This is a genomic window from Actinokineospora enzanensis DSM 44649 (genome assembly GCF_000374445.1).
In the GTDB taxonomy this organism is placed as follows: domain Bacteria; phylum Actinomycetota; class Actinomycetes; order Mycobacteriales; family Pseudonocardiaceae; genus Actinokineospora; species Actinokineospora enzanensis.
Map to the genome: position 1 here is coordinate 1 of NZ_KB894449.1, position 42054 is coordinate 42054.

At 68.8% G+C, this 42054-nt stretch carries 40 protein-coding genes and 1 pseudogene; 26 read left to right on the forward strand and 15 right to left on the reverse strand.

Annotated elements, in window-relative coordinates; translation table 11 throughout:
• Positions 1-720: hypothetical protein (locus C503_RS47075; protein ID WP_033401352.1), on the forward strand; the 720-nt coding region annotated here is incomplete at its 5' end.
• Here the strand turns inward: C503_RS47075 and C503_RS45275 are convergent.
• Together C503_RS45275 and C503_RS0134000 are read right to left on the reverse strand one after the other, a co-directional pair.
• The gene (locus tag C503_RS45275; RefSeq protein ID WP_084477461.1) at positions 717-986 is read right to left on the reverse strand and encodes a DUF397 domain-containing protein; all 270 of its coding nucleotides are present in this window, start codon (positions 984-986) and stop codon (positions 717-719) included. The genes C503_RS47075 and C503_RS45275 overlap by 4 nt on opposite strands.
• Before the next feature lie 6 nt (positions 987-992).
• Complete coding sequence (locus C503_RS0134000) at positions 993-1856, reverse strand: helix-turn-helix domain-containing protein (RefSeq protein ID WP_156893706.1); 864 nt, start codon at positions 1854-1856, stop codon at positions 993-995.
• Positions 1857-2052: 196 nt separating this feature from the next.
• Here C503_RS0134000 and C503_RS0134005 point away from each other — a divergent pair, with 196 nt between their 5' ends.
• Complete coding sequence (locus tag C503_RS0134005) at positions 2053-2343, forward strand: hypothetical protein (RefSeq protein ID WP_018686687.1); 291 nt, start codon at positions 2053-2055, stop codon at positions 2341-2343.
• A 352-nt stretch (positions 2344-2695) separates the two neighbouring features.
• On the opposite strand, the gene C503_RS0134010 is transcribed toward C503_RS0134005, so the two are convergent.
• Entirely contained in the window at positions 2696-3547 is an 852-nt protein-coding gene (locus C503_RS0134010; RefSeq protein WP_018686688.1) for an LLM class flavin-dependent oxidoreductase, read from the reverse strand.
• A 9-nt stretch (positions 3548-3556) separates the two neighbouring features.
• The gene (locus tag C503_RS0134015) at positions 3557-4576 is read right to left on the reverse strand and encodes an aldo/keto reductase (protein ID WP_018686689.1); all 1020 of its coding nucleotides are present in this window, start codon (positions 4574-4576) and stop codon (positions 3557-3559) included.
• A 74-nt stretch (positions 4577-4650) separates the two neighbouring features.
• On the opposite strand from C503_RS0134015, the gene C503_RS0134020 reads away from it, so the two are divergent.
• On the forward strand, positions 4651-5214 hold the full coding sequence (locus C503_RS0134020) for a TetR/AcrR family transcriptional regulator (protein WP_018686690.1): 564 nt from the start codon (positions 4651-4653) through the stop codon (positions 5212-5214).
• 52 nt (positions 5215-5266) lie between these two features.
• Here the strand turns inward: C503_RS0134020 and purL are convergent, their stop codons facing one another.
• From purL to C503_RS0134040, 4 genes are all read right to left on the reverse strand, one after another.
• A complete protein-coding gene (gene purL, locus C503_RS0134025; RefSeq protein ID WP_018686691.1) occupies positions 5267-7540 on the reverse strand; it encodes a phosphoribosylformylglycinamidine synthase subunit PurL in 2274 nt (757 codons plus the stop codon).
• Positions 7537-8208, reverse strand: coding sequence for a phosphoribosylformylglycinamidine synthase subunit PurQ (gene purQ, locus C503_RS0134030; RefSeq protein ID WP_018686692.1), 672 nt, complete (start codon positions 8206-8208; stop codon positions 7537-7539). Before purQ ends, purL begins: the two co-directional genes overlap by 4 nt.
• A complete protein-coding gene (purS, locus tag C503_RS0134035) occupies positions 8205-8444 on the reverse strand; it encodes a phosphoribosylformylglycinamidine synthase subunit PurS (protein WP_026316983.1) in 240 nt (79 codons plus the stop codon). Before purS ends, purQ begins: the two co-directional genes overlap by 4 nt.
• A gap of 230 nt (positions 8445-8674) precedes the next feature.
• Complete coding sequence (locus C503_RS0134040) at positions 8675-9334, reverse strand: hypothetical protein (protein WP_245572652.1); 660 nt, start codon at positions 9332-9334, stop codon at positions 8675-8677.
• Between C503_RS0134040 and C503_RS0134045 the strand changes: the two genes are divergently transcribed.
• Complete coding sequence (locus C503_RS0134045; protein WP_018686695.1) at positions 9333-10325, forward strand: NAD-dependent epimerase/dehydratase family protein; 993 nt, start codon at positions 9333-9335, stop codon at positions 10323-10325. The two genes, C503_RS0134040 and C503_RS0134045, sit on opposite strands and share 2 nt — an antisense overlap.
• Before the next feature lie 6 nt (positions 10326-10331).
• On the opposite strand, the gene C503_RS0134050 is transcribed toward C503_RS0134045, so the two are convergent.
• The 3 genes from C503_RS0134050 to C503_RS0134065 form a co-directional block, all read right to left on the reverse strand.
• Positions 10332-10952, reverse strand: a complete 621-nt coding sequence (locus C503_RS0134050; protein WP_156893707.1) for a ComF family protein — start codon at positions 10950-10952, stop codon at positions 10332-10334.
• Between the two features lie 179 nt (positions 10953-11131).
• Positions 11132-12124, reverse strand: a complete 993-nt coding sequence (locus C503_RS0134055) for a DNA-processing protein DprA (RefSeq protein ID WP_018686697.1) — start codon at positions 12122-12124, stop codon at positions 11132-11134.
• Positions 12125-12429: 305 nt separating this feature from the next.
• Entirely contained in the window at positions 12430-13890 is a 1461-nt protein-coding gene (locus C503_RS0134065; protein WP_018686699.1) for an aldehyde dehydrogenase family protein, read from the reverse strand.
• Between the two features lie 49 nt (positions 13891-13939).
• On the opposite strand from C503_RS0134065, the gene C503_RS0134070 reads away from it, so the two are divergent.
• Together C503_RS0134070 and C503_RS0134075 are read left to right on the forward strand one after the other, a co-directional pair.
• Positions 13940-14584 (forward strand): MBL fold metallo-hydrolase, encoded by a 645-nt coding sequence (locus C503_RS0134070; protein WP_026316984.1) that lies wholly within the window; start codon positions 13940-13942, stop codon positions 14582-14584.
• 91 nt (positions 14585-14675) lie between these two features.
• Positions 14676-16391 (forward strand): S8 family peptidase, encoded by a 1716-nt coding sequence (locus C503_RS0134075; RefSeq protein ID WP_211222507.1) that lies wholly within the window; start codon positions 14676-14678, stop codon positions 16389-16391.
• On the opposite strand, the gene C503_RS0134080 is transcribed toward C503_RS0134075, so the two are convergent.
• Positions 16388-17179, reverse strand: coding sequence for an SAM hydrolase/SAM-dependent halogenase family protein (locus C503_RS0134080; RefSeq protein WP_018686702.1), 792 nt, complete (start codon positions 17177-17179; stop codon positions 16388-16390). The two genes, C503_RS0134075 and C503_RS0134080, sit on opposite strands and share 4 nt — an antisense overlap.
• 38 nt (positions 17180-17217) lie before the next feature.
• On the opposite strand from C503_RS0134080, the gene C503_RS0134085 reads away from it, so the two are divergent.
• Positions 17218-18099 carry a phosphoribosylaminoimidazolesuccinocarboxamide synthase gene (locus C503_RS0134085; protein WP_018686703.1) on the forward strand — a complete coding sequence of 294 codons (882 nt, stop codon included), beginning with the start codon at positions 17218-17220 and terminating at the stop codon, positions 18097-18099.
• Between the two features lie 51 nt (positions 18100-18150).
• Entirely contained in the window at positions 18151-18843 is a 693-nt protein-coding gene (locus C503_RS0134090; RefSeq protein WP_018686704.1) for a DUF2334 domain-containing protein, read from the forward strand.
• Between the two features lie 50 nt (positions 18844-18893).
• Here C503_RS0134090 and C503_RS0134095 read toward each other — a convergent pair whose 3' ends face one another.
• Positions 18894-19538, reverse strand: a complete 645-nt coding sequence (locus C503_RS0134095) for a lytic polysaccharide monooxygenase auxiliary activity family 9 protein (RefSeq protein WP_018686705.1) — start codon at positions 19536-19538, stop codon at positions 18894-18896.
• 351 nt (positions 19539-19889) lie between these two features.
• Between C503_RS0134095 and C503_RS0134100 the strand changes: the two genes are divergently transcribed.
• From C503_RS0134100 to C503_RS0134125, 6 genes are all read left to right on the forward strand, one after another.
• Positions 19890-20834: a daunorubicin resistance protein DrrA family ABC transporter ATP-binding protein gene (locus C503_RS0134100; RefSeq protein WP_018686706.1), complete on the forward strand. Its 945-nt coding sequence runs from the start codon at positions 19890-19892 to the stop codon at positions 20832-20834.
• Positions 20831-21631 carry an ABC transporter permease gene (locus C503_RS0134105; protein WP_018686707.1) on the forward strand — a complete coding sequence of 267 codons (801 nt, stop codon included), beginning with the start codon at positions 20831-20833 and terminating at the stop codon, positions 21629-21631. The genes C503_RS0134100 and C503_RS0134105 overlap by 4 nt, the downstream gene beginning before the upstream one ends.
• 88 nt (positions 21632-21719) lie before the next feature.
• Positions 21720-22148 (forward strand): hypothetical protein, encoded by a 429-nt coding sequence (locus C503_RS0134110; RefSeq protein WP_156893709.1) that lies wholly within the window; start codon positions 21720-21722, stop codon positions 22146-22148.
• Complete coding sequence (locus C503_RS0134115; protein WP_018686708.1) at positions 22145-22978, forward strand: NAD(P)H-binding protein; 834 nt, start codon at positions 22145-22147, stop codon at positions 22976-22978. The genes C503_RS0134110 and C503_RS0134115 overlap by 4 nt, the downstream gene beginning before the upstream one ends.
• Positions 22979-23022: 44 nt before the next feature.
• Positions 23023-23790, forward strand: a complete 768-nt coding sequence (locus C503_RS0134120) for a TetR/AcrR family transcriptional regulator (RefSeq protein WP_018686709.1) — start codon at positions 23023-23025, stop codon at positions 23788-23790.
• Positions 23791-23891: 101 nt separating this feature from the next.
• The gene (locus C503_RS0134125) at positions 23892-25160 is read left to right on the forward strand and encodes an exonuclease domain-containing protein (RefSeq protein ID WP_018686710.1); all 1269 of its coding nucleotides are present in this window, start codon (positions 23892-23894) and stop codon (positions 25158-25160) included.
• 151 nt (positions 25161-25311) lie between these two features.
• On the opposite strand, the gene C503_RS0134130 is transcribed toward C503_RS0134125, so the two are convergent.
• Entirely contained in the window at positions 25312-25536 is a 225-nt protein-coding gene (locus C503_RS0134130; protein ID WP_018686711.1) for a response regulator transcription factor, read from the reverse strand.
• A gap of 380 nt (positions 25537-25916) precedes the next feature.
• Here C503_RS0134130 and C503_RS0134135 point away from each other — a divergent pair, with 380 nt between their 5' ends.
• From C503_RS0134135 to C503_RS0134190, 12 genes are all read left to right on the forward strand, one after another.
• Positions 25917-26177 carry a hypothetical protein gene (locus C503_RS0134135; protein WP_018686712.1) on the forward strand — a complete coding sequence of 87 codons (261 nt, stop codon included), beginning with the start codon at positions 25917-25919 and terminating at the stop codon, positions 26175-26177.
• A 240-nt stretch (positions 26178-26417) separates the two neighbouring features.
• Complete coding sequence (locus C503_RS0134140) at positions 26418-26621, forward strand: FDLD family class I lanthipeptide (RefSeq protein WP_018686713.1); 204 nt, start codon at positions 26418-26420, stop codon at positions 26619-26621.
• Between the two features lie 96 nt (positions 26622-26717).
• Positions 26718-28547 (forward strand): ABC transporter ATP-binding protein, encoded by a 1830-nt coding sequence (locus C503_RS0134145; RefSeq protein WP_018686714.1) that lies wholly within the window; start codon positions 26718-26720, stop codon positions 28545-28547.
• A gap of 4 nt (positions 28548-28551) precedes the next feature.
• On the forward strand, positions 28552-29445 hold the full coding sequence (locus C503_RS0134150; protein ID WP_026316987.1) for an LLM class flavin-dependent oxidoreductase: 894 nt from the start codon (positions 28552-28554) through the stop codon (positions 29443-29445).
• Complete coding sequence (locus C503_RS41925) at positions 29442-32390, forward strand: lantibiotic dehydratase (protein WP_018686716.1); 2949 nt, start codon at positions 29442-29444, stop codon at positions 32388-32390. Before C503_RS0134150 ends, C503_RS41925 begins: the two co-directional genes overlap by 4 nt.
• Positions 32387-33598 (forward strand): lanthionine synthetase LanC family protein, encoded by a 1212-nt coding sequence (locus C503_RS41930; RefSeq protein ID WP_018686717.1) that lies wholly within the window; start codon positions 32387-32389, stop codon positions 33596-33598. Before C503_RS41925 ends, C503_RS41930 begins: the two co-directional genes overlap by 4 nt.
• A complete protein-coding gene (locus tag C503_RS0134165) occupies positions 33595-36072 on the forward strand; it encodes a lantibiotic dehydratase (RefSeq protein ID WP_018686718.1) in 2478 nt (825 codons plus the stop codon). The genes C503_RS41930 and C503_RS0134165 overlap by 4 nt, the downstream gene beginning before the upstream one ends.
• A complete protein-coding gene (locus C503_RS41935; RefSeq protein ID WP_018686719.1) occupies positions 36069-37598 on the forward strand; it encodes a YcaO-like family protein in 1530 nt (509 codons plus the stop codon). Before C503_RS0134165 ends, C503_RS41935 begins: the two co-directional genes overlap by 4 nt.
• Complete coding sequence (locus C503_RS43885; RefSeq protein ID WP_018686720.1) at positions 37595-38995, forward strand: TfuA-like protein; 1401 nt, start codon at positions 37595-37597, stop codon at positions 38993-38995. The genes C503_RS41935 and C503_RS43885 overlap by 4 nt, the downstream gene beginning before the upstream one ends.
• Before the next feature lie 328 nt (positions 38996-39323).
• Positions 39324-40277: a DNA-methyltransferase gene (locus C503_RS0134180; RefSeq protein ID WP_018686721.1), complete on the forward strand. Its 954-nt coding sequence runs from the start codon at positions 39324-39326 to the stop codon at positions 40275-40277.
• 85 nt (positions 40278-40362) lie between these two features.
• A complete protein-coding gene (locus tag C503_RS0134185) occupies positions 40363-40695 on the forward strand; it encodes a hypothetical protein (RefSeq protein ID WP_245572653.1) in 333 nt (110 codons plus the stop codon).
• A 68-nt stretch (positions 40696-40763) separates the two neighbouring features.
• The gene (locus tag C503_RS0134190) at positions 40764-41702 is read left to right on the forward strand and encodes a DUF3846 domain-containing protein (protein WP_211222508.1); all 939 of its coding nucleotides are present in this window, start codon (positions 40764-40766) and stop codon (positions 41700-41702) included.
• 109 nt (positions 41703-41811) lie between these two features.
• Here the strand turns inward: C503_RS0134190 and C503_RS0134195 are convergent.
• Positions 41812-42054, reverse strand: a pseudogene (locus C503_RS0134195) (IS630 family transposase); the annotation flags it as partial.

The window sequence follows — 42054 nt, forward strand, 5'->3', positions numbered from 1 at the left end:
GCGGCGGCCGCCTGCGCGAAGACCCAACCGGCTGCCGTGCCGCCTGCCCTGTCGGAGCAGGTCAACGCCCTGCTCACCGAGGCGGGCAGCGCGACAAAGCCGAACTTCCAAGCGGAAACCTGCGGAAGCGTCTTCGACGACCCGAACTCCAGTCAGGTTGTGGGCTGGACGGAGTTCCCGGCGGACGTGTCCGCCGACCGGTTGCGGTCTGCCGGGGCCAAGCTGGGCTGGCAACCCCAGAAGGCTGAGGGCTATGACCTGTTCCTGCTGGGCCCGAGGGACGTGCGAGCCGCCTTGCGTGATGGGAAGTTCCGCGCCGAGCGGGCACACTGCTCGATCGCGGGCAAGGGCCAGCAACTGGATATCCAGGCTTTGCGGCCGGACCTGACGCCGACCCAGCAGAAGCAGTTGGACAGCGCGGACTATCGCGCCACCGTCGCGGCAGGCCAAGCCCTGTTCGGTTCTCCCCCCACGCCGACCCTGGAGAACTGCGGCGACAACCCACGCGGCGCACGGTGGTCGACCACGACGCGGGCGCGGTCGGACCGGTCCAAGCAGGAAATGGTGGACTTCCTGAAAAACGACTGGCAGGTCGACGAGCGACCTGCCCAGCCGGACTACCTCAAGGCAAAGCACGCGGGCGGGACAGAACTGTCGATCACGTTCAAGCCCGACCAAACCACCTTCACAGCAACGGGTCCGTGCGTCCCAGTGGGTTAGCGCAGCTCAGACAGGAACTGCGCCCAGGCTGACGCCGGCAGCTCAACGAGCCCGGCCGCCGGGTTCTTCGAGTCGCGCACCGCGACCACACCGGACAGGGCACCGACCTCGACACAGTTGCCGCCGTTAGTGCTGCTATAGCTGGACTTCCGGAATACGACCCCGGGCAAACCAGCCACTTCAACACAGTCACCGCCGTTGGTGCCACTGCGGCTGGACTTGCGAAACGAGGCCGTAGTCCAATCACCGAACCTCGGTGCGGTCATCAGTTGTCAACTCCTTGATCTCACCACGGCATAGTCGTCGGCCACGACCTCTATCAAGTGTCGCGACTCCACCGGCCCAAGCGCCACCCCCTGCAAGCGTGTGAACAGTTCGGCGTAGCGGCGCAAGGTCTCCGGCGGCTTGTCCAGATACGCCGCGTCGGAGTACATCTCCAAGTAGACGATATCGTTCGCCATCTCGTGACCGAACCGGAAGAGCGTGAAGTTCGTGGTCCAGCGCACGTACGACTGACTGTCGAACGGGATCACCTGGAGCGTGACGTTCGGCAGGACCGCCACCTCCGCGAGGTGGCGCAACTGCTCGGCCATCACACAGGGACTGCCGATCTGCCGACGCAGCACGGACTCACTCATCACGAACTCGAACCGAGCTGCGCCCTCCCTGGTCAACAACCGGCGACGGTCGGCACGCACGCGCAACGCGTCCTCCACAACGCGATCGGTCGGGTCGATGCCCTCGGCATCAAACAGCGCTCGGATGTAGGCATCGGTCTGCAAGAGCCCAGTGACAATCTCCGAGTCGACCTTCTTGATCTCGGTAGCGTCGGTCTCCAGGTCACGGAACGCGCGGAACCAGCTCGGTCCTAGGTAGAGAGTCGTCTCCGCGCTGGGCCGCCCGCGCTTGGCCTTGCCCAGCCGCGACAGCTCCCGACACCACAGCGCGTCCTTCTCGGTGGCCTTGTAGAGCGCCAGCAGCACGTCGAGATCGGCCTTGTCGATCCCCACCTTGCCGGACTCGACACGGCTGATTTTATTCCCCGCCTTGCCCAGCCGATCGGCCGCTTCCTCCTGCGTGAACCCGGCCAGCTCCCGCAACCGAAGCAGCTCCGCCCCCAGCAACCGCCGCTGCATGCTGATCGACCTAGTCGGCTTAGTCATGCGCGGGATCCTCCCACAGACGATCACCCAGGGTCACGCCCACAGCTTCACACTTTTAGGTGACTTTACAAGTTGGAAGTACGCAATAAGCTCGGCAGCACCCTGGACCAGCCAGTCCTGGCGAATCTCACAGGTTCGGGATACGTAACACTACAAGGAGGCCCATCCCATGCTCAGCCCACCTCCGACACCCTCCGAGTTCACCACCCTCATCCACGGCGCCGTCGCCGACGAGGCCCCTCGCCTCTTCGCCGTCGTCGAAGAGCTCGACGACCGCACCGACGCCCGCATCGCCGCCTGGGGCATGGCCTTCGAAGATCGGGCGGAAATCATCCGCACCGACGGCCCGCTCCGGATGAGCCTCAGCTCCCCCGAGAGCGCCCTGAACCTCTACGCCAACAACCCCCGGGTCCACCCCCACCTCATCTGGGTAGACCCCACCCTCACCACCCCCGAATAGCCGCCCGGCCCCGGGAGCCCCCTCCTCCCGGGGCCCCAACTCCACCCGATCAGGCGACAGAAGTTATCCACAGCCAAGATCCACACCCCCCATCCCAAGATCCACTGCCACCCCCACCCGGTAGAATGGCCAACGGGGGATCCCCCAGTGGAGCGGCGGGCTTTCTTTGGGGCAGGCTCCCGGTTCGATCATGGTCCAGGCTGGCCGACCTGCGGGAATGATCCGCACGCCCGCGCCCCGGACGCCCAGCACCCAACGGTTTCCCCGCACGCACGGGGATGCTCCCAAGCAAACCGGCGCCGTCACTCAGGCCACGTTCGCACTCCCCGCACGCGGGGTTCCCCAGAACCGGCTACACGATCAACTCGTCCGCCACCCACCGCACCACCCCCTCCGGATACGGCGCGGGCAGCCCCAACACGATGTGCCCGAACCCGGCCCCGATCGCGTCCCCGATCGCCGCCCGCACCTCATCCGCCCGGTCGTAGGTCACCGGCAGGTGGATCGACCGCGTGATCGAGGCCGGATCCCGCCCGATCTCCGCGCAGTACCGGTCCAACAACGCACTACGCCGCACAACATCCTCGATGTCCCCACCAGGGATGTTCCACACGTCGGCATGCTCCGCCACCACCCGCAGCGTCGCTGCCGACCGGCCGCCGATCAGGATCGGCGGATGCGGCCGCTGCACCGGCTTCGGACTCCCGAACGCCCCCGCGAGCCGCACGTACCGCCCGTTGAAGTCAAACGGCTCGCCCTCGACCCACAGCCGCCGGATCACCGCGCACGCCTCCGCCAGGCTGCCCGTCGCGTCCTCGGTCGAGCGGAATGGCAGCCCGTGCGCCTCGTACTCCAGCCGGGCCAAGGGGTGACTCGGCCGGGAGCCGACGCCGATGCCGAAGTTCAGCCGTCCGCCGGACACGATGTCCACCGTCGTCGCGATCTTGGCCAGCATGGCGGGCGGCCGGAACCGGTTGCTGGTAACCAATACGCCAACCCGTACCCGTCGGGTCTGCGCGGCCAGCGCCGACAGCAGCGTCCATCCCTCGTAGGCGGGTCCGGACGGGTCACCACCAATCGGCATCAGATGGTCGAACAGCCAGGCGTGCTCGATCTGCGGCACCGCGTCCGCCTCGCGCCAGACGCGCAGGATGTCGTGGTAGTCGACCTGCATCGGCGCGGTCATGATCCCGAAACTGGGCATCGCCCCTCCTCACCGACGCCGCAACGACGCATCGAGCAACGCGGGCGGCGTGTCTTTGTTCTCGTCCGGGGCCAGGTCGAGCCCCGGGGCCACGATCTCGTCAATCGCGTCCAGCACGTCAGCGGACAAACGGGTGTCGGCTGCGGCCAACTGCGAGCGCAGATGGTCCAACGTCCGTGGCCCGATGATCGCGCTGGTGACGCCGGGATGCGCGGTCACGAACCCGAGCGCCAACTGGATCAGCGTCAACCCGGCTCCGGCGGCCACCGCCACCAGCCGCTCCACGGCCCGCAGCCGCACCTGGTTGACCGGCAACGTCAGGTCGAACCGTTCCGGCATGAACCCCGACCGACTCGTCGTGATCTCCCGACCCGCCCGAACCGCCCCCGACAACCACCCCGACGCGAGCGGGCTCCACACCAGCACACCCATCCCGTACTCCTGGGTCACCGGCAACACGTGCCCCTCGATCCCGCGCTGGAGGATCGAGTACGGCGGTTGCTCGGTGACATAGCGCCCGAGCTGCCGCTCCCGCGCCACCCACTGCCCCTGCACGATCCGGTAGGCCGGGTAGGTGGACGAGCCGAAGTACCGGATCTTCCCCGCCTGCTGGAGATCCGTCAGCGCCGAGAGCGTCTCCTCGTCACTGGTCGTCGGATCCCAGCGGTGCACCTGGTAGAGGTCGATGTGGTCGACACCGAGCCGCCGCAGGCTCGCCTCCAACTCGGCGACCAGCCAACGCCGCGAACCGCCGCGATGGTTGGGCTCGGGCCGCATGGCCAGCCCGGCCTTCGTCGCCAACACGATGTCGTCGCGCCGCTTCGCGATGACCTTCCCGACCAGCTCCTCGGACTCCCCGAGGCTGTACGCGTCGGCGGTGTCGATGATGTTGATCCCGCCGTCCAGCGCGGCATCGATGATCGCGGCCACCTCGTCCGGCGAGGTGTTCCCGACCTTCCCGAAGTTCATCGCCCCCAGCGCCAGGCTGCTGACCTGCACGCCGGTACGTCCCAAGGTGCGGTACTCCACGTGTCCTCCGTATAGTAATCGGAACCCTGTTCCACTTACTATACGGAACAACGTTCCGCTTAGCCAGGAGCGCCATGTCCCGCCCCAAACGCGCCGACGCCCGCCGCAACGAATCCACCCTGCTCGACGCCGCCGCAGCAGCCTTCGTGGACTCCGGCGTGGAGGCCCCCGTCCGCGACATCGCCGCCCGCGCAGGCGTCGGCGTCGGCACGATCTACCGCCACTTCCCCACCCGCGCCGACCTGATCATCGCCGTGTACCGCCACCAGGTGGACGCGTGCGCCGAGGCAGGCCCCGCGTTGTTGGCCAGGTCGCCCAGTCCGCATGCGGCTCTTGGTGAGTGGCTCAATCTGTTCGTGGACTTCTTGATCACGAAGCACGGCTTGGCGGGGGTGCTCCAGTCGGACAGTCCAGGCTTCGAGACCCTGCACACCTACTTCCTGGACCGGCTGCTGCCGGTGTGCGCGGAGCTGCTGGCGGCGGCTGCTTCGGCTGGGGAGATTTCGGGCGGGGTGAAGGCTTACGAGCTGATGCGGGGGATCGGGAACCTGTGCATAGGCTCGGAAACCGACCCCGACTACAACGCCCGCAACCTGGTCAACTACCTCATCACCGGCCTACGCCAGACCTCGGAATGAGCCATACAACTGAAACCGCCCCGGAGGAATCCCCCGGGGCGGTCCAAGAAACTCAGCCGAACAAGGCCGGAAGTGTTCCCTCCCAAGCCTCTCGCAGCTCGGGCAGCGGCAGCTCGCCCACGCCCTGGATCTCCAGCGTCCCCGACTCCGGGTCTACCACGCCGGTCCGCCGCCAAGGCAGCCCGCGAGCCGTGCACATCTCGGTGAACCGCAGTTCCTCCGAGCGCGGCACGGCCACTAGCACGCGACCGGCCGACTCGCTGAACAGTTGGACGAACGGGTCCTGGTCCGGGTCGAGGAACACGCGGGCCCCGACCTCTCCGATCAGGCACGTCTCCACCAGTGTCTGCGCCAGCCCGCCGTCCGACAGATCGTGCGCGGCCGAGATCATCCCGTCCCGCGACCCCGCCACCAGGATCTCGCCCAGCAGCTTCTCCCGGGCCAGGTCCACCCGAGGCGGCAGCCCGCCCAGGTGTCCGTGCACCTCGTGCGCCCACTCGGAGCCGCCGAACTCGTCCCGGGTCTCGCCAAGGAGCAGCAGCGTCTCGCCTGCTTCGGCGCCGATCCCGGTCGGGATCCGCCTGCGCACGTCGTCGATCACACCGAGGACTCCGACCACCGGCGTCGGAAGAATCGCCGTCGAACCGGTCTGGTTGTAGAAGCTGACGTTGCCGCCGGTGACCGGGATGCCCAGCTCCTTGCAGCCCTCCGCCAGCCCGCGCACGGCCTGCTCGAACTGCCACATCACCGCCGGGTCCTCGGGCGAGCCGAAGTTCAGGCAGTTCGTCACGGCGAGCGGCGTCGCGCCGGTGACCGCCACGTTCCGGTACGCCTCGGCCAGCGCCAGCTGCGTTCCCACGTACGGGTCGAGCCGGACGAAGCGGCCGTTGCAGTCGGTGGCCAGGGCCACGCCACGGCCGGTCTCCTCGTCGACCCGGATCATGCCGGAGTCGGACGGCTGGGCGAGCACCGTGCCACCGCGCACGTACCGGTCGTACTGCTCGGTCACCCACTGTCGCGAAGCCAGGTTCGGGCTGGCCGCCATCCGCAGGATCTCCGCGCGCAGATCGTCCGGAGTGGACGGTCGAGCCAGCGACTCCGGGCCCGCGGCCTGCAAAGAGTCCTGGTCGGCGGGCCGCTCGATCGGCCGCTCGTACATCGGGCCCTCGTGCGCCACGGTCCGCGGCGGCACGTCGACCACCGTCTCGCCGTGCCAGGTGATCACCAGTCGGTCACCCTCGGTGACCTCGCCGATCTCGGTGGCGATCACGTCCCACTTCGCGCAGACCCGCATGAAAGCGTCCACATCGGACGGACGGACCACCGCGCACATCCGCTCCTGCGACTCGCTGGAGAGGATCTCGGCAGGCGTCATCCCGGTCGCGCGCAGCGGCACCCGGTCCAGCTCGACGTGCATGCCGCCGTCGCCCGCGCTGGCCAGCTCACTGGTCGCGCAGGACAGGCCCGCGCCGCCGAGGTCCTGGATGCCGACCACGATGCCCTCGGCGAACAGCTCCAGGCAGCACTCGATCAGCACCTTCTCGGTGAACGGGTCACCCACCTGGACGGCGGGCAGCTTCTTCCGGCCGGTACCGCCCTCGTCGCCCGAGAACGTCTCACTGGCCAGCACCGACACGCCGCCGATACCGTCCAGACCGGTCCGCGCACCGAACAGGATGACCTTGTTCCCGGTGCCGGACGCGTGCGCCAAGTGCAGGTCCTCGGCGCGCATCGCGCCCACGCACAGCGCGTTGACCAGCGGGTTCCCCTGGTACGACGGGTCGAACACGACCTCCCCGCCGATGTTCGGCAGGCCGAGGCAGTTGCCGTAGCCGCCGACGCCGGACACGATGCCGGACAGCACGCGCCGGGTGTCCGGGTGGTCGGGGGCGCCGAAGCGCAGCGGGTCCATCACCGCGAGCGGACGGGCACCCATCGCCATGATGTCGCGGACGATGCCGCCGACGCCGGTCGCCGCGCCCTGGTAGGGCTCGACGTAGGAGGGGTGGTTGTGTGACTCCAGCTTGAACGTGACCGCCCAGCCGTCGCCGATGTCGACCACGCCAGCGTTCTCGCCGATCCCGGCCAACATCTTGGCCTTCATCTCCGGCGTCGTGTTGGCCGACCAGTGCTTCCAGTGCACCTTCGACGACTTGTACGAGCAGTGCTCGCTCCACATCACCGAGTACATCGCCAGCTCGGCGTCGGTGGGGCGGCGGCCGAGGATCTCCCGGATGCGGGCGTACTCGTCGTCCTTGAGGCCCAGCTCGCGGTAGGGCTGGTCCTGGTCTGGCGTGCCCTTCGCGTTGTCCACGGTGTCGATCACGCGGCCACCACCGAGTCGAGGACGGACAGGAACATGCCGAGCCCGTCGTCCGACGGCCCGGTGAGCGCGTCGATGGCATGCTCGGGGTGCGGCATCAGGCCGACGATCCGCCCGGTCGCGTCGCTCACCCCGGCGATGTCGCCGAGCGAGCCGTTCGGGTTGCCACCGGTGTAGCGGAAGACCACCCGACCCTCGCCCTCCAGCTCGTCCACAGTGGACTTGTCGGCGGTGTACCTGCCGTCCATGTTCTTGATCGGCACGATGATCTCGGCGCCGGTGTCGTAGCGGGTGGTCCAGGCCGAGGTGTTGTTCTCGACCTTGAGCCACTGGTCACGGCACACGAAGTGCAACCCGGCGTTGCGCAGGAGCGCGCCGGGGAGCAGCCCGGCCTCGCAGAGCACCTGGAACCCGTTGCAGATCCCGAGCACCGGCATCCCCTTGCGCGCCGCGTCGACGATCTCCCCCATCACCGGCGCGAACCGCGCGATCGCACCCGCCCGCAGGTAGTCCCCATAGGAGAACCCCCCGGGCAGGACCACGGCGTCGACCTGCTTGAGATCGGCATCCCCGTGCCACAACGCCACCGCATCGGCCCCGGACGCCTTGATCGCCCGCAGCGTGTCGCTGTCGTCGAGCGTCCCCGGAAAGGTGACCGCCCCGATCCTCACGACGCCACCCGCCGCACCACGAAGTCCTCCACCACGGGGTTGGAGAGGAACCCTTCGGCGATCTTGGCGAGGGTCTCGTCATCGACGGAGTCGTCGACCTCCAACTCGAAGTGCTTCCCCTGACGCACATCGGAAACACCATCGAACCCCAGACGGGGCAGCGCACGCGCCACCGCCTGCCCCTGGGGGTCGAGGATCTCCGGCTTGGGCATGACATCGACGACAACTCGGGCCACGGCAGGCTACTCCTGAGTTCGACAGGCCGGTACCGCCAAAGCGTACCTGACCTGGGCGTTCACCCCACGTTGGGCCGTGACCCGCACCACGGCCACCCCTTCACACGATGGTGTGAAGTCGATGGACACCGCGCCCGAAAGCCAGCTAACCTCGCATCAGCTCTGGCCCGTAAGCCAGGGAAGTGAGCCCGGTCCCCGTCCGGACGGTCGGCGGCCGGGCATCGCGCTGTTCAGGGTCGATCACGAAGGTCGATAACCTCCTCCAGCACTGCGCCGATTCGGCGCCGCCAATCACCGCCCGCGCCGTAGCACCAGACCACGGCATCCGCTATCCACAGCAATGGCTCCTGAGTACTGTCGAAGTGCTCGTACGCAAAGCCGGTCTCTCGCTCCCGCTTGCCGAGCACCGCGCGGATGGCAACACGGTCATCTTCATCCCGCACCTCACGGCTGTCCAGCACCATCCGACTCGCTCCTGCGGCGAGCGCATCCTCTACGAGATGAACGACGCAGACTCGCCGGGCCGCCTCCTCGCCAAGGGCACAGGAGGCCAGGTAGACCCGCACAGCGATCCTCTCCTCGGCCAACCGGCTGGCGATCTCACGACGGCGGGACGGCGTCTCCTTCTTGAAGTGCAATTCCTTTTGGCCAGGCAGCAGCAGACCGCGCATCGACGTGCGCAAACGGCGCAGATCGCCGGGGACGATCAACGCCGCAGCCACCAGGTAGTCCTTGTTGCGTCGGGACTCGTCGACGAAGGCATGCAAGGTCACCTTGGGCAGATCGGCGTCGGCATACGACCGCTGTATCGCTCGAACAGGTGTGCAATTTTCTGCTCGAAGCGAGATCGGTAGCGCCAGGCCAGGCTCCCAGGCCAGGGTGGGGTGCATGCGATTCCTGGTGCTCGGCGGTACCCGCTTCGTCGGCCGAACAGTGGCAGCGGAGGCGCTGCGACGTGGCCACGAGGTGGTCTGTGCCGCGCGCGGGGAGTCCGGGCCGGTGCCCGAGGGCGCGCGCCTGGTCAAGGTCGATCGCGACGTCGAGGACGGGTTGGCGCCGTTGGCGGGGGAGCGGTTCGACGCCGTCGTGGACGTCGCCCCGATCTCCTACGAGTGGGTGCGCCGGGCACTGGCGGCGTTCGGGGAGCAGGCCGGGCACTGGACTTTCGTGTCCTCGATCAGCGCCTACGCCAACCCGGGCATCCCCCCGACCGGCACCGGCGACCCGCTGCTGCCACCCCGCCAGGAACACGGCACCCGCGAACTCCTGACCACCGACCCTGACGCCTACGGCTCGATCAAGGTGGCCAGCGAGAACGCCGTCACCGCCACCGTCGGCGACAAGGCCCTGATCGCCCGCGCAGGCCTCATCACCGGCCCCGGCGACGAGTTCGACCGCTTCGGCTACTGGCCGCAACGCCTCACCCGGGGTGGCCGGGTCGTCGTCCCGGACATCGACCGCCTGGTCCAGTACATCGACGTCCGAGACCTCGCGGCCTGGCTGGTCGACGCCGCCGAACACGGCACCACCGGCACCTACGACGCGATCGGCCCGGCCCAACCGCTGCTCGACCTGCTATCCGAGATGGCGGACGTCCTGGGCGCGGATGTCGAGTTCGTCCGGGTCAGTGAGGCGAAGCTGCACGAGCTCGGGGTCAAGCCGTGGATGGGGCCGAAGTCCCTCCCACTCTGGCTCCCCGAATCCCACAGGTACATGACCGCCCGCGACGCCGCACCCACGCTGGCCTCGGGCCTCACGCCCCGCTCCCTGGCCGACGCGGTGGCGGGGGCGCTGGATCATGAGCGGACGCTGGGGCTTGATCGAGAACGGAAGTCAGGCCTCACGGCCGAGGAGGAAGCGGAGATCCTGGCCGCGCTGTAGCCGGTGTCAAACCGCGGCCTCGGTACACGCCTCCCCGGAAACCGGACACACCAGCGCGTCGTAAGCCTCGGTGTGCGAATCCAGCATGGTCTTGTGCTCGGATCGGGTGTAGTCGCACCATCGGCCGACCACGAGCGCGGTCACCCGAGCGGCTCCCGCCTCATGCAATGTCACCGCCGCCGACTGGACTTTCGCGCCCGAGGTCCACGTGTCGTCCACGACCATGATGTGCCTGCCCTGCACGCGGTCCATGAACTGGTCGGGCACCACGAACCTGTCCGAGCGCACGGTGCGTCCGGGGACATCGATCCCCCGGCCGAGCCCGAGGGCGAATCGCTCGGCCCCGGCCACGATGTGGACGTGGCGAGCGAGATTCGCCACCGGGTGGCGTCGATCAGGAAACCTCGACGAGGGGATGAAGGTGATCGCCGTGCTCGGCCCATACGCCGCCGCGATGCAGCGCGCGTGCAGTCTGGTGGCGGCAGCGACCACGGCCACGAGATCATCCGCACACTTGCGCACCGGCGTCGGCTGCATCTTGTACGCCCACAGCGTGTGCGCGGACTGGTGCCGTTTGCCGGGGGCGTGCCCCCGGACATAGGTCAGCAGCAGCACCTGTGAGGCCAACCGGTCGCCGAATTCCTGCTGCGCCCGCCAGCAGACACCGCAAAGGCCACTGGATTGTTCAGGTGGCACCCCACAAGTCGAGCAGTACTCACCGCGCGGGCGGTAGCGCACGTTTCGGAAGAATGCCCCTACGCGATGGCGAATACTGTTACGAAGCTCGGCCCGGGTATGAGCGTCGATCACTCATCGACCATAGCGAGCAGCTCGGTCAACTGGTTCGACTGTGCGAGAACACGCCGCACGACGTCCAAGGCGGCGGTGACATCGGCGGCCACGAAGACACCGGGAGCACCGACCAGCACCCGACCCCAGTTCGTGCCGTGCGCCACGGCGTCCATGAGGATGACCGGGCGGCCATGCGCGACCGCGGTCCGGGCCTGGATACGAGCACCGCTCTGCTCGCCCGCCTCGACCACGATCGTCGCGCGCCCGTACGCGCTCATGGTCGCGTTGCGCATGGGGAAGCTCTGCTTGGTCGGCGGCGCGTCCGGCCAGAACTGCGACAACACCAAACCATCGACGGCGATTTTCTCCTGCAGCGCACGATTGGCCGCGGGAAAAGTCTTCGTGATCCCGGTACCGATGACCGCCACGGTTCTACCGCCGGTCGACAGTGCGGTCTCGTGCGCCACGGTATCGATACCCTCGGCGAGTCCGGACAACACAGTCACCTGGTTCGCGACCAAGCCCGCGGCGATGTCCCGGGCATTGCGCAACGCGGTTGACGACGCCTTGCGGGACCCGACCACCGACACCGCGATCTCGTCGGTCCGCGGCGCGCCCCGCACGAACAGCACCGGCGGCATCTGGTGGACCTCGCGCAGCTGGGCCGGGTAGTCGGCGTCCAGGAAGGTCAGGAAGTCGAAGTCGGCCTCCCGCCACGCCCGGACATCATCCCGCGCGGCCCGCAGCACGACGTCCTCATCCGTGTCAGCGGAGAACAGGTCCCGCGGCAAATGCTGATCCCAGACGGCCCGCGCACTCCCCGCGTCCGCGACCTCCGCGGCGATCTGCGACCAGCTCAGCCCACACGGCCGCGCACGCAGGAGAGCGACGAGCACGGCGCGTTCGTCATCGTCCCACCCGGTCATGCCGGACAGCGTAGGACGTGCCCCGGCAGGCGGCCGGGTCGAGGACCCGGCCCCGATGATCGTCTCGTTCGCCGCGGACACGTACCGATCATATGTTCGATCCGGTCGCTTGGGGAGGGCTTCGGAACGAAACCGCCATGCCCGGGTCAGCCGCACGCCTGGGTGGTGACACGGCGCTGACGCAGCGTCGCAAGGAGCAAGACCAGGGCGAACGTGGTCATCAGGGTCGCGGTGGCACTGTTGAGTGCGATACCGCTCATCCGCTCGCCCGTGTACGTCGGTCTTGTCATGACTGCTGTGCCGATGCCCAACGCGGAGCATGCCGTGATCACCCACCACGCCAACGGTTCCGACCAGCGCCCCAGAGGGTCGAGCAGCTGCCGGGATCAGTGACTCCGGCCGTGCAGGAGGGAGATCAGCTTGGCGAAGCGGGCGTCCGTCTTCTCGGTTCGGCTGAACGTGGTCAACGTCAGTGGGGCACGGAAGCGCTGACGGGTCACCGACTGGGGGCGGCCGAACTCGCGCAGGCCTTCCGGGCCGTGGATGCGGCCGAATCCTGAGTCGCCCACGCCACCGAACGGCAGGGCCGGGACGCCTGCAAAGCTGATTACCGAGTTGACGGCGACCATGCCGGAGCGGAGACGGCGGGCCAGGGCCGGGCCTTGGGAGCGGGAGAATACCGAGCCGCCCAGGCCGTATGTCGTCGCGTTGGCCTTGGTGATGGCCTCGTCCATTGACGACACTTTCGCGATCGTCAGAGTGGGGCCGAAGGTTTCCTCGCGAACGGCAGGCGCGTCCTCCGGCACATCCACCAGCACGGTCGGCTCGACGAAACGTCCGTCGTCAGTGCCGCCGATCAGTGCGCGGGCGCCGCGGGAAAGGGCGTCGGAGATGTGACGGCGAATGATCTCCACCTGGCTCGGCATGGTGATCGGTCCGATGTCCTTTCCCGGCCGAACCCCCCGCGCCTTCTCCACCACCTGCGAGACGAACTCGTCGTAAACGCTCTCGTGGACGTAGACCCGTTCAATACCGATACAAGTCTGTCCCGAGTTGGAAATCCCACCCCACACCGCCGCGTCAGCCGCGGCCGCGACGTCCGCGTCGGCGTCCACGAGCAGGGCGTCCTTTCCCCCGGCCTCGATCAGCACCGGCGTCAACGTCTCCGCGCAGGCCGCCATGATCTTCTTGCCGGTTCCCGGCGACCCGGTGAAGGCGATCTTCGACACCCCCGACCGGCACAGCGCCGCCCCCGTCTCCCCGTAGCCCGTGATCACCTGGAACACCGGGTGCTCCGGCACCACCGACGCGAACGTGTCCGCCAGCCACTTGCCCACGCCGGGCGTGTACTCGCTCGGTTTGAAGACGACCGCGTTGCCTGCTGCCAGTGCGTAAGCGATCGACCCCATCGGGGTGAACACCGGGTAGTTCCACGGGCCGATCACCCCCACCACGCCCAACGGCAGGTATTCGACCGTCACCGTCTGGTTGAACATCAACAGTCCGGACGACCGCCGACGACGGCCGAGCACCTTCGGTGCATGTCGGGCCGCCCACTCGGTGTGGTCGATGGCGAGGTTGATCTCCAGCATGGCGTCGGCGACCGGTTTGCCGTTCTCCTCGTGCACCAGTGCCGCCAGTTCGGCCGCGCGGCGGGTCAGCACGGTTTTCCACTGGCGCAACCGGTCGGCGCGGCCCGCGAAACCCAAGCCTGCCCACCATTCCGCCGCAGACCGGGCCGCCGCGACGACCGCGTGGACATGATCGGCGTCGTGGATCGGGTGGGTGCCGACGACCTCGTCCGTCGCCGGGTTGAGGGAGTCGAAGGTCGCGCGCACCGTGGTCATACCACTGAAGCTACCCGCCGGTAAGGCCACTGGCGATACCCTGTCGCACGTGAAGGTGACTCATTTCGGACACTCGTGCGTGCTGTTGGAAACCGGGTCCGCCCGCCTGTTGATCGACCCGGGTGTGTACTCTGCGGGCTTCGCCGACCTGCGCGATCTGGACGCCATCCTCATCACCCACGCGCATTTCGACCATTACGACCCGAAGACCCTGCCCGACCTGCTCAAGGCCAACCCGCACGCGGAGCTCGTGGTCGATCCCGGCACCGCCGCGGAGATCGTCAAGCTTGGCCTGCCCGCGCGCACCGCCAACCCCGGCGACGGTTTCGAGCTCAACGGCGCCGCGATCTCCGTCGTCGGCGGGCAGCACGCGATCATCCACGCCGATGTCCCGGTGCCGCCGAACGTCGGTTACCTGGTCGATCACGGCGCCTTCTACCACCCCGGCGACTCCCTGTTCGTGCCCGAGCAGAAGATCGACACCCTTGGCCTGCCCACCGGCGCGCCGTGGCTCAAGCTCGGCGAGGCGATCGACTTCTTCCGCGCGGTCGCGCCCCGGGTCGCGTTCCCGATCCACGAGGCCGTGTTGGCGCCGGGCGCGATCCAGATGGCGTACACCCGGTTCACCGATCTCGCGCCGGTCGGTGCCAGTGTGCGGGTCCCCGAACGGGGTACGTCGATCGAGTTGGATTAGTCCGCTATCGGGTTAATTCCGGGCGGGGCACGCGGGGGCACGTGATTGTCTCCTCGGGACCGGGTGATCACCCATTCCCGTGGAGGGTTTCGTGTTCCTGCGTTCCGCCTGCCGACGCGTGGCCACGGCCGTGGCGCTCGGCGCCTGTCTCACCGCCGGGTTGCCGGGCCTGGCGCACGCCGCGCCCGCCGCGGGTATGCGTTCCTATCTGGTGATCACGGCGCCGAACGGCACAGCGGGTGCCAAATCGGCCATCACGTCCAACAGCGGCTCGGTCATCGCCAGCTACGACGCGATCGGCGTGGTCGTCGCGAACTCCACCGCCACCGATTTCGCCGCACGGGTGCGCGCGGTCGCAGGCGTGCAGCAGGTCGGCGCGACCCGCACCTCGGACCTGCCCGCCGAGGCGAGCAACCCGCCGATCCCGCCCATTCCGACCGAGGCGATCCCGACCGCGGCCGAGACGTCCCGCCCGGACATGACCCAGATCAAGGCCGACCAGGCCTGGGCAGTCACCACCGGATCCCCGTCCGTGCTGGTGGGCATCCTGGACACCGGCGTGGACGACCAGCACTACGACCTCAAGCCCAACTTCGACGCGAGCAAGTCCGCCTCCTGCGCATACGGCAGGCTCGACACCCGGACGGGATCGTGGCGCGCCCAGGGTGATCACGGCACGCACGTCGCGGGCATCGTCGCGGCCGCCAAGAACGGCAAGGGCATGGTCGGTGTGGCGCCGGGCGTGCGCATTGCCTCGGTGCGCATCGCGGAGAAGCCGAGTGGGTTGTTCTTCGCCGAGAACACGATCTGCGCCTTCATGTTCGCCGCCGATCACGGGTTCAACATCACCAACAACAGCTATTACTCCGACCCGTGGCTGTTCAACTGTCCGAGCAATGTGGACCAGGCGGCCATCCTGGAGGGCATCCGGCGGGCCAGCGGCTACGCCGAGGGCAAGGGCGTGCTGAATGTCGTCGCGGCGGGCAACGAGAACTACGACCTGGCCAACAAGGTCACCGACACGACCAGCCCCAACGACTCCAACCCCGGCAGCCGCCCGGTGAACAACTCCTGCCTCGCCGTGCCGAACGAGCTGCCCAGCATGGTGACCGTCGCCTCGATCACCACGGCGAACGCGAAGTCCTCGTTCTCCAACTTCGGCACCGACAAGATCGCCCTCGCCGCCCCCGGCGACGCCGTCTACTCGACGCTCCCCGGCGGCACCTACGGCAACCTGTCCGGCACCTCCATGGCCACCCCGCACGTCTCCGGCGTCGCCGCACTCATGCTCAGCGCCAACCCGACCCTGACCGTGGCCCAGCTGCGCGCCCGCCTGGCCGCCCAGGCCGACGACCTGCCGTGCACTGACAGCCGGTGCACCGGGACGACCGCTCGGAACAACTTCTTCGGTGAGGGCCGGGTCGATGCCAAAGAGGCCGTAGAACTCGGATCGACCTCCGCGGGCACCTTCGCCAACACGAACCGCTACGCGATCCCGGACGGTGGTGACGCCATCCTCAGCCCGATCACCGTCACCGGCGTCGCGGGCCCGGCGCCGTCGGCCCTGCAGGTCGGCGTCAACATCACGCACACCTACCGCGGCGACATTCGCATCGACCTGATCGGTCCGAGCGGCCGCAGCTATCGCCTGAAGAACTCGTCCACCAACGACGCCGCCAACAACGTCATCACGACCTACACCGTCAACGCGTCCGGCGAACCTGCCAACGGCACCTGGAACCTCCGCGTCCAGGACGTCTACCGCGCCGACACCGGCTACCTGGACTCCTGGCGACTCACCTTCTAGCGGGCAGCCACCAGCAGGATCACGTTCGCCCCGGTCCGCGCCGCGAGCAGCTCCGCCGCCGACCCGCCGTTGACCGCGATCGCCACCCGCCCGGCCGAGTCGATCAGCACGACCGCCTCGCCCGCGGGCGCGTCGGCGAAGGTCCGCCCCACCACCGCCTCCACCGACCGGTCCCCGACCTGCGCGTGCACATGCGCCCCGAGCGGCGCGTCCACCCCGGTGGCAGCCAGTTGCACGTTCCCGAACGTGTCCACCCCGAGCACCTCGGTCAACACCCGGCCAGCCTCGACCCGGGTCACCGGCGCGGGCAATCGCACCAATGACGTCGGATCAATCTCCGGCCCGACCTCCCGGACCGCCACCCCCGCGGCCAGGTGCGCCGCGACCGGCGCGAACACGTCCCGCCCGTGGAACGTCGCGGACACCGGTTGCAGCGACAGCTCCGCCAGCTCGTACGCCCCCACCACGCCGCCCAACGCGTCCGCCGCAGGCAGCAGCAACCCGTTGTCCGGCCCGATCAGAACCGCCCCAGGCACCACTACCGCGATCGGCCGCCGCGCTGTCCCCACTCCCGGGTCGACCACCGCGAGATGCACCGCCGCAGGCAGGTACGGCACGGCCTGGGCGAGCAGTTCCGCGCCCCGCCGCACGTCCTGGCGGGGTACCTCGTGGCTGACGTGCAGCACCCGGACCGCGGGCGCGATACGCGCGATGACACCCTCGCAGACCGCCGGGTAGCCGTCCGCGAGGCCGTAGTCGGTGGTGAAGGAAACCCAGTCGTACCCCACGGACGCAGTGTCCCGGAAGGTCCGTAGGCTGCACAAACGTGCCGAGCCTCGATGACTACCCGAAGATCGCCGCGGGCAAGGTCCGCGAGCTGCACGCGGTCGACGACGACCACCTGCTGCTCGTGGCCTCCGACCGGATCTCGGCCTACGACTTCGTGCTGGAGTCGCCGATCCCGGACAAGGGCCGGATCCTCACCGCGATGAGCGTCTTCTGGTTCGAACTGCTCGGCGACCTGGTGCCGAACCACCTGGTGGCCTGGGACGACGACCGGATCCCGGCCGAGGTGCGCGGCCGCGCGCTGATCGTCAAGCGGCTGGCGATGCTCCCCGTGGAGGCCGTCGCGCGCGGCTACCTGGCTGGTTCCGGCACCGTGGATTACACCCGAACGGGGAAGGTCTGCGGCATCGAGCTGCCCGACGGCCTGGTCGAGGGCTCGCGGCTGCCCGAGCCGATCTACACCCCGGCCACCAAGGCCCCGCTCGGCGAGCACGACGAGAACATCGACTTCGCCGCCACCGTCGAGGAGATCGGTCGGGAGCGCGCCGAGCAGGTGCGCGACCTGACCCTGGCCGTCTACCGGCGGGCCGCCGAGCACGCGCGCGGGCACGGCATCATCCTGGCCGACACCAAGTTCGAGTTCGGCGTGCGCGACGACGTGATCGTGCTCGGCGACGAGGTGCTGACCCCCGACTCGTCCCGCTACTGGCCGGAGGAGACCTACGCGCCGGGCAAGGCGCAGCCGTCGTTCGACAAGCAGTACGTCCGCGACTGGCTCACCGGCCCGGACTCCGGCTGGGACCGGCACGGCAGCACCCCGCCCCCGCCGCTGCCCGATGACGTGGTGGAATCCACCCGCGCCCGGTACGTGGAGGCCTACGAGCGGATCACCGGGCGGAAGTTCGCCGACTGGATCGGCTGAGGCACCACCCGCGACACCTGGTAGTCATCCGGTCCCGTTGTGCTTGCTCATGTGACGGCACGACTGCTGGTCTCCCTGTCCGGGATCGACGCCCGGACCCTGGACGCCTGCGTCGACCTCGGCACCGAGCTGACCGCCCGCGCGGTGCCGTCGTCGCTGCTGGTCGCCCCCCGGTTGGCGGGGGCGGCGGTCGACTGGGTCCGCGCCCGGCACGCGGCGGGTGACGACGTGCTGATGCACGGTTTCGACCACACCCGCGACCCACGTTCGCTGAGCATGGCACTGGGCAGGCGCGCCGAGTTCGCCACGCTGCCCGCGCACGAGGCGGGTCTGCGGCTCACCGCGGCGATGGCCACGATGGAGCGGCTCGGCCTGCCGTTGGACGGGTTCGCGCCGCCGCGGTGGATCGCGTCGCGGGGAACCCTGGTCGCGTTGGAGCGCAAGGGTTTCCGGCTGTGCGCCGATCTCGTCGGTATCCACGATCTACGCTCGGGCGCCCGCCTGCGCGCCCGTGTGCAGACTCTGCGCAGCCACGAACGCGCCGAGACCTGGCGCTGTTTCGCGCTGGTACTGGCCGCCGCCCGGATCACGCGGCGCGGGGGAGTGCTGCGGCTGGCCGTGGACGCCGCCGACCTGTCCCGCCCGGCCCACCGCACCGCGTTCCTGGACGCGGTGGACGCGGCCCTGGGCCACGCCGCCGAACCCCTCACCTACCGCGGCGCGGCCACCGTGACCGCCGCCTGAGCCGACGCGCGCACCGCGTCGGCTCAGGCGGGTCCATTCCCTGCTCCCGCTCAGCCGAGGATGACGTCCGAGCAGGAGTAGAAGGCCTCCCCACTGTCCGGGTAGTGGCGCTGCCAGATCGAGTAGATCAGGTGGCGCCCGGTGTGCCCGGCGGGGATGGTCGCGGCCAGCTGGTACGCGCCACCGGAGATCGGCGGGTTCAGCTGCGAGTAGAACGGTGTGGGCTCCAGGTCCGACCACTTCAGCGGCTGGGTCGGGTCATAGCCCTGCTTGGTGATGTAGAGCTCGAAGGTGCCCGGGTGCGCGGCGGTCTCCTTGTACTTGAAGGTGAACGGGCCGCTCGCGGGCAGGTTGGTCGCGGGCCAGTCGGCGCGCGGCAGGTCGAGGCCCTTGTACTTGTCGCGACCCGCGCTGCACAGCTTGCCGTCCGGGATGATCTGCCTGCTCTTCCCGTTGGCGTTGGGCTGGTTGACCTCGTCCCAGTCGTAGATGACCCAGGCCCCGCCCGCCTTGACGGCCGCCTTGCAGGCCGCGGACTTCGGGTTCTCCGGACCCTCGTTGAAGCACCGCCAGATCCGGCTGGCCGGGTTGCTCATCGAACCGTGCGCGAACGCGGGCGTCGCCGCGACGACACTCAGCGACATCACCGCCCCGGAGAACGCCGCCACGATGGCGGCTGCGCGCCGAAACCTCATCCCGCTCTCCTTCCATCCAGCCCCAAAGGTCTAGACCATGGTGAACCATTCCCCGCTATAACGGAACCCCTGGTCATCACCGGTTGGCTATTTTCATACGGCCGGACATATCGGATAGCTTGATACCGGAAACACTCGCGCACCAGAAGTGTTATCTGGTAAGGGTTATACGTCTGTGAAACCATTCCCGAAACCGCATCCGCATTCACCTTCAGGCCAGGAAACCCTCGCCGAGCGTGCAACCAATCCCGGAGTAGTCCCGTCTCGGGCGGTCGACGCTGACGTACTAGCTACGGTATCTGGTACGCTAGCGGTGTAGTGGGAACCGGATGGACCGAGGGGAGCACTGTGATGTCGAGCGGCGCCGTCGTGGCGGAAGGCCTGCGCAAGCGTTATGGCGACAAGTACGCACTGGACGGATTCGACCTGGAGGTACGCCCCGGCGTCGTGCACGGTCTGCTCGGCCCCAACGGCGCGGGCAAGACGACAGCGGTCCGGATCCTGTCCACGCTGGTCAGGCTGGACGAGGGCACCGCGCGTGTCGCCGGGTTCGACGTGGCCACCCGGCCTGCCGAGGTGCGCAGACGCATCGGGCTGGTCGGTCAGTACGCCGCCGTGGACGAGGTGCTCAGCGGCAGGCAGAACCTGGAGATGTTCGCCCGCCTCTACCACCTGCCCGCACGGCAGGCCCGGGAGCGCGCGGGTCGGATGTTGGAGCGGTTCAGCTTGGCGAACACCGGCGGCAAGCCCGTCAAGACCTACTCCGGCGGCATGCGGCGCAGGCTCGACCTGGCCGCGAGCATGATCCTCGCGCCCGCCGTGCTGTTCCTGGACGAGCCGACCACCGGCCTGGACCCGCGCGGCCGCAACGAGGTCTGGGCGGCCGTCCGCGAGCTCGCCGACCTGGGCACGACGGTCCTGTTGACCACTCAGTACCTCGACGAGGCCGACCAGCTCGCCAGCCGGATCTCGGTCGTCGACCACGGCCGCGTCATCGCCGAGGGCACCCCCGACCAGCTCAAGTCCCGGCTGGGCGGCGACCGCGTCGACATCACCGTGCACGACGCCGCCGACCTGGGCCGCGCCGCCGCCCTCGCGAGCCGGATCGCGGGCGCGCCCGCCGAGATCGACACCGACAACCGGCGGGCAGGCGTGCGGGTCGCCGAGCGCGTGACCGTGCTGGCCGACCTGCTCCGCGAGCTGACCGCCGAGGGCATCGCGGTGGAAGACATCGGCCTGCGCCGCCCCACCCTCGACGAAGTCTTCCTGCAGCTGACCGAGGAGGTCCCCGCTTGACCAGCGCCGTCCCGACCGATGCCCGCTGGGTCGCCGCGGACTCCTGGACGCTGACCCGCCGCGGCCTGGCCCACTGGGTGCGCAACCCCGGCCAGGTGATCTTCTCGCTGGCCTTCAACATCGTTCTCGTCCTGATGTTCGGCTTCCTGTTCGGCGGCGCCATGGCGGCGCCCGGCGACTACCGCGAGTTCCTGATACCCGGCATGTTCGCCATGACCATGCTGTTCGGCATCGGCCTGACCACCCAGGCGGTGGCCACCGACAAGGAACGCGGCATCACCGACCGGTTCCGGTCGATGCCCGTGTCCGCCGCGTCGGTGCTGATCGGCCGGGCCGTGGCGGACCTGCTGTTCGCCGTGCTCACCGTGGTCGTCATGGCCCTGTGCGGGCTGGCCGTGGGCTGGACCACGCACGGCTCGCCCGGCGACACGCTCGTGGCGTTCCTGCTGATCCTGCTGTTGCGGTTCGCGCTGATCTGGGTCGGCGTCTACATCGGACTATCGGTGAGCGGTCAGGAGGCGATCACCGGCGTGCAGACGCTGGAGTTCCCACTGGGCTTCCTGTCCTGCGCGTTCGTCGCCCCATCGACCATGCCCACCTGGCTGGGCACGGTCGCCGACTGGAACCCGCTGTCGTCCACAGTGGTCGCCACCCGACAGCTGTTCGGCAATCCCGGGTGGACGGCGGACAACTGGATCGTGCGGCACGCGGACCTGATGGCGGTGTGCTGGCCGGTGCTGATCACCGCCGTCTTCATGCCGTTGGCGATCGGCAAGTTCCGTGCCCTCGGGAACTGATCAGCTGTCCTGAGTTGCGGAGGTTCTATTGCGACTCGCCCGCTGTGCGGTGGTCTTCTGTCCGGCCGACCCGCCCCGGAACGGCACCGTGAGCGTGTGGGATCCGAATGGCGTCGGTCTGCCCGACGACATCGGTGAACCGGGAGTACTGACCGTGGCCGACCCCGAGGTCCGCGCGGTCGAGGCGCGGCACCTCTCGGTCGCCGAGGCATTGCCCCGGCTGCTCCGGGTGCGCGACGATCACGCCGCGCACCCGGCGGCGGTCTTCTGGTCCGCAGCGGCGTTCGCGGCCGTGCCAGCGGCGTTGCCCGGCGAGCCACCAACATCCGTTTGGCAGCCGGTGTCCGTCACCGAGACCGACCTGGACCCCGAGGCCGTCGCCGCCCTCATCCACACCGCGGCCACCTGGGCCGATGCCCTCCTCGATGCAGCCACCCACGACCCACGCTCGATCCGCCCTCAAGCCGTGGACGACAAGCTCGACATCCGCGCGCCGCAAAGGAGAACCCCGCCATGACGATCCTGGTGACCGGCGCCCGCGGCCACGTCGGCCGCGGCGTCGTGAATGGCTTGCTCGCCGCAGGCGCCCGAGCGCGCGCGATGTCGCGGAACCCGGGGAGCATCCGACCGCGCCCGGGTCTGACCGTGGTCGGCGGCGACCTGGAGGACCCGGAGGGCCTGGCACCCGCACTGTCCGGAGTGGACAGCATGTTCCTGTTCCCGGTCGCCCGCACCGCCGCGGCGGTCCTCGACCACGCCAAACGAGCGGGCGTCCGGCACGTGGTGGTGCTGTCGTCCAACTCGGTCCCGTACGCGTACAGCCACAACGGCCGGTACCACAAGGTCGTGGAGGACGCGGTCCGCGGCTCCGGCCTGGACTGGACTTTCGTCCGTCCCGGCGAGTTCGCCACCAACCTGCTGTGGAAGTGGTGCACCACAATCCGCGCAAACGGCGTTGTGCGCGCGCCATTTCCCGAAGCCCGCCAAACCCTCCTGCACGAGGCCGACGTCGCCGCCGTAGCAACGGTCACGCTCCTGCAACCCGGCCACGAAAGCCAGATCTACGACCTGACCGGCCCACACGCCCTGACCCAACGCGAACAAACCGAGGCGTTGAGCCAGGCTCTTGGCAGGCCACTCCGGTTCGAGGAGATCAGCCCCCGCGAGGCCAAGGCGGAAATGACCCGCTTCATGCCCGAACCAGCCGCCGCCCTGGCCCTCGCCTACCTGGCCGACGCCGCAGCCCACATCCCCACCGTGACCCGCACGGTCGCCCGCCTAACCGGCCGCCCCGGCCTGCCATTCACCCAGTGGGCCCACGACCACGCCCCCGAATTCTCCCTCTGACCAGCACATACGTCGTACGATACGCCGTCCGGTAAACTTGCTGTATGCCCAGAGAACCCCGGACCAAGCCCGACCCCGCCCGCAGCCTGGCCCTGCTCTGGCGCACCACCGAACCCGCCAGCCGCAAACCCGACGCGGACCTCAGCGTGGACAAGATCGTCACCACCGCCATCCACATCGCCGACACCCAGGGCCTCCCCGCCCTGACCATGCGCGCCGTCAGCGACCACCTTGGCGTCGGCACCATGTCCACCTACACATATGTGCCTGGCAAGGGCGAACTGGTCGACCTCATGGTCGACAAAGCCCTCGGCGAAATAGCCCACCACAAACACCCCGGCCCGGACTGGCGCACCCGCCTGGAAAGCGTCGCCCGCACAAACTGGAACCTCCTGCGCGCGCACCCGTGGATCCTCTCCACCGGCCCCCGCCCCGTCCTGGGCCCCAACGTCATCGCGAAGTACGACAACGAACTCCGCACAATCGACGGCCTCCCGGTAAGCGATGTGGAACTGGACGCCATCCTGACCCTGGTCCTCGGCCACACCCAGAACACCGCCCGCCTCGCCGCCGAAACCGCGGAAACCGCAACCAAGACCGGCCAAACCGACGCCCAATGGTGGGCCACCCACGCCCCCCTCCTGAACCGAATCCTCGACCCCACCCGCTACCCCCTGGCCCACCGCGTCGGCACCGCCTCCGGTACCGAACACAACGCCCCCCAAGACCCCCAAGCCACCTTCGAGTTCGGCCTGGCCCGTCTCCTCGACGGCATAGCCAGCTTCATCGAGGGTCAACTGGAACACGAGTAAGCCACGTGTCGAAAAGGTGCCATTGCGCAACCTGATTGACACTGGCTGTAACAACCTGCCTGCCCGGGTGCGATGTGATCACCGCACCTGGAGGAGGCCGAGTGGCAATCACGACTTCGCAGTTCCCACCCGCACCGGGGGCGACCGGTGGTTACGCGGTCGTCGACACCGAGACCACGGGAATTAGCGCCGGTCTCAAGCACCGGATCGCCGAAATCGCGATCGTCCATGTCGACGCGCAGGGCGTGGTCACCGACGAGTGGTGCACCCTGGTCAACCCGGACCGGGATCTCGGTCCACAAGCCATCCACGGTATCCACGCGGCTGATACCCGCCGCGCGCCGCGCTTCGCGCAGATCGTGGGCGATGTGATCGACCGGTTACGCGGACGGATCGTGGTAGCGCACAACTGGCCGTTCGACGCGATGCACCTACGCGCCGAGTTCGAGCGCCTTGGCACCCAAACCCCGCTGCACGCACACGCCGGACTGTGCACGATGCGCGCTGCCGGAATGGCACAACTGGCCGCAGGCCGTTCGCTGGTCGATTGCTGCACCGCGATCGGGCTACCACCCCGATCCTGGCACTCGGCCCATGACGACGCGCTGGCCGCGGCCGGGCTGCTCGGCTACCTGATCGAACGACATCCCGAGACAGTGCGGATCGTGCCAGACCACCTCGAAACCGCCAACTGGCCATGGCCGTCATCGTGGCCTGGCGGCCTCGTCAAACCTGTGCGCCGCACGCAGGCCGAGCACACCGAACAACACTTCCTGGCACGTCTGGTCGAGCGCCTGCCCCGGGACGAGGAACCCGAGGTGGACACCTACTTCGCCATGCTCGACAACGCGCTCCTCGACCGTCGGATCTCCGCCACCGAAGCCGACGCACTACTTGAACTGGCTCACGACCTGGGCATGCACAAGGCCGACGTCCTGAACGTGCACCACACCTACCTCCGGCAACTGGCCAAGGCAGCCTGGCAAGACCGGATCCTCACCGACGAGGAGCGGACCGACATCACCACTGTCGCCATCCTTCTCGGCTTCGACGCCACCTACGCTGAGCAAGTCCTCGCCGAGGAAGCCCACCCCGACGACTCCACGCGGCCTGTCACGATCGGCGGTCTACGACTCAGAGCAGGCGACAAGGCAGTCCTGACCGGCGACATGATCCGCCCACGCGACAGCATCGTCCACCAGGCGACCGCGGCCGGGCTCCGCATCACCACCCATGTCAGCAAGCAAACCCACGTGGTCGCCGCCGCGGACCCCGACTCGCTGTCCGGCAAGGCAAAACGCGCCAGGGAGCTCGGTGTGCCGGTGGTCGACCAGCACACATTCCTCCGAGCCCTGGACACCATCTCCTGACTCCCGGCAGGCAATCACCACCGAGCCGACCCGAGGTCGAACGACGGCACCGCTCGGTGGGTCCTCACGGACATACTCCGAGCCTGACCGGGGCACGGACAAGCGACCACCAGCGGCGCCGAACGTCTCGGGACCGCTGGTGGGCGCACCGCTAGCTCTCCAGCCAGCCCCGTTGGACGGCGGCGACACCAGCGGCGAAGCGGTTCCGAGCCCCTAGCTCGGTCATCAGCCGGGCGATCCGCCGCCGGGCCGTGCGCACGCTGATCGACATCGACTTCGCGATGTACTCATCGCCATGCCCCATGGCCATGAGTCGGATCAATTTCCGGTCTTCCGGATCCAGGCCTTCCGTGCACAACTCTTTCTCGCATTGCATGTCCCCATCCCCCTGGCACCATGGTCACGAACAATCCGCGCACCCCGGCCGAAGGTCACCATACACGTGATCATGCGACCACGCCAAGACATAGCGTGACCGGGGCAGGCGGGGCGACATGGGCCCGCAAAGGCGGACCGGCGGCCGATGCGCCGAACGACCGGGTGCTTCACCCGATTGGCAGACGCTTGGCAGGAGTTTGCCAACGTCGGTCGGACCGGGACGCGGTCGGGCATTCTTGGATAAGCTTCGGACATCGAATTCGATGTTAACGGAGAGTCACTGGGGGATGGACCGCGAGTTACCGCATCGGCCTGCCTTGAATTGTTCCCGCATTTGCCGAGTGGACCGGTCCGTCAAACTCTCGAAAGGGGACCACGATGAGTTCGACGTCCACCCCGAAACAACGCGGCGGCTGGCGCGCCGCCATGTTCGCCCTGCTCGGCGCAAGTATCCTCACCGTGAGCGCGCCCGCTGTCGCCGCTGGTCAAACGCCCAGCACCACCGACGCCCACTGCCCGGCGGACGCCCCTGTCGGCGGGCGCTATCTGCACTCGTACCTGAGCGCGGGTCATTATTTCGACGTATATCTGGTGCCGTTCCACGACGGCTGGAAGCAGACCGAGATCACCTGCGGCTAGCAGCACTGCCGCCCATGCTTTCACGCCGGGTTCTCCGCTAGGCCGACACGTCAAGAACTCGCGCCGAAGTTGTCCGACAACCGCCGGATTCATTGCGACATCCGGCGGGGCCGCGCCCTGCGCGGAATACCGTCGACAGGCGCGAAATTCCGACAACAGCGAATGGGGGACAGTATCGGAGTACCGAACTTACTTTCTATGACCACGGTACGAACAATCGCACTTCAATAGGAGACTGATATGACGCAGATGATCGCGGGTCCCGGTTTCGATCTGGACCTGACCGTGGACGAGGAAATCTTCTCGGCCCCCGGCGGCGGTAGCCAGGCGACGGCCAGTACGGCGGACAACCCGGACGGGACCTTCACCTTCACCACGACCTGCTGGGGCACCTGTGCCGTGACCTGCGGCGACTGCCACACGCTGGAGTGCTGCACGCACTAGCCGGGACGCAGAGCGAGTGGTCTGCCGCCACTTGCTCTGCGTTTCCCCCTGCCGCGGCCGCACGGCGGGGTTCCGATGCCGAGGGGAAAGCATCCGATGACCGCAGGCTCTCCGACGAAGAACCCGTCGTTCCTGGCGACCGTACGGGAGGCTTTCCAGCTCAGCAGACAGGCAGGCCGCGGGCTGTTCGCGCTCTGCATCGCCATCCCGGTCGTGGAGGGGCTTCTCGCGATCACCCAGCTCGTCGTGCTGCGCTCCGGCTCGACCGCCTTCTTCTCGGGCGGCTCGCCCGGCGAGACGCTGCGGCAGATCACGCCGTGGCTGGTGGCCGCGGTCGCGGTCATGGTGATCTCGGTGGTGGCCGACAACGCGCGCAACGTGGTGCGGGAGCTGCTAACCGAACACGTGAAGCGGTTCAGCGCGAGCCGCATGCACACCGCCATCGCCGGGCTGGACCTCATCGACTTCGACGAACCGGAGATGCACAACCGCATCGCCAGGTCGGAGGCCACCGCCGACTATCGACCGGTCCAGGTCGTGCGGTCGGTGACCACGATGATCACGTCGGCGGTCCGGGTCATCGCGCTGGCCGGGTTCCTGCTGGTCCTTCAGCCGCTGCTGGTGCTCGCGGTGCTCGCCGCGACGGCGCCGGTCATGGCGATCTCGGCGCGGCTGGCCAAGCACCGGTTCACCTTCTTCAACAGCGTGACCCCGCTGGAACGCAAGCGCCGCTACGTCGGCTGGCTGCTCACCGCCCGGGACTCGGCCGCCGAGGTCCGCTCGTTCGGGCTGACTCGGTTCCTCTCCGAACGCCACTCCCGACTGTCCCTCGCCCGCCTGGCCGAACTGCGGAAGCTGGCCCGCAAGCAGTGGCGGAACATGATGGTCGGGCAACTGACCTTCGCCCTGATCATCAGCCTGTCCGTGCTGGTGCTCGTCTGGTTCTACGGGCGCGGCCTAGTCGACAACGCCACGTTGCTGGTCGCGCTGCTCGGTCTGATCCAGCTCGCGGGAGCGCTCGGCTCACTGGGCTCACCGCTCGGCGAGCTGTCCGAAGCGAGCCTGTTCCTGGCCGACCAGCGGGCCTTCTACCAGCACATCGAGCGGAACAAGAGCGCGCACGAGATCGGCGACGTCCCCGGCCCGATGCGAGAGCTGCGGGTCCGGAACCTCTCGTTCGGCTACCCGTCCTCGAACGAGCCCGTGCTCAAGGACGTGGACCTGGTGCTCAAGGCGGGCCAGGTGGTCGCGCTGGTCGGGCCCAACGGTTCCGGCAAGACCACGCTGGCCAAGGTTCTCGCCTTCCTCTACCGGCCGTCCGAGGGCTCGGTCACCTGGAACGGCGTGGACACCGCGAAGCTGAGCCAGGACGAGCTGCGCGACCGGGTCGCCACGGTCTTCCAGGACCACCTGACCTATAGCTTCACCGTGGCCGAGAACGTGGCGGTCGGCGATGTCGACGCGCCGGAGGACCGCGACGCGATCCGCCGCGCGCTCGACGACTCGGGGGCGGTGACCGCGGTCGACCGGCTGAAGGACGGTCTGGACACCCAGCTCGGACCGGAGTTCGACGGCGGCACGTCGTTCTCCGGCGGCGAGGCGCAGCGGCTGGCCGTCGCGCGGGCCTTCTACCGCGACGGCCGCGAACTGATGATCCTCGACGAACCCACGTCCGCGCTCGACGCGACCGCCGACTTCGAGTTGCTGGCCTCCCTGCGTCGCCTGCTCGACGGCCGGACCGCGGTGGTCATCTCGCACCGGTTCTCCAATGTCCGGGACGCCGACCTGATCCTGGTGCTCGACCGCGGCCGGATCATCGAACGCGGCACGCACGACAGCCTGATGACCGAGGGCGGTCTCTACTCGACCATGTACACGCTCCAGGCCAGCGCGTACACCGAACCCTCATTGGACGGGACGCGGTAGGACCATGCCTGCGGACGAGCACACGCCCGGGGTGTCCCTCGGGCTCATCGAGTATCTGGACCTCACCGGCACGTCGGATGTGGCGACCAGGCAACGCGTCGCGCTCGACTCGGCCCGGCTGGCGGACGACCTCGGATACCACCGGCTGTGGATCCCGGAGCACCACGGCCTGCTCAGCCCCAGCACCAATGCGCTGACCATGGCGAGCGTCGTGGGCAGTCACACCAGGCACATCCGGGTCGGCACCGCGGTGGTGCTGCTGCGGATCCGGGATCCGCACCTGACCGCGGAGGAGGTCGCCACGGCGGCGTCGTTCTGCGGGAGCAGGCTCGACATCGGGATCGGGCGCGGCGACTTCGGCGGGCCCGGCGCGGAGCTGCTCGACGGCCTCCGCAAGGGCGACGCCGCGCTGACGGACGCGATGGACCGGCTGTTCGAGGTGCTGGACAACGGGTGCGAGTGGATCCCCCGGCTGGGCATCCCGGCGGAACGCTGGCTGCACGGCACCGGAACCGGGTCGTCGGAACTGGCCGCCGAGCGCGGCCTCAGCTACTGCCACGCCCTGTTCCTGAACCCCGACATCGACACCTGCCTTGATGCCCTGCGGCGGTACCGGTCCGGGCCACGTGCGACCGGTCGGACCGCGATCGCCGTGGCGGTCGTGGCGAACGACGACACCGCGGTGGCGGCTGCCGACGCCTGCCGTCCGCCGTTCGCGGTCAACTGCGCGGGTTCGGTGCGGGAATGCGCCCGGATGATCCGACGGCTGGTCGACCTGACCGGTGTCGACGACGTGCTGGTGACCGAGATGTCCGCGCACCCGCCGGACCACTTCCGGGCCATCGAGGCGATCCGCCACGCGGTCGATCCCGAACACGCGAGAGGAACGGTGCGATGAGCGACCAGTTACCCGACCGTCGGACCGGTCGCTTCGGCCTGGTCCGCGCGGCGCTGCTGAGCATCGACGACATCCAGTCGCTGCCGGTGGACGACCCGGTGGTCTCGACCGCGGTGACCCTCGCCGCCGGGGCGCGGGTGGTGGCCGACAGCGCGCACAAGGAACGCGCGCGGCTCACCGTGCAGCGGTACCTCCACCGGATGGGCGGACGGGCGACGCCGTACGGGATCTTCGCAGGCACCGCCACCGCCGAGGTGGCCGCCGACCGGCGGCTCGTCCTCGACGAACGCCACCACCACCGGGTACGGGTCCGGGTCGACACGGGTGTGCTGGAAAAGCTGGTGCGCGCCGCGCTCGACGAGGCGAACGCGAGCGCGTGGCCGCTGCGCCTCAACCCGACGGTATCGGCATCGGAGTCGCGGCTGCGGTTCGCCAAACCCGGTGACTCCAGTGCCGACGTGGTGACCATGCGCCGCACGTCCGCGATCACCGCGGTGCACGACCTGCTCGCCGACGGCGGCACGCGGTACGGGCGGGACCTGATCGACATGTTGACCGGGCTGGCTCCGGGCACGTCACCGGAGGCGTTGGCGGCCTTCCTGGAGTCCCTGGTGCGCTCCGGGCTGCTGCTCGCCGCCCTGGACCTGATCCAACCCGGGGTCGAGCCGGACGACCTCGCCCGCGACCTGCTCGACGGCATCGGCGACAGTGAGCGAGCGGCGGCGCTCAAGGCGCTGCAAGCCGAGACCTGCGGTGTGCACGCGTTGGACGCCGACCTGCTGCCGAGGCTGAACCGGGCCTGGGCGGCCGCCGCCGAGCGTGCGTCCGAACTGGACGACGTGCCCGACCACCACCGCTTCCACGTGGATCTCGAACTGAGCGTCGACCGGCCCATGATCGACAGTGCCACCATCGACGATCTGGCCGGGGCGGTCGCCGTGATGGAGCGGCTGATCCCGCCGTTCGACCCGCTCAAGGACTTCCGGGCCGCGTTCCAGGCCCGCTACGAGGACGCGGAAGTACCCCTGCTGGCGGCACTGGACCTGGAAACCGGGCTGCTGGCGCCGAACGAGCGCGCGGTGTCGAGCGCCGCGACCTCGTCCGGCATCCGATCCGGGACCGGGCCGGGCGCGGGCGACCGGGTGGAGGTCGCGTCCGTACTGCTCCAGGCGCTGGACAAGTGGCAGCGGGACGGCGGTTCGATCGACCTCGCCGAGCTGCGGCCGCCCCGCGCCCAGGCGAGGCGGGTACCGGTCCACGCCGTTCTCGCCGCGCTGGTGGACGGGAATCCGGACGGCTATCGGAGCGTCCTGCTGGTGGGCCACCGGCGGACGTCGATCGCGCTCTTCGCCCGGTTCGCGGCAGGCAGCGAGGAGCTGACCGCGCGGCTACGCGGCATGGTGGCCGCGGAATCCGCCGAACCCGAGGGTGACGGACCACCGCCGATCAAGGCCGAACTCGTGCACAACATCGGCGACCGCATCGGCAACGTGCTGCTGCGCCCGCTGCTGTTCGACGACGTGATCGCGCTCAGTGGCGGAGCAGGCGGGACGCTGTCGCTGGACCGGCTGCGCATCTCGCTCGCCGGTGACGAGCTCCGACTCCGGGACGCGGTCACCGGACGGGACGTGCACATCGAGCTCGGCACCGCGCACAACGTGATGTCCATCGGCGTCGACCCGATCTACACGTTCCTCGGCCAGCTCCGGGGATCGGACGGTCTCGCCTGGTCCTGGGGTCCGCTGCGGGTCCTGCCGCACCTGCCGCGGGTGGTGCACGGATCCGTGATCGTCTACCCGGAACGCTGGCAGCTCGACCGCGCCGCGATGGAACGGCTCCGTTCGGCGGACGACCAAGCCGCGGCACTGCGCGCGGAGCTCGACGGACTCGGATCACGCCGGTGGGTCGCGATCGGCGTGGGCGACCGTCTGCTGCCGGTCGACACGTCCTCCGGCGAACGCACCAGGGCCATGCTCACCAGGGTCCTGTCCGGCGACAGCCTGGAGGTGACCGAGCTGCCCCAGGCCGAGTGGCCCGCGGCGACCGGCCCCACCGGCGGCCATGTCGCGGAGGCGGTCGTCTCCCTCGCCCCCGGGCCGCGTGCCCGGACGAGGCAGGCGCCGCCGTCGTTCGATCCTGACCTCGCGTCGAAGTGGGTGTACGCCAAGTACTTCACCGGCCCGGCCGCGGGCGACGCGGTGATCGGTCGTGTGCATCGACTGGCCGAGTCCCTGCGCGCCGACGAGACGGCCACCGGGTGGTTCTTCCTGCGGTACGCCGAGGATGGCACCCACATCCGGGCCCGCATCCGTCCCGCGCCAGGCCATCGCGGACGGGTCGCGGCGGCCATGGACCGGCTTGGCGACGAGTTGCGGCGGGAGGGCCTGGTAGCCCGGTTCGCCATGGACACCTACGTGCCCGAACTGGCCCGTTACGGCGGTGCGCTGATCCACCCATTCGCCGAGGAGCTGTTCGTGGCGGACAGCGACCAGGTCGCGCGGTTCGTCCACTCCAGCCCATCCGAGGAAGACCGGCTGGTGCAGGCCGTCGCCGACATCCTGCACTGGACTGATGTGCTCGTGCCCGAGCCCGCCGAGCGACTCCGGTTGGTCCAGCTCTGCGGGCGTGGCATGGGCTTCGAGTTCACGAAGACCGGCAATGCGCGCGGGAAGTTCTATCGGAAGTGCAGGCAGCACCTGGACGAGCACCTGGCGTCCGCGATACCCGATGAAACAGTCACCCACCGACTCCGCGAACTGGGTTCGGCTGTCCAGGGCCAGGCCGACGCGGCATTCCCGGTCTTCGCGTCCGCGCTGCACCTGCACTGCAACCGGTTGTTCACCGTCGATGGCAGGCGCATGGAGTTCCTGGCGCACGACCTGGCCTGCCGCAAGATCCAGGAGCGACTGGCGAAAGCCCGAGCAGCGCACACCCCGGGGGAATGATCATATTGCGGACCGACACCAACACCGGCGAGACCACGAACGGCACCATCATCGACCTGGCCCGGCAGATCTACCAGGACGCCCGCGAGGTGATCACCGAGCAGGGGAACCTGACGCTGCACCTCGACCTCGCCATGGCCTCGCTGGAGTTCCAGCGCGCCCTCGGCGAGGACTTCCGGCCGGGCGAGTCGATGGCCAAGGCGATGACCCTGTTCCGCGCGGGTCGCGACCACGAACCGTGGCTCTACGGCGGCGTCGCCCATGTCGGCTGGCTGGCCATCCAGCTCGCGAACGAGTCGGGCGCGGACATCAGCGGCCTGCACCGGATCGACGACATGATCATGAGCTGGATCCTGGAGTTCCCCGACGACCGCGATGTCGACCTGCCGTTCGGACTGCTCGGCCTGGGCGTCTACGCGCTGTCCCACCCGGTCGCGCGAGTGCGGGCCGACCTGACCGACGCGATCCTGACCGTGATCGAACGGCGGGTGGAGCACGACAACGGTGTCTTCCTCCGGCTCGCGCCGTGGGAGGCCCGGATCCGGGTCACCCCGCACCTGGTCGGGCAGCGGGATCTCGGTGTGGCGCACGGCAATGCGGGCTTGGTCAGCTATCTGGCCTCGGCCGCGATGAGCGGGCTGCCCAGTCAGGACCGGGCGGCCGCGCTGCTGACGGAGTCGCTGCGGTGGCTCACGCGGCAACGCTGCGATCTGGAAGGCACGATATTCCCACAAACCGTGGAGTCCCGGTACGCGACCGCCCGCAGTGCCTGGTGCTACGGCGATCCCGGCGTCGCACTGGCACTGACCGTGGCAGCCGAGGCGAGCGGGAACGACCAGGTGCGTGCGCTCGCCGCCGAGACCGCGGCCGCGGCGATCGCCCGCCCCGCCGAACTGACCCGCGTGCACGATGCCTGCCTGTGCCACGGTGCCGCCGGACTCGTGTGGTTCGGCCATCGCACGGCCCTCGACCACGGCCATGATACGGACGCCTACGTGACCGACTGGGTGGCGGACATCGCCCGCAGGCGGGCGGCGGGACCGTTGATCTACACCTCGGTCGTCGGCCGCCGCCGGGACCACACCTTCCTGGAAGGGGATCTCGGCACGGCGCTGGTGCTGTTGTACCGCGCGACCGGCGTCGAGCCACTCTGGCAGGAGCGGTTGCTCGGTGTGGCAGTCCGCCCCGATCGCGGGGGGCGATCATGACGGCGGCCCGCGTCGTCCTGCGAATGCCGCTGGTGTGCCTCGACGACGACCGCGTGGACCTCGTGGACGACGTGCTGACGGCGATGCTGGACCTGCCTTATACCGCCACGTTCCGCGACGCCCTCGCCGCGCCTGGCGACGCACTCCGGCATGCCGTGCTCGCGGAGACGACACCGGTCGCGGTCGGGCCCCGGAGATCACTGCGGCACGACGCGCCCCACTCCCTGCGCGTCCAACTCTCCCGGCAGGCGCTATCCGCCGTATACCAGGAAATCACCGATCAGCGCATGCCGACCCTGCACCGCAACCCGACGGCCCGCCGGGTCGGCGACGCCGTGCGCTTCCTGCCGTCCAGTGGGCGGGCGGCGGCCCGACTGCGTCGCTCACCCGCCGTCGACGCCGTGCTCGACCGGTGCCCGGCGACGAGGTCCGAGCTGGTCGAGAGCTTGCTTCAGCTGTCCCCGGACGCCGACCCGGAGGCCCTGGACGCGTTCCTGGCCGGGCTGCTGCGGGTCGGGGTGATCCTGCAGACGGACCGTCAGCCGCAGGTGGGGCAGGTGGTCGAGGCGCTCGGGGCAGCCGACCTACCCGCGGCTGCCACGGCACTCACCGACCTGGACCGCGCGTTGCGGACCGTCTCATCCGTCGCCGACCTGGCTCGCTGGCAGGTGAACGACGGTTGGGGTGCGTACACGACCGCGATCCCTGGGCTGGCCCAGGTTCCGGCGGCAGCGCGAGTGGACATCGAGACCGGCGCGGGCCCGGCCGACTGGCAGGTCGACCGCGAGACCGTCGAAGCGGCCGCCCGCGCGTCGGCGATGCTCGGCGCTCTGCCGGGGGCGGCTTTCCACACCTTCGCCCAGGAGTTCCGGACGCGGTATGGCGACGCGTCGGTACCGCTGGCCGAACTCGCCGACCCGGACTTCGGTCTGCTCCGACCGGGCCGGGACTGGCCGGGCCGGGACACGACGAGCATCGCGGTCGAGGCCCTGACGCGTTGGCTGCGCATGGGCGTGCCGGTCGACCTCGCCGACATGGTGACGCTTCCCGTGCACGCGGCGACGGGATGGGCGTCGCTGTACCTGCTCGATCACAACACGCCGGGCTGCTCCGCCGTGTTGACCCGCAGCAGCCGGGTATCACCCGCCCAGGCCACTTCCGACGTACCACTCGATTCAATCCTGGTCACGGTCACCGCCACCGACGATGTCGTACTGTCCGACAGCCGCACCGACGCGGTCATCTCCCACCCGCCCAAGGCGAGCACCGCCGACCCGCTCGGCGAAGCACTCACGCAACTACTCGCGTTGTCGGAGACCGGCTGGTCCTGGGGCGCGCTGGTCAGGCTCCCGCACCTGCCGAGAGTGGTGTACGGCGAGACGATCATCGCCCCGGAGCGGTGGCTGGTCGACCGCGAGACGCTCTCGGACAGCGCGGATGCCCTGCGCGGCCTGCTGACCGGTCTGGGCACCCGACGATGGCTCGGCCTGATCGAGCCCGACCGGGTGCTGCCCTTCGACTCGACCGACGTCGCCGCCGTGCGAGCGATTCTCGATGCCCTGCACGAAGCCACAACGCTCGCCTTCGTCGAACTACCGCAGCTGGAACACCCGGCAATCGCCACCGCGCACGGCTCGCGCTGTGCTGAGCTGATCATCGAATACCCGGGTCCGGTGTCGGGGCCCGTGGTCGTCTTCGACCGAGACGCCCAGCCGCACGGCACCGGCGTGCGGTACTCGTGCCCCGCCGCCGGATCAGCGGAGGTCGTGGCCGCGGTGCGGGCCCGAGCCGAGACCATGATCGAAGACTCGGTCATCGACGCCTGGGGATACGACCGGGACGAGCCGGACTCGCTGGTGGTGACGGTCCGGCCGGTCAAGGGCGAGCGGCACCGAGCGATCGCCGAGCTGCTGGAGCTGGGCATGGAGCTACGGTCCGCCTGCCTGGTCGGTGGGGTGGCGTTGCTTGACTGGGGCCCGCTGGTGGCCGTATGCGGCGGCTATGACGCTGCGGCGCTGATAGCGGAGCTCGAATGGGGCGACAGCGCCGATGTCGCCTCGTTTCTCGCCGACAAACCGGACCTGTCGACGCGGCTGTCCCGAGCGGTGCACGACGTGCTCACCTGGGTCCAGGGCACCGGATGGGATCTGCCGACGCGTCTGCGGCTGTTATCGGCGACCTACGCCGCCACCGTTGTCGACAACGTCGCGGTATTCCGTGCGGTGCGGCAGTCGCAAGTCCGAACCGACCCTGTCGATCCCCCCGCCAAGCACGTCGCACGACTCTGGCGGTCGGTGGTCGACGCGGTCCCAGGCCACGACATGTGGCCGAGTACCGGCCTCCCCTCCCTCGTGGCCGTGCTCCGCCGACATTGCGCGCGGTTGTTCCCGACCGACCACGACCAGTGGACGGCAGTGGTGTGCGAGCTGGCGATCCGCGCCTTGCGCGACGACCCCGGAGGTGTGCGGGCGTGACCGATTCCGACGCGGCGACCACGGCGGTGCGCAGGCTGCTCCGTGACCCGGCCCTGGTGCGGCGCCTGACCTCGGGCACGGACCTCCCCGCCTTGCTCACCGACCTCGACCTCGCGGACATCCCCGCCGAACTTCTCGGCGAGCAGCCCCCCGAGAGCACACCGGCCGAGCCGAGCGGAGTGGCCGGTGTCGGGCTGGCGCTGCTGGCCGCCGGGCGACCTGGGCCCGTCGTGCCCCGTCTCGAACACGCACCGCCCGCCACCCCGACCCCGCCGCCGGGTGACGGGCCGCACCTGACGGAGATCAAAGTCCACGGGCAGACCCTGCGCGCGGCCAAGCTGGACGGCGAGCTGCGCAGTGTCCCAGTCACCGAGACGCTACGACGGATCCAGCCGCTGTTCGCAGGCGCCGGGATCACCCGGCTCGCCGACATCACCGGCCTGGACCGCGTGGGCATCCCGGTCACGATGGCCATCAGGCCGAACGGCCGGACCCTGAGCAACCACGCGGGCAAGGGCACGAGCCTGGACGCCGCGATGGCGTCGGCGGCGATGGAGGCGCTGGAGAACCACTACGCGGACGAATGGCGTCCGGACACCTTCCGATGCTCGTACCGACAGGTCCGGCAGCTGGGGGCGGTGCCGGAGTGGCACGACCTCCCGCTCGCCCGGCACGCCCCCCGACCCGAGTCCTGGCCGTACCTCTGGACCTGGGGCTGGGACCTGATCAACGACGAACAGGTCGCCCTGCCCGTTTCCATGCTGCACATGGGGAACCGGGATGAACGAATCCTCGACCTCTGCGCGTTCCAGATCACCTCCAACGGCCTGGCATCCGGCAACAACCTGATCGAGGCGATCCACTCCGGCCTGCTTGAGGTCATCGAGCGGGACGCCTGCACCTGCCACAAGGTGCGCTGGCTCCGACGCCGGACGCCACCACCGGTGCTCGACCCGTCGACGATCGAGTCGGCCGCGGTCCACGCGCTGCTCGACCGGCTCGACGAGGCCGATGTGGACTCCGTGATCTTCGACTGCTCGGTCGACACCGCGACACCGGTGTACATGGCCGACGTGATTGATCGGTCCCGGCAGGTCCCGGGGACCTTCCGCGGGTACGGCGCGCACCTCGACCCCGAGGTCGCACTTGTCCGAGCGCTCACCGAGGCGGTACAGGCCCGCACCATCACCATCGCGGGCTCCCGGGACGACCTCTTCCGGCACCGGTACGTCCACCGCGGGTCCGAGCGGGAGTACGAACGGATGGACGCGCTCACCTCGGGCAGCATGCCGCGGGCCGACCGGCCGGGCCCCTCGGAAGCCACCACCACCGTCGAACACGACGTGCTGCTGCTGGTCGAACGGCTGCGCGGGGCAGGCCTCGACCGGGTGATCGTGGTGCGGATGAGCGATCCGGACGCCCCCATATCGGTCGTGAAAGTGGTCGTTCCCGGACTGGAGGGATACCAGATGGAGAACTTCATGCCCCAGCACCGGGCACTCGCGTTCGCGGCAGGCACCCGATGAGCGCGGTCGTGTTCCTGGGTCCGTCATTGCCCAGGCAGGAGGCAGCCGAACTGCTACCGGACGCGACCATCCTGCCCCCGGCCCGACAGTCCGATGTGATCACCGCACTGACCGAGCTGCGACCGTCCGTCATCGCCCTCGTGGACGGCGAGTTCCACCAAGCGAGATCCGTGTGGCACAAGGAGTTGCTGCACGTCCTCGCCCAGGGAGTGCCGCTATACGGCTGCTCCAGCATGGGCGCACTACGCGCCGCCGAACTCGCCGCGTTCGGCATGCGCGGCCGGGGCGAGGTCTTCGCCCGATACGCCTCCGGCGAACTCGTGGACGACGACGAGGTCGCGCTGGCATACCACCAGGAAGACGGCAAGTACCGGGCGATGTCCGAACCGATGGTCAACATCCGGGCCACCGTGACGAGCGCGGTCGCCGCAGGCGTCATCAGCGCCGAGATCGGCACGGTGGCGCTGATGACGGCGAAGAACCTGGAATACCCGCAGCGCCACCGCGCGGCCGTCCTGCAAGGGATGCGCGCGGGCCAGGTGGACAAGTCCGCAGTGGCCGCCCTGACCCAGTTCTGGCGAGACCACGCGGTCGACATCAAAGCGGAAGACGCCCGCTCACTACTCCGCGAACTACGCGACGGCGCTCTTCCACCTCCACCGGCACTGGTACTGGTACGCACGGAGAGCCTCGACAGCCTCATCGAGCGCGAACGGCGTATCCACGTCAACGGCCGAGAGCTGCCCCTTGCCGAGGTTGCCGACTACGTCCAACTCCACCACCCGGATCGGGACGCAGTCACCACCGCCGCGCTCGACCGAGGGCTGGCACTCACATTGGCGACGCTGCTGAACGTCCGCCCCACCGAGTCGGAGATCCGCCGCACGACAGAACAATGGCGCCGCAAGCACCGACTCGTCGGCGACGATGAATTCGCGGCATGGTTGACACGCAACCACCTGTCCAGCGCGGATTTCGACGCACTCGCCCTCGATACCGCCAAGTGCCAGGCACTTCACCGGTGGCTACTGGACACCAGAGGCGCCCGCGGAAGCACCGCACTGCTTCTCGATTCGCTGCGCTGGTCGGACCGGTTCGAGCAGTGGGCCGATTCCGCCGCAGAATCCAGCGCACTCGCCGACGCCGCTGAATCCCGAGTACCGCTGCGGTCGAGTGAATTGGACGTACAAGCCCTCGCCGCTACACACGAACTGGAGGTCGGGGTCGACTGCCCGGCAGACGACCACAGTGGATTCCTCAGCCCCGAGGAACTAGCCCGCGCCCTGACCAGAGCCGCCGCCGCGCGAGCGGAACTCCGACACAGACTCCAGCAAGCCGCTGATCTGCTCCCGGCATCGACTCACCAACCGATGAAAAAGACCGGACGCTCGACATGAGCATCCGGTCTCAAGGTGAAGACATGAACGTGTCCCAAAGGGGACTCAACTTGAACCCTGTCCTCGCGCGATACGTCCGCGAACACGCAACTCAAGGCTAGAGCGGGATCGGCAACTACGGCCAGGGCCACGCGGCCCGGCCACGCCCCGGCGTCCTCATCGGGACGTCGGGGCACTCCTCAACAACTAAACAGAGAACCCATCTATGCAACCACCCACCCAGCTAGGAGGTGATCTTCAAGGCGGCCCACGCGCCACGAATCTCCCTCGCAACACGATCCTCATTGGGGATGTCCGAGAGCGCTTGGCCGAACTACCGGCCGCGTCAGTGGACACCATCATTACCAGCCCGCCGTACTTCGGCGTCCGTGACTACGGCCATGAGCAGCAGCTCGGAGCCGAGTCGGACGTAGACGGCTGGGTCAACGGCCTACGACTCGTCGCCCGCGAACTGGCCCGCGTCCTCCGACCGAGTGGTTCTCTCTGGCTCAACCTCGGCGACAGCTACTCCCGCCGTCCGGCCGAGGGGGCCTCACCCAAGAGTCTCCTTCTCGGCCCTGCGCGAGTGGCTTTAGCCCTGGTCCGTGACGGGTGGACGCTGCGCAACGAAGTCATCTGGGCCAAGACCAATCCCATGCCATCGTCAGTGGCCGACCGGCTGACCACTACGCACGAGTTGATCTACTTCTTCACTCGTTCGACTCGCTATCACTTCGACCTCGACCCCATTCGGCAGCCGCTCGTGTCCGGCAAGCGCCAGAACCCCAGCGATACGCCGCGTAGCTACCCACCAGCGGGCATCGGGGCAACGAATCGCAAGGGCTGGACCCTCAATGACAACCGCGGACTCTCTCGCCTGAAGGCCTCCGGCCTATCCGGCCACCCGCTCGGCAAGAACCCCGGCGATGTCTGGAGTCTCCCGACCGCTGGGTTTCGGGGCGGTCACTTCGCTGCCTTCCCGATGAGCCTGGCCGAACGCCCCTTGCTCGCCACCTGCCCGGAACGGGTCTGCTCCGAATGTGGCGTGTCGTGGCATCGCGCGCTCGAGCGCCGAGACGGCCGCCTGCTGGCCGTTGGCGACTTGGAACCGACCTGTATATGTGGCGCTGACGGCGTGCCCGGTGTCGTGCTGGACCCCTTCATGGGCACCGGCACGACTGCCCTGGCCGCCGAGAAGCATGGCCGCGACTGGATCGGCATTGAGCTGAGTCCAACATATGCGGAGTTGGCCGAGCAGCGCCTTCACACGCAGCGGGCCAAGCGGCGCAGGCCAGCCGCGTAAGCCATGACACCTCATCGGTGTCATGCGGCCGAACTCGTCATCTCACAAGGAGATGGCCGGTCGCACCAACACCGAGGAGGCTTCCGTGACCACGGAACCCCGCAATGGCGGCAGCGTGAAGACCCTGGGCATCAAGGTGCCCGACGCCCTTCACGCTCAGTTCGCCCTCGTCGCGCAGCTCGACGGCATCTCCCTGGGGGATGCGGCGATTCGAGCGGTCGAGCTGTACGTCACCACCAAGAAGGCAGAGCCGGACTTCGCCGCTCGCGCCAAGGCCGCGCTCGAAGCGATCGAGCGCGAGGCAGCCGCCAGGCGCGGCGCAATCCAGGGCCTGTTCGGGTCGGAAGACCCGACGGCCGAGACGCCTACCGAGACCACCACGTCAACGCGGCGCCGCAGCGGTGAGGCTTCCAAGTAAGGACGGAAGCCCCCGCTGACCCGGAGCGGAGCGGCGGCCAAACGGCCGCCCTCCGCTCCACAACCCACTTGCACATCAGACCGTTTCCCGACCCAACGCGGGCGGCGGCCTGGTGTGGAACGGACCGCCCACCAGGCAACAGCCCAACGGTCCAGAAGCGAGCGGCAACCTTGATTACCGCCATCGTCATACCCGTCGATCCGGGTCAACCGATCCGGCTCCAGCAGCTCGAAACGAGTGACATCGACGCCTACCAGCAGATCGTGGGAGGCAACCTCCAGATCGTCGGTCTCGAACGACCGGCGGCCGGGATGTACCTCAACGAGTCCGGCAAGCTGAACCGGATGCGCGTCAACCACCGAGCCACAACGCTCGTGTGGGTGCACAACTCGGCGTTCCGGAATCACGATGTGATCGTGGGACCGGCGCTCATCGTCGGTCCGCCGAATCGCCACGGCGACGACACCTCGGCCCCGCAGGACCTCATCGACCTGCTGCTACACAGCGAGCGCTACCGCGTCCAACTCTGGACCGGCGGCGACTCTCAGTGGACGAGCGACCCAGAAGTGTTCACCGACTGGACGGAGGCCTACCGCTACGCCTTGCAGCAGGTCGAGACGCAAGAGGGCGCTCAGGAGGTCCGGGTCGTCGCCGAGCTGGCCGATGAACTGCGCGAGCAGTGGTTCAAGCTCGGCATCGAGAACCCGTGGATCAGTTCCGTGGACGACCCGCCGTTCACCCGGAACAGCTTGGTCGGCTGCTACAGCGTTGAGGAGCTGGAACAGAACATCGGGCACGGCAACTGGGCGATCGGCACCGCGTTCTACTACCGCGACCTGTGCTTCATCAACCAGGTCGAGGGTGGTGACGAGTGGCTGACCATCCGGCACGGCATCCCGTTCGAGTCCATGACGTTGGAGCCGAGTATCGAGGAAGGAAGGTTCGCTTCGCTCATCCGTAGGCTCCTGGCCGCTTCAAAGGAGCAGTGTCAGACGCTCACGTACTGAGCAAAACGTCCGTCGCCCTGGCCTTACAGCCCAGGGCGACGGACGCCCAACGCATACACAATTTGCGTGAGGGAAAGCAGCCCGCTAGTGTGTCGTGATCCTGCTGTGCTTACTTGGCGTTGTTGTCCACGAGCTTTCTGACGTTCTGCTGGACCAGGCGGACCTTGGCGAGGATCTCGTCGGCGGTGGCGGTCCAGCGGAACGGCTGGGCGTTGGTGTTCCAGTGGGTGATGTAGTCGCGGATCTGCTTGATCAGGACCGAGACGGAGCTGAATGTGCCGCGGCGGATGGCCTGGCGGGTGATGATCCCGAACCAGATCTCGATCTGGTTCATCCACGACGAACCGATCGG

Bases quoted from the DNA above. Each gene is read 5' to 3' on its own strand.
- C503_RS45275 (WP_084477461.1), bottom strand. From the start codon at position 986: ATGACCGCACCGAGGTTCGGTGATTGGACTACGGCCTCGTTTCGCAAG.
- C503_RS0134000 (WP_156893706.1), bottom strand. From the start codon at position 1,856: ATGCAGCGGCGGTTGCTGGGGGCGGAGCTGCTTCGGTTGCGGGAGCTG.
- C503_RS0134005 (WP_018686687.1), top strand. From the start codon at position 2,053: ATGCTCAGCCCACCTCCGACACCCTCCGAGTTCACCACCCTCATCCAC.
- C503_RS0134010 (WP_018686688.1), bottom strand. From the start codon at position 3,547: ATGCCCAGTTTCGGGATCATGACCGCGCCGATGCAGGTCGACTACCAC.
- C503_RS0134020 (WP_018686690.1), top strand. From the start codon at position 4,651: ATGTCCCGCCCCAAACGCGCCGACGCCCGCCGCAACGAATCCACCCTG.
- C503_RS0134045 (WP_018686695.1), top strand. From the start codon at position 9,333: ATGCGATTCCTGGTGCTCGGCGGTACCCGCTTCGTCGGCCGAACAGTG.
- C503_RS0134040 (WP_245572652.1), bottom strand. From the start codon at position 9,334: ATGCACCCCACCCTGGCCTGGGAGCCTGGCCTGGCGCTACCGATCTCG.
- C503_RS0134065 (WP_018686699.1), bottom strand. From the start codon at position 13,890: ATGACCACGGTGCGCGCGACCTTCGACTCCCTCAACCCGGCGACGGAC.
- C503_RS0134095 (WP_018686705.1), bottom strand. From the start codon at position 19,538: ATGAGGTTTCGGCGCGCAGCCGCCATCGTGGCGGCGTTCTCCGGGGCG.
- C503_RS0134100 (WP_018686706.1), top strand. From the start codon at position 19,890: ATGTCGAGCGGCGCCGTCGTGGCGGAAGGCCTGCGCAAGCGTTATGGC.
- C503_RS0134115 (WP_018686708.1), top strand. From the start codon at position 22,145: ATGACGATCCTGGTGACCGGCGCCCGCGGCCACGTCGGCCGCGGCGTC.
- C503_RS0134120 (WP_018686709.1), top strand. From the start codon at position 23,023: ATGCCCAGAGAACCCCGGACCAAGCCCGACCCCGCCCGCAGCCTGGCC.
- C503_RS0134130 (WP_018686711.1), bottom strand. From the start codon at position 25,536: ATGCAATGCGAGAAAGAGTTGTGCACGGAAGGCCTGGATCCGGAAGAC.
- C503_RS0134135 (WP_018686712.1), top strand. From the start codon at position 25,917: ATGAGTTCGACGTCCACCCCGAAACAACGCGGCGGCTGGCGCGCCGCC.
- C503_RS0134140 (WP_018686713.1), top strand. From the start codon at position 26,418: ATGACGCAGATGATCGCGGGTCCCGGTTTCGATCTGGACCTGACCGTG.
- C503_RS0134145 (WP_018686714.1), top strand. From the start codon at position 26,718: ATGACCGCAGGCTCTCCGACGAAGAACCCGTCGTTCCTGGCGACCGTA.
- C503_RS0134150 (WP_026316987.1), top strand. From the start codon at position 28,552: ATGCCTGCGGACGAGCACACGCCCGGGGTGTCCCTCGGGCTCATCGAG.
- C503_RS41925 (WP_018686716.1), top strand. From the start codon at position 29,442: ATGAGCGACCAGTTACCCGACCGTCGGACCGGTCGCTTCGGCCTGGTC.
- C503_RS41930 (WP_018686717.1), top strand. From the start codon at position 32,387: ATGATCATATTGCGGACCGACACCAACACCGGCGAGACCACGAACGGC.
- C503_RS0134165 (WP_018686718.1), top strand. From the start codon at position 33,595: ATGACGGCGGCCCGCGTCGTCCTGCGAATGCCGCTGGTGTGCCTCGAC.
- C503_RS43885 (WP_018686720.1), top strand. From the start codon at position 37,595: ATGAGCGCGGTCGTGTTCCTGGGTCCGTCATTGCCCAGGCAGGAGGCA.